The following is a 57671-nucleotide window of genomic DNA, read 5'->3' on the forward strand; positions in this document are numbered from 1 at the left end:
CGAACAGCGCGGGCGTCGACCCAGGGTCCGAGGCACGGGCGTCGGCGGGCACCGGAAGGCCGCGCAGCCTGGCCAGACTCGCCGGCAGGGCGGCGGGCTCCCCGCCGCGGCCCTCGTGGCCCAGCAGCAGGGCCTCGGCCAGCCGAAGGTCGTGACACCGACGGATTCGAACACCCGAGGCCGCCAACCTGGTCGCGAGCCGAGCGGCGTCGGCGGAGATCCACCGGGGAGCCGAGACCGCCTCCTCCGCCGCCACGGCCTCCGCGAGGTTCCGGACCGCCCGGATCGGCTCCACCGCCGTCCCGTCTCGGCTCACCCGGACCAGCGCGCCGCCCGTGTCCCCGACCCGGTCGTCCGCGCCCGCCACCGCCGTCCACATGCGGTGCATCCTCGTCCAATGCCCTGACATCGGCCGAAGGCTGCGGCCGGTCCGTGCCGCCCCGATCGGGCCGAGAGACCGACACGAGTGTCGAGAGCCTGCTCGGTGCGGCGAGAGCCGCAGGCCGGGCCGCTTTCGACGACGGCGGCCGGGACGCTGAGGCAGGCGGCGCGCGGGCTGCTTGCCCGCACCGGCCGGAGTTCCTCGCGGGCAGAGCCGGGCGTGCTCAGGACCCGGCGGCGCCTGCACTCGACGGTCCGGCTCGATGCCTGCCGATCCGCCGAGCCGCCTGCCTGCCCCCAGACCGGCGCCGCGATGCGGGTCAGAGCCGTTCGATGACGGTGGCGTTCGCCATGCCGCCGCCCTCACACATCGTCTGGAGGCCGTACCGCCCGCCGGTGTCCTCCAGGGTGTTGACCAGGGTCGTCAGCAGCTTGGTGCCCGAGGCGCCCAGCGGGTGCCCGAGCGCGATGGCGCCGCCACGCTGGTTGAGCCGGTCGAGGTCCGCGCCGAACTCGGCCGCCCACAACAGGGGGACCGGTGCGAACGCCTCGTTGACCTCGACCGCGTCGAGATCGTCGATGCCGAGGCCCGCGCGCTCCAGCACCCGTCGGGTGGCGGGCAGGACACCGGAGAGCATCAGCGTGGGGTCGTCGCCCACCACCGAGAACGCGTGGAACCGGGCCCTCGGCCGCAGGCCGAGCGCGGCGGCCCGTTCCTCGCTCATGATCAGCGTCGCGGACGCGCCGTCGGTCAACGGAGAGGAGCTGCCTGCGGTGACGCGCCAGTCGATCTCGGGGAACCGGTCCCCTGCCGCCTCGTCGACGAAGCACGGTCGCAGCCCCGCGAGGCTTTCGGCCGTGGTCGCCGGACGTACCGTCTCGTCCCGGTCGTGCACCCCGCCCGCCACCGGGACGCCGACGATCTCGCGGTCGAACGCGCCGGACTCCGCCGCCTGTGCCGCCAGCCGATGCGACCGGGCCGCGAACTCGTCGAGCTCAGAGCGGCTCAGCTTCCACCGCGCCGCCAGCAGTTCGGCGGCGATGCCCTGCTGCACCAGGCCCTCGGGATAGCGGGCGGCGATTCCCGCGCCGTACTGCTCCGAATCCTGGATGGAGGAGAACATCGGCACGCGGCTCATCGTCTCGACCCCGCAGGCGATGACCACGTCGTAGGCCCCCGCGAGCACGCCCTGCGCGGCGAAGTGGGCGGCCTGCTGGCTGGAACCGCACTGGCGGTCGATCGTCGTCCCCGGCACGTGCTCCGGGAAGCCCGCCGCCAGCACGGCCTTGCGAGTGACGTTGAAGCTCTGCTCGCCGACCTGGGACACACAGCCGCCGATCACGTCGTCCACCAGCGCCGGGTCGAGGTCGTTGCGAGCCTGCAATGCCCGGAGTGCGACCGCCAGCAGATCCACCGGATGAGTCCCGGAGAGGGCACCGCCCGGCTTGCCCCGGCCCGAGGCGGTGCGGACGGTGTCGACGATCACTGCGCTGGTCATGGTGGGTCTCCTCGAACGATGCCGATGGCGGTGTCCCCAGCCTGCCATCCCGGCATCGATGTCGACCATGCCGGGACGGCCGTCCTTCGAGGACTCCCCGGGACCGTTCCCGTTCTCGGCGGTATTCACAGGGGCTTTTTTCTCGTGTCGCTATTGTCATCCCCTCGCGAGCGCCCGACGGTCGGGTCTTCGCGTCATTCCTGGAAGAGGGGCGCAAGGATGGAGCTCTTGACCAGCCCGGAAGTCTGGGTCGCGTTCGCGACGCTGCTTCTGCTGGAGATCGTGCTCGGCATCGACAATGTCGTCTTCATCTCCATTCTGTCCGGCAAGCTGCCGCCGGAACAGCAGGCCAAGGCCCGGACCCTGGGTCTGAGCCTGGCGCTGATCACGCGCCTGCTGCTTCTCCTGTCGTTGTCCTGGATCATCGGCCTGACCGCCGATCTGTTCACCGTGTTCGGGATGGGCATCTCCGGCCGAGATCTGATCCTCTTGTTGGGCGGCCTGTTCCTGCTCGGCAAGGCCACCTACGAGATTCACGAACATCTGGAGGGCAACGAGCACGCCAAGGCGGGCAAGGTCGCCTCATTCGCCTCGGTGATCACTCAGATCCTGATCCTGGACATCGTCTTCTCGCTGGACTCGGTGATCACCGCAGTCGGCATGGTGGACGAACTGGCCGTGATGGTCGCCGCCGTCGTGATCGCCATGGGGATCATGCTGGTCTCCGCCGGTCCCATCAGCGACTTCGTCGGCCGACACCCCACGGTGAAGATGCTGGCTCTCACCTTCCTCGTGCTCATCGGTGCGAGCCTCATCGCGGAGGGCTTCGAACAGCACATCCCGAAGGGTTACGTCTACGGGCCGATCGCCTTCTCGATTCTGGTCGAGTTCCTCAACCTGCGGGCCAAGGCCAACCGCGCGAAGAACGAGCCGGTCCACCTGCGTGCCACCTACGTCAAGGACGGCGCGCCCGTTCCCGTCGGCGCCGCCTCGTCTAGTGCGGGCACTGTCGTCGACGCCTCCGTGTCGACGGCCGACCATGCGGGCTCGGCCGACGGTCATGCCGTCGTCGAGGGCGGTCGCGGCACCGGCGAGGGCGGCCAGGGCCGCGGAGCGGGGGGCGGAAGCTGATCCGGCGGCGGAGTCCGGCCGTCGGGGCCGCACCGACCTCGGTCGACGGCCCCGACGTGGGTGCTCGCCGCCGGAGACGATCTCAGACGGCGAAGGTCCTTCTCGGCAGGCTGGCGAGCAGGGTACGAGCCGAGGCGGCCACCCAGTCGCTGCCGACTGCGAGCAGCGCCGGATCCGGTGTGTCGGCATAGGGATCACCGTGTCGAAGCCTGTCGACCGACAGGGTCAGATGGGGGCCGCCCTCGGGCGGCCCCCACGCCGACGCGGGCGCCGGGCCCGCCAGCACCACCGACGGGGTGCCGAAGGCGTAGCTGAGATGGGCGACCCCGGTGTCCCCGCAGACGAGGAGGCGGGCGCGGGCGATCAACGCCGCCAGCAGGTCGACGTCGGTGCGGCCGGCCAGCACCTGCCTTCTGCTCAGCCCGGCGAGCTCGGCGACCCTGAGCGCCAGCGGGAGCTCGTCGGTCGATCCGGTGATCACCACGCGATGGCCTGCCTCGTGCAGACCCTGTGCCACCTTCGCGAAGCGCTCGGCGGGCCAGCGCCTGCTGATCTGCGGAGCACCGGGGTGCACCACCACCACTCGCGGCAGCCCGCCTGCCCGCTGCGGCCGGGTCAACCGCAGGTCGCCGGGGTCCGCGGCGACCCCGTGCGCGGCGAGCAGCCCGCACCACCGGTCCCGTTCGGGAGCCGTCGGGTTCCATTCCGGGCCGTCCCAGCCCGGCGCACGATGTCCGATGCGATGGTCGGGCCGGAGTGCGTCGAGGATTCTGGCACTCTTGGGCCCTCGGTCGTGCAGGTTCACCGCGATTTCGGTGCGCTCCGGCCAGTCGAGGACCCGCAGCCCGTGTGCACCGAGGACCTCGTCGACGGCGCCGGTCCGATAGGCCAGGGGAGCGAGACTCGGCGTGGTGGCCAGTACCAGTCGATGGGTGGGGAACGCGGCTCGCAGCCCGCGCAGCGCGGGAACCGAGGCCAGCAGATCGCCGATGCCGAGCGCCCGCAGCACGACGAGGTTGCGCACCCGTCGAGGCGCCGTCACTGCGGGCTTCCGGAGGTCTCGGCCGCAGTGCCTGCCTTGGGCTTCCCTGCCGTCCTGCCGTGGTTCGAGACCGTCGAGCTCATCGAGGCGACGCCGGTCGCCTGCGTGCCTGCGTCCAGACCCGTGACGTCCTTCGCCGCTGCAGGCGCGGCCGTCGGGTCCGGCTCGGCCCCCGTCTCCTGTGCGGGATCGGCCTGGACGGGAGACGGCTGAACGTGCGGCAGCCGGATCTGCGACGGATCGTCCTGGGTCGGCTCGACCTCCGCGGCGTCGGCGTCGGTACCCGCGTGCTTGCGGACGCCGATCTCCAACTGCATCGTGCCCAGTCCAGAGTGGACGTCGGGCGGGTCGAGCACCAGGCGCACCGAGTCGCTCAGCGTCTCCAGCACATGCCAGCCGAAGCCGTCCCGGTCGGGCTCGGCCGTGCTCCGCGTCGCGGTGCGCATCCTCAGCCGGATGTGATCGGGGGTCAGCCGGAACAGGCAGTCCAGGAACTCGCCTGCCACGCCCTGCCTGATGAGCACCGCGCACGCCTCTTCGACCGCGAGTCGGAAGTCCTCGACACGGTCCATGTCGAACTCCTCGCGTGCCGCGAGATCGCCCGCCAGTCCCCGGACCAGCGCAATGCGCTCTGCCGTGGCCGCCACCCGGAGATGGACGTCCTCGCCGCGCGCCGTCGAGTCCTGGTGAGCCTCGGCGGGCTTCACGGTCAACACATGATCACCTCACGAGTGTCGAAGGCCCGGCTCGTCGACTGGCAGTACCCGCCCTCGCCGTTCTTACACACCGCGAGTGACCTTCCCGTCGAGACTTCCCGTGACGACACCGGCCCATGCGGTGAGGTCGAGCCCCCGGCCGGAGTGAAGCGCGACTACCGTGGGTAGTAGTTCGTACCTTCACGTTTGCGGCCGATCGCCCCGGCAACCCCTCCGCACATGAAGGCCACGAGTGTTGCGGCGACCGGACGGCCCACCGGCCGGGTCTCGGCGGTGTTGTTCGACCGCGACGGCACGCTCATCGATGACGTGCCGTACAACGGGGATCCTGGGCGGGTTCGGCTGGTTCCGTCGGCCCGGCGCGCTGTCGAGCGGCTTCGTGCCCGAGACGTGCCGGTCGGCGTGATCACCAATCAGTCCGGGATCGGGCGAGGGCTGCTCGTGCCGGAGCAGGTCAGGGCGGTGAATCGTGCGGTCGAGTCGCAGCTCGGTCGTCTCGACGTGTGGGAGGTCTGCCCGCATCCTCCTGCCGACGGCGGCGTGGGCTGTGCCTGCCGTAAGCCGAGGCCGGGAATGGTGCTCTCGGCTGCCCGACGCCTCGGCGTACCGGTCGGCGAAGTGGTGGTGATCGGCGACACCGGCAGCGACGTGCAGGCGGCACTCGCCGCCGGAGCGACGCCGATCCTGGTGCCCAGCCCGACGACGCTGCCTGCGGAGATCGAACAGGCCGCCTTGACCGCCGACGATCTCGACCTCGCCGTCGACCTCGCGCTGGGCCTGGTCCTGCCGGGGGTGATCGCGGAGGGCGTGCTGCCCGATCCGAGGTCGCCGGAGCCCGGACGTCGCCCGACCGGGCGCCTTCGGTGATCTCCCGGCGTGGCCGTGGGCGCCGTCGCCCGGCCGTGCCCAGCTGCCCGTCGTCGCTACGCCCGGTGGACCTCGATCCATCGCCGCGAACCGACGTCGCCGTCCCCCGTCGGTGTTCGTCGACGCGCGGCCGGACGAGACGACGCCGAGGAGACCTGCGCGGGGGCGGGGACGCGCCAGGATTCCCTTCTGTCGAGTGAGGACTCCCCCCGCCCCGCCCCGCCCCGCGTCGAGTCGAGTCGAGTTGAGCAGCCGTGCGGTCCGAGGCGCGCTCGGCGGGACGTGTCAGGACGTGCCCGACCCGGTCAGGCACCCACGATCGTCTCGTTCCCACCGAACCGGCGTGCGACGACGTCGACCCGTGTGCGGTGACGAGGGGCCTCCGTTCGGCGGACCTGGCCCGGCACCTGCCGTTGAAGATGCCCGCCATGGCGATGACGCGGAAGATGTCCATGACGACACCGTCTGGTGCAGGGACGGTCGAGGCGATCCCGATGGTGCTCGGGCTCCCGCGCTCGACAGGCCTCGGGCGGCGCGACAGCCGACGCCCGGCGGTCCGCCTACCCCGCGCCAGCGGAGGAGATCGCCGGGCGACTCGTCGGCAGGAGACGCCTGCGGATCTCCTGGCCGACGTGACCCGGCCCGGCGGGCTCGACGACGCCCGAGCCGAGAGAGGAGTTGGCGATGAGGATCGCGATGGTCTCCGAACACGCAGGCCCGCTGTCCGATCCGGGCCGAGAGGACTTCGGCGGGCGGCATGTCTACGTGGCGGAGTTGTCGGCCGCGCTCGTCGCCGCCGGTCATGACGTCTCGATCTATGTCAGGAGCGAGTCCACCAGCATCCCCGAGTCGGTCGAGCCGGGCGGCGTCCGCGTCGTGCCCCTGCTCGCGGGCCCCCGGCGCCCGCTCACGGAGGACGCCCGGCTGCCGCATATGGGACGGTTCGCAGGCGAACTCGCGGATGCCTGGCTCGCCGAGCCGCCCGACGTCGTACACGCGCACTCCTGGATGTCCGGCCTGGCGGCCTTGCTGGCTGCTCGGCGGCTGGCCATCCCCGTCGTGCAGACCTTCCACGATCTGAGCGTGGTCCTGCGACGGATCGAGGGAGCCGAAGGAGCAGGCGGGCCCCAGCGGCTTCGGCTGGAGCGGACGATCGCCTGCTCGGTCGATCAGGTGGCGGCGATGTGCACGGCGGAGGCCGTCGAACTCGTGAAGATGGGGGTGCCTAGGTCGTCCGTCACCGTGATGCCCTGTGGCGTCGACGTCGATCAGTTCACCCCCACCGGCCCGGCGGCCCCGAGGAGCGGACGGTTCCGGCTGCTCTGCGCGGCGGGCCAGGACCACCGCCATGGCCTCGACACCGTGATTCGTGCCCTGCGGCTGCTTCCGGAGGCCGAACTCGTGGTCGTGGGGGGCACGACGGCGCAGGCAGGCGATCCGCTGCGCGACGCAGAGACGGACGGACTGCGGACACTGGCTGAGCAGCTCGGGGTGGTCGACCGGGTGCACTGGGCTGGCCGCATTCCTCGGCGGCAGATGCCTGCCCTGTTCCGCTCTGCCGACGTGGTCGTGTGTGCCGCCTGGTACGAGTCGTCGGGCGTCGTGGCGGTGGAGGCGATGGCCTGTGCGATCCCGGTGGTCGTGGCCTCGACCGGCGGCCCCGCCGACACGGTGGTGGACGGGGTGACGGGTCTGCACGTCCCGCCCCGCGACGTCCGGGCGCTCGCCGCCGCCCTGCGCGGCCTCGTCAGGGACACGTCTCGGCGCCAGTCTCTCGGGGTGGCGGGCAGTGACCGGGCCAGAGCGCGATTCGCCTGGAGTCGTATCGCCGCCGACACCGCACGGGTCTACACCCGGCTCGCCGGGTCGGGGGCACCGGAGGAGACGGCCTTCGCGGGGCAGGGTGTCTGACGCCTCGCCTGCGAAGTGGTCTGCACCCCTGCTGCCACCGGCCGGTGGATCTGTCGGGCAGGGTGCGCCGATGCCGCCTGCGACGGGTCGTCGTTCGTCTCGGTCAGGACTCCTCGCGCGGGATCGGGACGGCCAGCGCGTCCGTGAGCGTGCAGTACACGGTCTTCGGATCGTCCATGCCGGTCGCGGCCAGCGCGCGACGGACGGGTCTTCCCGCGCACAACAGCCGGAGGGCGACCCCGTTCTCCTCGGCGGTGGTCAGCCCGTCGGCGAGCACCGCGAGGCCGGTGACGCCGAGGAAGCCCACCGCGCGCAGGTCGACGATCAGCGGGTCGCCGCCGTCTTCCAGTTGTTCGACCAGTGCTCGATCGAGCAGCGGCGCTGTGAGCATGTCGACCTCGCCGACCAGCGTGATCACCGTCGCCGAGTCCGTCGAGTCGGGGGAATGCTCCACTGAGAGCGTGAGCGCACGTTCGGCGCGGTCGAGACTGCTCACGGTGGGCGGGGCCGCCGACGTCGCCGATTCCCGATCAGACACGCGGGAGGGCCGATTCTCGAATGACGTCATGAATTCCCCTTCTCCGTAGTATCAGTATCGGGGTTCGTCGCACCCGAGGGCGTTCCGCTGAGTCGGGGCGACGCCGGATCACAGTCCTCGAAGGATCGCGACTGCCAGTCCGGTGCACGCACCGGTCGGCCTGGCAGTGTGCTCGTGGCTCGCGGCCGCCCTCTTCGTCACCGTACACGCGGCGACGAGTGCGGCGATGTTCGCTCGAAATCGGTACGAACCAGGATTCGTCGGCGGAGCTGGTTTCGCTCAGTGCGCGAATCCGTGCAGACGACTACTCGGAAGAGGGATTTTCTCGTGGCAATCTCGGCGAATATCTGAATCCCGTGCCAGCCCGCTCCGGTGCCGCCGACCGCGCGGCCAGAGCGACGGACACGGGACGAGACGGGCCCGGCATGCCGGAGGCCTCCGACCCAGGGTGAGCGGGTGGGAGGCCTCCGGAGACTGACGGACGTCGTCCTTCGAGCGGGGTTCAGCGCTCAGCGGGGACCGGGCTTCGGCCCGCTGGTGCCCGGCGTCGCGGGCTTGCCTGCCGGATTCGGCGGCGGTCCCGGCCGAGGGCCGGGGCGCGGGCCGGGCTTGGGACGGCCGGACGGGCCGGGCTTGGGCGGCTCGCCTCCCCCCTCGTTCTGAGGAGTCTCGTTCTGGGCCGTCTCGTTCTGGGCAGCCCGAGGGACGTCGCCGCGCCAGCCGCCGGTCTCCCGCCCGCGTGCCTCGATGAACTCACGGAATCGTTCGAGATCAGCCTGGATCTGGTGTGCCACCAGCCCGAGCCCGCTGCCTGCCTTCTCGACCAGCCCGTCCGGCTCGTAGTCCATCTGGAGGTGAACCCTGGTCGTCGCCGCGTCCAGGCGGTGCAGCGTCACCACGCCGCTCTGTGCGGGGCCGTTCATGGAGCGCCAGGCCACCCGCTCGTCGGGATGCTGCTCGGTGATCTCGGCGTCGAACTCCCGAGTCACCCCCGCGATCGAGGTCTGCCAGTGCGTTCTGGTCGGTGTGAGCTGCTCGATGCGGTCCACGCCGCTCATGAACTGCGGGAACGACTCGAACTGGGTCCACTGGTTATAGGCCCTGGACACCGGCACATGCACGTCGACCGACTTCGTGATGGTCGCCACGACGATCCTCCTTCGCTGGACTGCGCTGCCGCTCGGATACCCGTGTTCTGGGTTCTCACACCTGGTTCCACGACGTCGTGCCCTGCCCGCTTCGAGCCGCTGCCCCGGCTCGGCCTGCGAGGCCTCGTCGCCGCAGGACGGGACTCTTCCGACGTGGTTCGCAGTCCGACGAACACGGGGCGGGCCGCTCCGCACCGGCAGACGGTCTCGGCCGCCTCAGAGCCCTCTGATGAAGGCGATCAGGTGTGTGACGACGAAGCCCAGGACGAGCACCAGGAGCACCACCATGAGCACGAAGACGAGCGTGTTGACCCAGCGTGGAGAGGGGGTGGTCTCCTGATGGGCGAGTCCCTGGGTGGCACTTCCCTCGACGGGCGGGGTCGCTCCAGGAGAGACGCCGCCACCGGGTTCTGCGGCCGAAGGAGGGTCCGGCTCGGGATCGGGAGGAAGCGTCATCTGCGACGAGTACCCGTCGACACTCGTCGCAATCCCGGTCCGGTCGGGTCCCGCCCATCAGCGGGCCTCGCGAGTCCGGCTCGGCGGAGACGAGTCGCCGCCGGAGCCCTCACCGCCGCCGCTCACCGAAGGGCCTCGGCTCGGCGGCTCAAGCCGCACCCGCACGCCGCCGCCGCGCAGCCGCCCTGCCCCCACGGGGCACCCGGGGCGGCTCGGTAGCCTCGGCGCGCAGCGGCAGGCCGCCGGGTACTCGCGCTCGTAGGGCTCGACAGCTCCAGGCTGCCGCGACGACGTGGAGGAGGCCGTGTGAGCACAGCCGAGCATGACGCCGGTCGGGGCGTGTGGTCCGAGCGCGGCGACGGCGCAGGGGACGTCACCGAGGTGCGTGTCGCGGCGGACGCGGACCGCGTCGCCGTCCTTCGCGGCGTGATCGCGGGCCTCGCGATGCGTGCCGACTTCGATCTGGACACCGTCGACGACTTGCGGTTGGCGGTGGACGAGGCATGCTCGTCTCTGGTGCGCCTGGCCACACCCGGAACACGTCTCGTGGCCCGGTTCCAGGTCGCGCCGAGCGTGCTCACCGTGGCGGTCACGGTGGCCGCACCCGAGGGCGCGACGCTCCGGAGGGACACCTTCGGGTGGCAGGTGTTGACGACACTCGCCACCGAGGTGACCGCCGCCGCCCGCCCCTCGGACGACCGCACCGGGCAACTGCTGGAGATCGAGTTCGTCAAGGTCCGCAGGGAGGCGATGCCGTGACTCAGCGCTCGCCGGTGAGCAGCCGGGATCACACCTACGAGCACCTGCTCCCGCTGTTCGCGACCCTGACGGACCTCTCGGAGGGCGATCCCCGGCGGACCACGGTGCGCGAGAAGCTCATCACCGAGCATCAGGCGCTGGCCCTGCACATCGCCCAGCGTTTCAGCAACCGAGGCGTGGCCATGGACGATCTCGTCCAGGTCGCCAACGTCGGCCTCATCCAAGCCGTCGACCGATTCGATCCCGCGCGGGGCACCGACTTCCTGGCCTTCGCCGTCCCGACGATCATGGGCGAGGTTCGACGCTATTTCCGGGACCGAAGCTGGTCGGTGCATCTGCCGAGGCGGCTGAAGGAACTGCATCTGGCGATCAACGCGGTGGTGCGTGAACTGTCCCAGTCACTCGGTCGGGCGCCGACGTCGACGGAGATCGCCGACAGACTGGGCATCTCGCGGGAAGAGGTCATCGAGGGGCTGGAGGTTCGCCACGCCTATCGTTCCTCCTCGCTCGACGAGGTCCTCGGCGACGAGGACTCGCCCTCGCTGAGCAGCACACTCGGCGCGGAGGACCCGGAGATGGCCGTGGTGGAGAACCGTGAGGCGCTGCATCCGCTGCTCGCGTCGCTGCCGGAGCGGGAGCGCACGGTTCTGCTGCTCCGTTTCTTCGGAAACATGACTCAGACTCAGATCAGTGAGCGGGTCGGCGTCTCGCAGATGCATGTCTCGCGAATCCTCGCCAAGACACTGCGGCACCTGCGGGAGCAGCTCGGCGACAGCTGAGTGACGCCTGCCGCCGCCACCTGTGGCCCGTTTGACTTCTCCTGCCTGGGGGTACCGATAACGACATCGGGTGAGAGCTATCACCCGGAAGTGGGTTTCGGTCACTGGGAGGCAGGATATGCAGACTGTTCTTTTCACAGTCGCCGACGACATCCCCGGATCGGTAGTGGTTCATTGCACTGATTCAGGAAGGATCGAGGTGACCGTGCGTCGTGGCCAGGTGGTCACGGCAGAGTTCGCGCAGATCCTCTCGGATGCGATCGCCTCGGCGGCCAGAACCGCCTTTCATGACGACGTCGAGGCTGCGTCGGACGTCGAGACGCCGTCGCCCCGCAGCGCAGCCTGATCGAGAGCTGCCGACCTGAAGCGGAGGTCTCGCCGATGAGCACCGATTCGCGCCTAGGGCTGGACGAACCGCAGGTGGACGTGCTCGCCAGGACCTTGACCCGGGCAGCCACCACCCTGCAGGCCCACGAGATCCCCTTCGCGGTGACCGGCGGCCTCGCGGCGTACGCACGAGGCGGCCCCGAGACCGATCACGACGTCGACCTGCTCATCCGGCTCGAGGACGCCGAGCGGACGGTGCAGGTGCTCGTCGAAGCCGGGATGCGGGCGGTCGATCCGCCGGAGGACTGGTTGTGCAAGGTGTACGACGGGGCGGTCCTGGTCGATCTCATCCACCGGCCCAACGAACGCAGGGTCACCGATCGGACGCTGCGGCGTGCCGAGTCGCTGCGCATCGGGTCCGTCCAGGCTCCGGTGGTGACCGCGACCGATCTCCTGACCGACAAGCTCCTCGTCCTCGGCCCGCACCGATGCGACTTCACCGAGGCTCTTCCCGTGGCACGTGCGCTGCGCGAACAGGTCGACTGGACCGAGGTCAGGGCCCAGGCCGTCGACTCGCCCTACGCCGAGGCCTTCCTGTTCCTGGTCGACAGGCTGGCGGTGACCGACGGCGAACCCCAGCGGAGGATGACATGACAGATCGACACCCGGACTCCCCGCAGTCCGAATCACCGCACGAGGCGCCGCAGTACGCGGCGGAACGAGTCCGCCGTGCCCTGGCCGTCGACCCGCGCACCTCAGAACTCGGCGTGCGGGTCACCGTCCGCGCCGCCGAGGTGTATCTCGACGGGGAGGTGCCCTGCCCGTCCCGCGCGGAGGCCATGACGAGGGTCGCGGCGGAGACCGCACCGGAACTGCACGTGCACAACCAGGTTCGGGTGACGACGACGCGCGGCCCGGCCGAGGCGGAGGAACTCCGATGATCCGGGTCGCGGCCGTGGGCGACGTCCATCTGGACCCGCGGTCGGCAGGCACGCTGCGACCGGTGTTCGTCGACGCGTGGCAGCAGGCCGACATGCTGCTTCTCGCCGGCGATCTGACCCGGCACGGAACGCTGGACGAGGCGCGGACGGTCGCCGCCGAGTTCGCCGAGCTGGGACTGCCGGTCGTCGCGGTGCTCGGCAATCACGACTACCACTCCGACCTGCAGGACGAGATCGCCGAGCTGCTCGAGGAGAACGGCATCACCGTGCTCGAAGGCGAGTCGGTGACGCTGACCATGGACGGTCGGCGCGTCGGTGTGGCCGGGGTGAAGGGCTTCGGCGGCGGGTTCGCGGGGAAGTGCGGCACGGCGTTCGGTGAACCGGAGATGAAGGCGTTCATCGATCACACCACGGCGACCGCCCAGGACCTCCGGCGGGCACTGTCCGCGTTGGACGCGGACGTGCGCATCGCACTGACGCATTACTCGCCCGTCACCGAGACCCTGCGCGGCGAGCCGCTGGAGATCTACCCGTTCCTCGGCTCGTACCATCTGGCCGAGGCGGTTGACGACGCCGAGTGCGCGCTGGCGCTGCACGGTCATGCCCACTACGGCACCGAGCACGGCACCACCCCCGGCGGAGTGCGGGTCCGCAACGTTGCTCAACCCGTGCTGCACGCGGCCTACGCCGTGTATGACATCGAACCGGACGACTGAGCCGATCGGCCTCCCCGCCGCCCGGCCTTCCTGCTGACCGCCAGATCGACTGGGGGTGCGCGGACCGGCGGCTCGTACCGGTGACCGCGGCCGGTCGGGGACCGCGTTCGGCGCCCCGCGCCCTTAGGTGCTCCCCCGCCTCGTCCGCGCGGGTCAGCGTTCGAGGGCGGCCACTGCCTCGGACGCCAGGGACAGCTCTTCCCTGGCCTGCACCACCAGGACGGGGACGTCCGCGTCGGCGGGGCTGAGCAGGCCGTCGTCCGGCCGGTTGCCCGTCAACCGGTCCGGCACGCCCAGCAGCGCCAGCCGGGTGCAGATCGCCGTGCGCACCTCCGGCTGATCCCAGCCGATCTCGCCGGTGAACACCAGTGCGTCTACCCGGTCCAGGCTCGTCGCGCAGGCCGCCAGCTCGCGGGCCGCTCGGTGTGCGAAGACGGCCAGCGCGAGCGCCGAGGCCTCCTCGCCGTCCTCGGCAGCGCGCACCAGGTCACGCGTGTCGGCCGAGCGGCCGCCGGAGAGCCCCAGCAGGCCGGACCGGTGATAGAGGCCTTCGGCGAGGTCTGCGGCGGACATCGGTTCGTCCTTGGTCAGCAGCCACAGCAGCAGTCCTGGGTCGATGCTGCCGCTGCGGGTCGTCATCGCCAGGCCTTCCAACGGCGTGAATCCCATCGAGGTGTCGACGCTGCGGCCGTCCCGCACCGCGCACACCGACGCGCCGCCGCCCAGATGCGCCAGCAGCAGACGATCCGAACCGCCGGGCAACAGCCTGGTCGCCTGCTGCACGGCCCACTGATAGGACAGCCCGTGGAAGCCGTAGCGACGCAGCCCGTAGCGCTTCCGCCATTCCTCGGGCAGCGGGTAGGTCGACGCCTCGGCGGGCAGCGCGGCGTGGAAGGCGGTGTCCGGACAGAGGACCTGGGGCAGGTCCGGCAGACGCTCACGGGTGAACTCCAGCAGCCGCAGCGCGGTCGGGACATGGGACGGCGCCAGCGGTGCCGCGCGCCACGCCGCCCGCAGCGCACCGTCGTCGACGCGGGTGGCCGACCGCAGGTCGGACCCTCCGTGCACCAGCCGGTGTGCGACGACGTCGACGGGGCCGTCCCCCGAGCGAGACTGTGCGTCGAGGAGATCGTCCAGCAGAGCGTGGGTCTCCTCGCGGGACGGCGGGTGGGACACGCTGCGTTCGGCCAGCACCGTGTGGCGCTCCGCGTCCACCACGTGCGCCTTCAGGCTGCTCGATCCGGTGTTCACCGTCAGCACGGTGGTCAACGCCCGTCCACCCCCTCTGCACCGCCGCTCCGGGTGGTGCCGCTCCATGGGATGCCTCGGCTTGGGATGCCTCGGGGCGCGGTGCCGCTGGGTCCGATTTCTCGGCATGTGGTGCCGCGGGGTGTGATTTCTCGGCATGTGGTGCCGCGGTGTGCGATGTCTCGGCACGCGGTGCCTCGGTGGGCCTGCGCAGCGCTGCGAGCGCCTGCCGCCGAGACGACGCCGGGGAGACGGCCGGCCCGGTCGTGCCTCGAGCCGGTCGTCGATCCGGCACCGGCGAGCGTCGCCAGCCCGCGGTCGGCCACCGACCCGCGTACGGACCTGCGGCTCATGCGGGGCCTGCGGACTGGTCCCCGTCCGGGGCATCGCGGACCTCGAAGGTCAGCTCATCGTTCTCGGCTGCCACCTCGACATGGCTCCCCGCATGGAGCGAGCCGTCCAACAGCCTGCCTGCCAGCGGGTTGTCCACCTCCCGCTGAATGGTTCGCCGCATCGGTCGGGCACCGAACTCGGGCTGATGGCCGCGCTCCGCGATCAGCCGTACCGCCTCCTCGCTGAAATCGATCGTGATGTCCATGTCGGCCAGCCGGTGACGCGTGTCGTCGAGTAGCAGCTCCGTGACCTGCCGCAGCTCCTCGGGTTCGAGCCTGCGGAAGATGATGATCTCGTCGATCCTGTTGATCAGCTCCGGGCGGAACGACTCCCGAAGTCGGGCCGTCAGACGCTGCCGGAGATCGACGTCCTCGCCGCCGGAGCCTCGGAAGCCGAGAGTGGTCGCCTTGCCGAGCAGATCCGATCCGAGGTTGCTGGTCATGATCAGCACCGTGTTGCGGAAGTCGACGGTGCGGCCCTCGCTGTCGGTCAGCCGCCCGTCCTCGAGGATCTGCAGGAGGAGGTTGAACAGGTCAGGGTGGGCCTTCTCGATCTCGTCCAGCAGCACCAGCGAGTAGGGCCTGCGACGCACCGGCTCGGTGAGCTCGCCCGCCTCGCCGTATCCGATGTAACCGGGAGGTGCGCCGACCAGCCTGCTGATCGTGTGTCGCTCCTGGAACTCGCTCATGTCCAGCCGGACCATCCGGTCCTCGTCGCCGTACATCGCCTCGGTGAGCGCCTTGGCCAGCTCCGTCTTCCCGACGCCCGTCGGCCCGAGGAACAGCAGGCTCGCCACCGGCCGCCGAGGATCTCCCAGGCCGGAACGGGAGCGACGCACCGCCTCGGCCACGGTCGACACCGCCTCGGCCTGGCCGATCACCCGCTCGTGCAGCCGGTCCTCCAGGCGCAGCAGCCGGTCCCGCTCCTCCTCGGTGAGCTGACTGACCGGGACGCCGGTGGCCCTGGCGACCACCTCGGCGATGTCCTCGACGCCCACCTCGGTGACCGCTGCCGGTTGAGGCGAGCGCGCCTCGGTGATCCGCTCACGCATCGACCGCATCTGGTCGCGCAGCTGGGACGCCTTCTCGTACTGCTCCTGGGCCACCGCCTCGTCCTTGTCCCTGGCGAGCTGATCGAGCTGGTGCTCGAGCCCGCGCACGTCACCGGGGGGCGTGCTGCGGCGGAGCTGACGACGCGCTCCCGCCTGGTCGATCAGGTCGATCGCCTTGTCCGGCAGATGGCGGTCGTTCATATAGCGGTCGGACAGTGTCACCGCCGCGACCAGCGCGTCGTCGGTGTAGCGGACCTGGTGGTGCGCCTCGTACCTGTCGCGCAGCCCGCGCAGGATCGTCACCGCGTCCTCGACATCGGGCTCGGACACCATGATCGGCTGGAACCGCCGTTCCAGCGCGGCGTCCTTCTCCACCGTGCGTCGGTACTCCTCCAGCGTGGTCGCGCCGATGACGTGCAGCTCACCCCTGGCCAGGGCGGGCTTGAGCATGTTGCCCGCGTCCATCCCGCCTTCGGCGCCCGCGCCCGCCCCGACCATCGTGTGCAGCTCGTCGATGAAGATGATCAGCCGTTCGTCCTCGCGGATCTCCTCGATGACCTTGCGCATCCGCTCCTCGAAGTCGCCCCGGAAACGTGTCCCGGCGACCAGCCCCGCCAGGCTCAGCTCGACGACTCGTCGTCCGATGAGCGAGTCCGGGACCTCGCCGTCGTGAATGCGCTGGGCGAGGCCCTCCACGATCGCGGTCTTGCCGACGCCTGCCTCACCGATGAGCACCGGGTTGTTCTTGGTGCGGCGGGAGAGCACCTCGATGGTCTGCTCGATCTCGTCGGACCGGCCGACGACCGGATCGAGTCTGCCCTGGCCAGCCAGACCGGTGAGGTCCTGACCGAACTGGTCGAGCGTCGGGGTCTGACTCGGAGCCGCGCTCGCGCCCGCCGACGGTGATGACGCGGCGCCGGGCGGCGTGCTGCGTCCCTCGGCTGCCGACCGGAGGGCCTCCGGCGTGATGCGGGCGGCCGAGAGCAGCTGCCCGGCACCGGACTCGGGGTTGGCGGCCAGGGCCAGCAGGAGATGTTCCGGCCCGATGTAGGAGGACCCGAGTCCCCGCGAGAGTTGAAAGGAGTCCAGCAGTGCCCTCTTCGCGGCAGGCGTGAGCATCGGCGCGGCCTCATGGTGCGCGCCTGGCGGTGTCTGCTCGTCGATTCGGGCCGCGAGCTGATCCGGGTCGGTTCCTGCCCGGCTGAGCAGCTCGCGGGTCGAGTCGGCACGCGTGGCGGCCCAGAGGAGCTGTTCGGCATCGAGATCGTCGCGTCCCCGGTCGGCGGTGTGCTGGGCCGCCGCGACGACCATCGCGCGGGCCTGTTCGCTCATCAGGCGGGTGAAGTCGACCCGCCGCACGCCGTGGCGCGGGTCGGTGGAGCCGAAGAATCGGGCGAGGAACTCCTCGAAGGGGTTCGCGTCGAAGCCGCCAGGATCGCCGAGACCGGTCATGGTCAGCTCACTCTCCCGTGGGTCGCCTTGGTCACCGCCGTTCGTCATGCCAGCCGGGGAGTACCCGGGCGGATTCGGCCGAAACGGCGGCGCCGGTCGCCTCGAGGGAAGGTGTCGAGCACGATCTCGGCCGGTTCGCCCGCCGGGTTGCCCTATCGGGTTACCGGCAGGTCGATCCGGGTAGCCGGTAGCCGTACGCACGAGAACTCGGACATAAGGAGGGGCGATGGTTCAGTCTCACGGAGCACATGCTTCGGTCGCGAGCCCGTCCATGCCCGCGATACAGACCGCGGCGCGCATCGTCGGAGCCGTCTTCCTGCTGCTCGGTATTCTGGGATTCATTCCCGGCGTGACCACCGGTTACGACACGATGCAGTTCGCAGGCCACGAGTCTCAGGCCATGTTGTTCGGCGTCTTCCAGGTGTCGATTCTGCACAACATCATCCACCTGCTGCTCGGCGTGATCGGGCTGTCGATGGCCAGGTCGGGGGCGGCTGCCAAGTCCTTCCTGATCGGCGGCGGGGTGATCCTGTTGGCCTTGGCCCTCTACGGGACGGTCGTCGGACAGACCAGCACGGCCAACATCTTCCCGACCAACGGTGCCGACAACTGGCTGCACCTGATCACGGGTCTGGGCATGATCCTGTTGGGCATCCTGCCCGCGGGCAGGAACGAGCGAACCTCGGAACGTGACGAGCGAGCTTCGGAACGGGAGTATCGGGGTCAGGCCTCTCCCGGCCAGACGCCCCGCGGTCAGGCCTACGGACACTGATCGGCTCTTCTTGAAGACCCGGGTGCGGTCGGTCGGATATCGAGATCCGGCGGGCCGCACCTCTGCCGCTGTCCTGCCGACCTCGATCGGGAGGGTGCGACGGCAGGCTCCGGTGCGCACGACGACCGGAAGTTCTCCCTGGCCTTCCGTCCCGGCAACCTCGCCGACGCCTCCGACGGCATGGCGAGAGCGAGACATTCACACGATGTTCGCCTGAACGAGCTACCTCCGCCGGAGGGACGACCGGTGTAGTGGTAGGGCGCACGGGGTAGGACGGAGAGGATGTCGAGCACCCACGCGGGGAGGACATGACGGTGGAACAGTGGATCGAGGCGCGGGAGATGCGTGAGGGCACTTACGCCGTGGTGATGCACCGGACGCAGCGGACCACCCACCACCTGGTGGTGTACAGCGCGACGTTCCTGGCCCGGATGGGGCTCTCCGACGCAGACGGACGCAGACTGGTCGAGACCGCCGTCGGCCTGCTGGCCGAGCGGGAGGACGAGGTGGAACACGACCTCGACCTCGACTGGATGGTCCACGAGGATGCCGACTTCCTGATCGCACTGCGGGAGCGGCTCGTGGAGTCGACGACCGTCTGAGACCTCCGATCACGTCGGTCGACGTCGTCGCCGGGCGAGGCACCCGGGCACGAGTCGGGGCCGCCTGCCGGATCTCCTCAGTGAGGTCCGTGCGGGCGGCCCCTTCGCCGTGTCCGGGATGTTCTGCGGGCGGCCTGCTCGCCGTGCCGAGCAGGCAGGGCCGTGGCGCGGCGTCGGTGGCCGCCGCAGGCGGCGGTCTCATGGTCATCGCACTCCGACGGGTTCAGTGTCGCCGGGCGTCGTGTCGCGTCCGCCGGAACCGGCTGTGGTGCTGCTCCTCGAAGGGGCAGTGGTGGTGCCGGGCAGCCCTGCCGCGCGGGTGGTGGTGGGCGGCGGCCGGGTGTTGCCGACGTCCCGAATGCTCATGCGGGTGGTGGTGCGGCGCTCGTCCCATCAGGCGGTGTCGAGCGTGTTCGTGCAGGTCGACGTCATCGCCGTCGGCCTGGTGGTGGAAGAACCGCTGCTGCTCGCCCTGGAGGGCGCTGAGCACCTCGATGGCGCCGGTGAGCAGCGGGACAGCCCACTGCGCCGTTCGCAGTCGTTGTTGCAGCGTGATCAGCTCGGGGGCGACGTGATCGCCCGCTCCGCGCGCGGGCACCGGCTGGTCCGTCATCGCCTCGAGCGTGCGGCCGAGTCGCCGCGCGTAGAAGGTCGCCGCGAGTGCCGCACCGGTCAACACCGCCTTCGCGACGCTCGAGGCGGCCACGCCATCCTGCCGTCTGATCCGCTCGCGGTTGGCCTTCGTCAGCGCGAGGCCGCCGAGCAGGTGTGCCCCGATCGCGACCACGTTCACCGGGCTCCAACTCCGCCAGCCCGCCGCCGCGATGCGACTGCGCTCGGCGGCGGAGGAGCTCTCCTCCGATGCTCCGGTGAGCCCGACCGCTCCCATCAGTGAACCCCCGAACCAGACGGCCAGCCCGAGATCGTGCACTGCGCGGACGACGGTGTTCCGATGAGACATGAGCTACCTCCCGGCCGGTGTGGTGGGCAAGGGAGTACCCACGGTCGCGGTATCCAGACGGGCCGGGCTCGGCGGGACACCATCGACGTAATCGACTCCTTGCCCGTCGATCTCGGCGGTCGGCTCGGTCGGCTGCGCCGGATCGACGTCCCCCGGCAGGTGTGGGGCCGAGGCTCAGTCGCGCGCCGGGGTCGGCTCCTCCGTCCGCGGCTGGGCGGGCTCCGGCTCGCTCGCCTCGGCCGCAGGCTCGGGCGAGCCTGCTTCGGTGGTCGCGTCCGCGACGTCGTTCGCGGGACTCTGCGCCGCCTGATCGGCTGCTCCCGGCTCGGCCGTCGTCGGCTGTCGGGTGAGCCGGAGCAGCGTCGGGACGATCGTCGCCAGCGCCACGACGTGCATCAGTCCGAGGACGAGCAGTGTCGAGACGTCGATCCCGGCGAACCCTGCGGGCGGCTCGGCGGCAAGGCCGATCACCACCAGCGGGGCGAAGGACACCACGAAGAAGGCGACGGAGACCGCCTTGAAGGTGTGCACGGGGCGGGAGTTCCAGCGGTGCAGTGCGGCCAGCACGAGGGCCGCGCCGACGGCGGACAGCACGCTGACGACGATCGGCGGGAGCAGCCGCAAGGGCAGCAGTCCTGCATCGACGTCGATGACCAGCATCGCGCCGAACCTGAGCAGCGAGTTCGCCAGCGCGGCGAGAAGGGCGGCGACCAGCAGCGCGAACGGAAGCCTGCTCAGGGCGAGCTGTTCGCGATCGGCCAATGGCGAGGGGGAGGTCCCGACGGACATGTCGACTCCATTATTTGAATGACGAAATAGTGGTATTTCTCAATCAATTGGCCCGACGATAGTCGAGATGCTGGTATTGCTCAACTATTGGATCCGAGAAAGTCGAGTATTGTTCGCGTATGTCTGGGGAGTACGCGAAGGATCAGTCGACGGCTGCGGCGCAGCCGGCGGGCTGCATCTGCGCCGCGCAGGCCGCCGAGGTGCCGACCGCGTCAGGAGACGCCGCAGCGGTGGGAAGTTCCGACCCCGAGAGACCCGAGTCGGAGAGCGCCGCCGAGTCGCTCGTGGACGAGGTGATCGTGTCGGCGTTCGAGCTCGTCAGTCGACTGCGGGGGGACCTCGCCTCGGTCGGAGCAGGCCTCGGTCTCTCGCAGGCCCAGACCTGGGCCCTGGTGAACCTGCGCGGTCCCGCGCCCATGCGGGAACTCGCGCGAGCGCTGTCCTGCGATCCTTCCAACGTCACGGGCATCGTCGACGGACTTCAACGACGCGGACTGGTGTCCAGGGAGGCCGATCCTCGTGATCGTCGGGTGCGGCGGCTCGTCCTCACCCCGGAGGGAGAACGGCGTCGGACGATGCTTCGGCAGCAGGTGTTCGGCGGGCAGACCGGGATCGGGGGGCTGTCCGGGCCGCAGCAGCGCACCCTTCTGGACCTGCTCGCCCGGGCGCTGCGCTCCTGAGCCTGCGGCCGACCGGGGAGCGAGACGCCCTGGGCTCTCGAAGACTGCGCCGGCGCGGGCGGCCTGGCCGAGAATGCCAGACCGGCACGCGACTGCTCGCCGCCTCGGCGGAGGCGGTGGACGGCGCGTCGTGGCCGAGTGCCCCGACAGCCCGGCCGAACTGCCCGGGGCGAGCCTGCCGCCGATCATCGGACACCTCCGCTGCCGCAAGCTCGAGGTGCCCGGCCGTGCCACCGCAGGCTCCCGTCCGCGGCGAGCGGGCCCGACCGGGGACCGGGCTCCTCGGCCCCTGCCGTCGTGCCGCAGAGCGGCTCGGACCAGCGCCGTCATGGGGTGGTCCGGCCGCGTCCGCAGGGCACGACGGCCGCGGCGGACGCGGCCCGCCTGGCCTCTTCTCAGCCGATGGTCGAGCGCTCGGCGTCGTCGACCGAGTGCTCCTGCGCGGCCAGCAGCGCCCGGTACCAGTGGAAGGACGCGCGTGGCGTCCGCTCCTGCGTCTGGTAGTCGACGCGCACGATCCCGAAGCGGGGGCCGTAGCCCAACGCCCACTCGAAGTTGTCGAGCAGCGACCAGAGGAAGTAGCCGCGCACGTCGATCCCCTCGGCCATGACCGCCTGGAGGACCGCGAGATGCTCGGCCAGGAAGTCGATGCGCTCGAGGTCCTGCGGTGCGGTCGTCGGCGCGGCCGGGTCGGTCGCGGCGCGGCCGCCCGCAGGCGTCTGGGCCTCGGCCGTGTTCTCCGCCTCCGCCGGATCGGGGTAGGCGCAGCCGTTCTCGGTGAGATAGATCGGCGGCAGCGTGCCGTGTCGGGCGCGCAGCCCCGTCAACACCTCGCGCAGGCCCGCAGGCTCGACCGGCCAGGTCAGCCCGGTCCGTCGGACTCCCGCCGGGCGGTGTGTGCGGTCTAAGCCGAGGTCGTCTGCGGTGCGAGCTGCCGGATCGGGCTCGGTGTGCGGGGCGTCGGAGACGTGAATCCGGTAGTAGTAGTTGAGCCCGAGGAAGTCCAGCGGCGTTCCGATCGCCGCGAGGTCCTCCTCACGGCGGAAGGAGAAGTCGGAGACCCCGGCGAAGATCTCGGTGAGCTCCGGCGGATGGCCCGCGCCGAGCACCGGGTCGCTGAACTGGTGATTGAGCACGCAGTCCAGCCGTGCGGCGGCGGCGGCATCGGCGGGGGAGTCGGACACCGGGACCACCGGCGACCGGTTCAGGGTGATGCCGAGACGGTCGCCCGGCCTCGCCTGAGCACGCAGCGCCGTCACCGCCAGCCCGTGCCCGAGCAGCAGGTGGTAGGCGGCGGCGAGGGCGCCGTGGCCCTCGGTGGCGCCGGGGGCATGTCGTCCCTGGGCGTAGCCCGCGATCGACGAGGGGTAAGGCTCGTTGAGCGTGATCCAGTTCTCGACGAGATCGCCGAGTTCGTCGTGCAGGAGCACCGCGTAGTCGGCGAAGCGCAGCGCCGTCTCCCGTTCCCGCCAGCCGCCGGTCTCCTCGAGTGCCTGCGGAAGATCCCAGTGATACATCGTGACGAAGGGCGCGATGCCCCGCTCCCGCACGCCGCCGAGCAGCCTGCGATAGAAGTCGATCCCGGCCCTGTTGGCCGGTCCCCGGCCGTCCGGCTGAATGCGCGGCCACGCGATGGAGAGCCGATAGGCGTCCACGCCGAGATCGGCGAGCAGTTCGACGTCCTGGGGCCAGCGGTGGTAGTGATCACATGCTGGACTGCCGCTCTCGCCGCCTGCCACCGCGCCAGGACGACGGCTGAAGGCGTCCCAGATCGAGTCGCCTCGGCCGTCCTCGTCCACTGCGCCCTCGATCTGATACGAGGAGGTCGCCACCCCCCAGACGAAGGACGGTGGGAAGCGCAGGGCCGGGTCGGGGTGGCGGGCGGCTGCGGGTGTGGGCACGAGGGGCTCCTGATCGCCGAGGATGCGGTGTCGTCATCGAGTTCCGCAGCCCATGATGTCTTCGGAGCAGCGTGATCGACAAGAGCCTGAATCGTGTTCGGTCGATCCGGCCCGAGAAGCCCGGACGGCCCCCGGAGTGGCTCCCACGCCCACGAGGGCGCGGGGCCGAGCCGGACTGAAGCTCGGCACTCCGAGGGCCGGGTGACTGCCTGGTATTCACCGACCGTTTTCCCCGTCGCGCACCCCCGGTGTGTGGCCGGAGGACGGCGCGTCAGGCCGTCGGCGTCGTACACCGATCGGGCGGCCTAGCGGGCATCCACCTCACGAGTCCTGCTGGTATTCAACGCTGGACCACCTCCTTTCTCGTGTGCCACGAACATAGGCGCGGTGCCGAGGCCCCCGCAACGGATTTAGCGCCCTTCTCGCCCTCGGCGAACACGGTTGTCGGGCTGCCGCCCGCGCTCGACGTGGCGCAAGGGCAGGCCGAGGCGCTCGCGTTCCTGCGGACGGTGAGATCGGCGCCCTCGTGAGACGCCGAGGGCCGCCGGTCAGCGCCGGGCCGCAGGCAGCCCTGACCAGGATGGAGGTGGCGCCGGGTGTACTGCTCAACCCACGCGAGTGCCCAGCCCGGCCAGCGCGGTGCCCAGCGTGCGCAGGACGGCGACGGTCTCGGCGTGGGTCTGGTGCGGGCTCTCGATCTCGCCTGCGCGAATGCGCAGACAGACCTCCCGGAGCTGGTAGGTGTACCCGGCGCCGTCGAGTTCGAGCCGATGGGTCACCGGCTCGGCCCCGTGGACGGTCACGGTCATCTCGGTGGGCCGGAAGAACGGGTCGGCGAGGTCGACGCGCCCGAGGGTGCCCGACACACTGGCGCGTGCGTGCAAGGAGGCCGTCAGCGAGGAGCGCAGCACGGCATGCGCCCCCGCCGGGTAGCGCAGCAGCAGCCCGCTCTCGGCGTCGACGCCGTTGGGTGCCAGCGAGCCGTGCACCTCGACCCCGGTGGGCTCGCCGAGCAGCATGTGCGCGAAGGAGACCGGGTAGACGCCGAGGTCCAGCAGCGCGCCGCCGCCCTGTACCGGGTCCCACAGGCGGGCGGCCGGGTCGTAGGGCACGGCGAAGCCGAAGTCGGCAGAGACGGTGCGGAGCACTCCGATCTCGCCGTCGGCGACCAGGGTGCGTAAGCGCTGGATCAGGGGGTTGAACCGCGTCCACATGGCCTCCATGAGGAACCGGCTGCGCTCCGCTGCGAGCGTGACCAGCTCCTGAGCCTGCTCGGCGGTCAGGGTGAACGCCTTCTCGCACAGCACGTGCTTGCCCGCGAGCAGCGCGGCCTTGGCGACCTCGTGATGCGCGGCGTGCGGCGTGGCGATGTAGACGACGTCGACGTCCGGATCGGCCAGCAGCAGGCGGTAGTCGTCATAGGCGCGCGGAATCCGATGCGTCGCGGCGAACTCCTCGGCACGCGCCTGCGTTCGCGAGGAGACGGCGAGGATCTCGATCTCGGCCACCCGGTGCAGGTCCTCGGCCACCACGGAGGCGATGGCGCCCGTCGAGACGATTCCCCAGCGCAGTGGCGCATCCCTGTCTGTCACCGCGCCAGGCTAGCGCGATCTTCACCCGAAAGGGGTGCTTCGGCGGCCGAGACCTTGGCGTGTGCGGCAGACGAGCGGCAGGCGCCGAAGCCGCCTCGGGCGTGTGCGTGACGATCGCTCGACATGCGCGAGACACCGCGATGCGATATTACTCATCGTTCATCATAAGTGACTACCAGTGACGGTGGTGGACGTCGTCTCGCGGCCGGTGTGCCGGGGCCGCCGTCGACCCGTCGATGCGATTCGGCCCGGCGGAGACTCGCCTGCCTGCTCCGTCGGCGGCAACCTGCGGGCGCGACACCGGCTTGCCGCACCGTCACCGTCTTCCTGTACTGGAGAGATCATGCTCGCCTGGTTTGTTCGTTCGGTCGCTCAGGGCGACACCCATCTCGCGTCGGCGACGTGGAGTGGGCTGGCCCGTGTGCGACCGGTGTGCGACCCGGATCGACCCTTCTACCCGGCCAACGCCTTCGGAGTGGGGATTCTCGACTGCTACTACGACGACCAGCGCTGTTCGCGCTGCCTGACCGTGGTCGTCCCGCCGACGCCCGCCGCGAGGCCGCTGGCCGTGGTGCGCTGAGGCGATCAGTTCCCCGCGCCGTCCCCGCCCGAATGACTCCGAGTCGGGGGAGTGGCGGAGACAGCGCGGGGCGCGGCGTCGCGAGGCCGGTGGCGGCCCGGTGTGCGTCGATCCGGCCGGGTCGGCCTGCCTGCCGGTCCCAACGGGGCGGGCCCGGCCCCGTGGCGTCAGTCGGCTTCGCCGGTCGGTGGGGAGTCGGCGGGCGAGACGGGTGACGTCGGTTCGCCCCGACGCCGAGCCACGCAGGCGCACGCGTCCGGATCACGTCATCCTCGGGTGCGTCGGCCGCGCCGTCGATCGACCTCGGCTCAGGCCCCGAGGCGCGCGGCCCATCGGATGCCGCCGAGCAGGTGCGCCAGGAAATCAGGGTCGGTGTAAGCCTCCGACGCGTGTCCCAGTGCGGTGTACCAGGACCGGCCGCCGTGCGGTTCGTGGCACCAGGCGATCGGGTGATCTCCCATCGCATGCGGGCCCGGCTCATAGCGGGCCTCGTCGACGGAGAGGAGGACACGGACGTCCTCCCGAGGGTTGGCGTCGAAGTTGTACCACTCGTCGAGCCGGTTCCAGGTGGAGTCGAGATGCATGGTGGAGGGATGTGTCCGGTCCTCCACCGTGGCAGGCGCCTCCTGGACGGCGGGGTGATCGACGAAGCGGGCAGCGACCAGTTCGCGGTAGAAGGGCCAGTCTTTGTCCGAGGTGCTCGCCCCGTGCACGCCGACGAAGCCGCCGCCCGCGCGGACCCACTTCTCCAGCGCGGCCCGCCCCGCCGCGTCCACCGACGTGCCGCTGGTGCTCAAGAAGACCACCGCCGACTGCCGGGCCACCTCGGCGGTCAGGACGTCCGGGTCCTCCGTGGCCGTCACCGCGAAACCGTGTTCCCGGCCGAGCCTGCTGATCGCGGCCACCCCGGCCGGGATCGACTCGTGGCGAAACGCCGTCGTCCGCGAGTACACCAGCACCGAGGGACGGCTGTTCGGCTCGCTCATCGTGCTCCTCTGCTTCGTCGTGCCCCGTTGTCTCCACGCGCGACCGAGCACCGTCTTACGCAGGCCCGAGCGGCCGTCGCGGATCATGGGCGGTCGCGGCCGACCGATGATCGGGCCACGGTCTGCGACGACGGGATTTCCCGGTCGCGGCCCTGATTCTCCGGGGTCACGAGGGTAGCGGGTGGTCCGGCGGGCCGTCGTCGCCCGGCGGCCTGCGGCGACGCTCCGGTGGGCCGACGCCTGCGGTCGCCTGAGCGGTCTCCCGCAGTGCGGCGAGCGGGCAGCCGAACCGGCGGCGGGCAGGCCCGGCGTCGATGCACCGGCCCGGTCTGCGATCCGTTCCTGGGCGGGCGCGCTGACGGGCCCCACTGGGTCAGGGCAGGGTGAGGATCTGCGGGCCCTCGTCGGTCACGGCCACGGTGTGCTCGACGTGGGCGGCCCGGCTGCCGTCGATGGTGCGCAGCGTCCACCCGTCGTCGTCCATTCGGTAGGCGTCGTGGCCGCCTGCCATGAACATCGGCTCGATGGCGAGGACCAGCCCGTGACGCAGGGTGATGCCTCGGCCAGGCCTGCCGTCGTTGGCCAAAGCGGGCGCCTCGTGCAACGCCCGTCCGACGCCGTGACCCCCGAAGTCCTCCGGGATTCCGTAGCCTGCCGCGCGGCCGATGGTGCCGACGGCGCTGGCGATGTCGGTGAGCCTGCCGCCGACCACGGCCGCGGCGATCCCCGCCTCCAGCGCGGCGGTGGTGGTGGCGATGAGACGCAGGTCGGTCTCGGTGCCCGTGCCGATCACGAAGCTGACGGCGGCATCGCCGTGCCAGCCGTCCAACTCGGCGCCGCAGTCGACGCTCAGGAGATCGCCGTCGCGCAGTCGGTAGGAGCTGGGGATTCCGTGCACCACGGCGTCGTTGACCGAGGTGCACAGCACACCGGTGAAGGGCGTCAAGGCGAACACCGGCTGGTAGTTCAGGAAGGAGGGCTTCGCCCCAGCGTCCTTCATCACGCCGTGGGCGAGGTCGTCCAGTTCTCGCAGCGAGACTCCGGCCTTCGCCTCGGCCTGCACCTCGGCGAGCGCACGCCCGACGACGCGCCCCGCTTCCCGCATCGCCGCCAGTTCCGCGTTCGTCTTGATCACGACCATGACATGCTCCTCATCCCATCGATCCAATACCTATACCGGTATTTTTATCACGGTCTGGCGGTGGGCGGCAGCGGGGGCGGCCGGGACGACGGCCGCGTCCGTCGGAGGGCGAGCAGCCGTCTCTTGCCGGGGCCGATCCTCGGTCGACAGGCCTGCGGCGGCCCGGATGCGCCCTGGCCGGTGCCGGGCGGTGAGACGAGGCTGCGTCGTACCCGGTTCCGGTATTACTATCCCGGTATGGTGCGACCCCCGTTGAGCGGCGTGGAACGAGAGCGAGGCGAGCGACTGGGTGTCCTGCTCCGCCGGGCCAGAGGTGACCGGAGCATGGCGCAGATCGCCTCCGTCGCGGGAGTCTCCACCGAGACGCTGCGCAAGATCGAGACCGGCCGGGTGCCGACGCCTGCCTTCTTCACCGTGGTGGCGCTGGCCGCCGCGTTGGACCTTCCCCTGGATGCGGTGGCCAGCGTGAGTCTCGGCGGCGAACCGGAGGGTCCTGCGCTCTCGGCCTGATCGGCCGTCCGGGTGGAGATGTGGCCGGAAGGGGCCTTCGACGGAGCCAATCAACCCCTTGGCGGCGTCATCGGGGGTTTGATACCGCCATCGACAGCACGGCACGGGCTTCGTCGTGGTCGGCGGCTGCCGCCCCCGACGCACCTGCCGGTGAGCACTCCGTGCCCGGTGCGCACGAGCTTGGGTCAACTCCCGCGAGGCGCAGAAAGAAAGGACCACACTCGATGTTGAGACGTTCTCTGGTGGGGGTCGTCGGCGTGGTCGCCGTGCTGGCCGCCGGCTGTGGCTCGTCGGCGGGCGAGAGCGATCAGGTGACCCTGCGTTTCGGCTACTGGGGCAACGACGACCGGGCCCAGGCGACCAACGAGGCCATCGCGCTGTTCGAGGAGCGCAATCCGAACATCACCGTCGAGGCCTCCTTCTCGTCGTTCGAGTCCTACTTCCAGAAGCTGGCGACCGAGACCGCAGGTCGCAACGCCCCCGACGTCATCCAGATGGACTACCGCTACCTGCGGGAGTACGGCGACCGAGGCGCGCTCGCCGACCTCGCCTCCCCGGAGCTGGCGGCCGAGCTGAGCACGGACGGCATCTCCGCCGAACTGCTGTCCTCCGGTCAGCTCGACGATCAGCTCCTCGGCGTCCCGATGAGCCAGAACACCCAGATCCTCTTCTACGACACCGAGGTGTTCGACTCGGTCGGCGTCACGCCGGAGGACGGCTGGACCTGGGACGAGTTCGAGGAGGCCTCCTCCGCCATCAGTGCGATCGACGAGGGGCAGGTCTTCGGCACCGCCGACTTCGGAATGGCCATCGACTGGTTCGAGGTCTGGCTCGGCCAGCAGGGCGGCGAGCTGTACACCGCCGACGGCGGGCTGGGCTACGGCGCCGAGGAGGTCGCGGAGTTCTGGGAGCTGGCGGATCGCTTCCGTGAGTCCGGCGCGTCCACCCCGGCCGACGTCGGCACCGGCTCGGACGGCTCCATCGCCACCAGCCCGATGGGCAAGAACCGGGCGGCCTCGGAGTTCGGCTACGACAGCGGCCTGACCTCCTACGCCCAGACCCTCGGTGACCAGATCAGCGTCGCGCCCTTCCCGAGCGACGGTGACGACCTCGGCCAGTACGCCAAGCCCAGCATGCTGGCCTCGGTGTTCTCCGGTTCGAATCACCCTGCCGAGGCGGCCAGGTTCATCGACTTCATGGTCAACGACCCCGATGCGGGCGAGATCCTCGGCACCACGCGGGGCATGCCCGCCAACGACGAGGTGCGCTCGGCGATCAGCGGCTCCCTGGAGGGCGCCGAGCTGGTCGCGTACGAGTTCGAGGAGGCCATCGCCGACCGGCTCGTGGCTGCGCCCGCCCCGCCGCCGCCCGGCGAGGGCGCCATCAAGCGTGACTTCCAGCGCATCAACGACGAGATCGCCTTCGGGCGGCTCAGCGTGCAGGAAGCTGCGGAGCAGTTCATCGCGGGGGCGGAACAGCAGCTCTCCTGATCATCGGGCGAACCGATCTCGCTCCATGGGTTCGCCGACGGCGCCGCCACGTCACCGACGTGGCGGCGCCGTCGTGTGTCGGGGCACTGCTGGTCGAGACCGCCGTGAGCAGGCCGGGCGCCGACTTCGTCCTCGGTGGCTGATCGCCAGGAGAGATCGGAGGGATGGCCGGAGCAGGTCAGCACCGTTGTTCCCGGCCGGGCCTCCCGGATATCTTTCGTTGGAACAGACCGCCGAGATCATGTCTCGTCGCCAGGTCGGTTCTGGAACCAGTCTCCGTCCCGGTCGGCTGTACGGGCGGATTCCTCGGCTGTTCCCGGCGGGCCGGACTGCGTTGATTCATCGGATCTCTGACGGAGGTCTTCGGCGGGAGATCCTCCGTCGGTCGGCGGGCCTGTGTCGACGACGTCGCGCCGAGCACGGCAGACGTCCGGGGCTTCACATCGGGCGCCGAGGACGTCGACCCTGATGCGAAGACCTCGCCCGCCGGGACGCCCCGAGAACGGAGACGACGAATGACCGCCCAACCCGATGCCCGGACGGACTGGTTCACCGAGGCCCGTTTCGGGCTGTTCGTGCACTGGGGCCTCTACTCGCTGGCGGCCCGTCACGAGTGGGTGAAGCTCCGGGAGCACCTCGGCGACGAGCACTACGACCGGTACCTGGAGCAGTTCCGCGCCGACCGTTACGACCCGAGGCGCTGGGCCGCCGACGCCAAGGCTGCCGGGATGCGCTACGCGGTCCTGACCAGCAAGCATCACGAGGGCTTCTGCCTGTGGGATTCGGCCTTGACCGAGTACAAGGCCACCAGTACGCCTGCCGCCCGAGACCTGCTCGCCGAGTTCGTCGCCGCGTTCCGTGCCGAGGGGCTGCGGGTCGGCTTCTATTACTCGCTGATCGACTGGCACCATCCCGACTACCCGCTCGACTGGATGCACCCGGCGTTCAAGACCGGCGTCCAGCCCGGCGGCGATCTGCCGAGCTACGTCGACTACCTGCACGGACAGGTTCGTGAGCTGATCACCGAACATCGCCCGGACATCCTGTGGTTCGACTTCTCGTTCCCCGAGTTCCCGCCGGAGGAGGGCGCCCCCGGCAAGGGCCGCGACGACTGGCAGTCCGCGCGGCTGGTCGAGATGATCCGCGAGCTGGACTCCGACGTGCTGATCAACGACCGGCTCGACCTGCCCGGCAGCGCGGACTTCCGCACACCGGAGGAGATGGCGCCGCACACGGACCTGCGGTCCGGGGAGCACGCCATGCCCTGGGAGGCGTGCCGGACGCTCAACGGGTCATGGGGATACGCGCCGTCGTTCCAGCAGTGGCTCGATGCGGGACAGGTGCTGCGTCTCCTCGTCGACGGGGTGGCCAAGAACGGAAACCTGCTGCTCAACGTCGGTCCCACCGGCAGAGGCGAGTTCGAGCCGAGGGCCAGGGAGTTGCTGGCCGAGGTGGGGGAGTGGATGCGGCTGCACGGTGACTCGGTGCACGGCGCCGGGGCGAGCACCGTGACGGCGCCGCCCGACTGTCGGGTGACTCAGTCGGGTGATCGCGTGTTCGTGCACCTGTTCTCCTGGCCCGCAGGCCTGCTCGTCGTCGAAGGTCTGGCGGGCCGACTGCGGTATGCCTCGTTCCTGCACGACGGAGCGGAGGTGCCGTTTACCGAGGTGCGGGGCTGGACGCCCGACGTGCCGCATCGGGTCGCGCCGGGGCCGGAGGGCTCCGTGGTGCTGACCCTGCCCGCACGACGGCCGGACTCAGCCGTTCCCGTCATCGAGCTGAGCCTGCGTTCGTAGCCACCCCTCCACCCCGGCGACGTGCATCGTCATCGAGGCGGCGGCCAGATCCGGTCGCCGGGCACTGATCGCGTCCAGGATGGCGCGGTGCTCGGCGATCGTGCGCCGCACCGCGCCGTTCTCGGTCAGCCCGCGCCAGATCCTGGCCCGCTGGGTGCGGCTCGACACCGTCTCGATCAAGGAGACCAGCACCTCGTTGCCGCTGACCGCCGCGACCCGGCGATGGAACTCCAGGTCGTTGGCCAGCAGATCGTCGACCGACGGCTGCTCGCCGAGGTCGTCGAGCAGCGCGGTGAGCTCGGCGATCTGCGCATCGGTGGCGGACTGCGCGGCCAGTGCGGCCGCCGCCGGTTCGAGGATGCGGCGGACCTCGAAGAACTGCAGCAGGCTGTCGTCGCGGTGCAGGTCGACGATGAAGCCCATGGCCTCCAGCAGGACCGAGGGCTCCAGGCTGGTCACGTAGGTGCCGTCGCCCTGTCGGACGTCCAGCACCCGGATGAGGGAGAGCGCCCGGACCGCCTCGCGCAGCGAGTTGCGGGACAGCCCCAGTCGCTCGGCCAGATCGGCCTCGCGCGGCAGCCGGTCGCCGGGCCGCAGCTCGCCGGAGACGATCATGCCGCGGATCTTGGTGATGGCCGTGTCGGTCAGCGACACCTGTCGTTCCTCCGAGGTGCGGTAGGGGTGCGGTGGAGCGTACGGCAGCCTGCGCCCGAACCGATACGGGCGGCAGGGGCTTCGTCACCGCATGGAGCCCTTCGTGATCCGGGTCGACGTGAGTCTTCGGCATCCTGTCGCCGAAGCGGTGCCGACGGGGCGCTGCGGACTCGCTACGGGCGGGAATCGCCTCGTCGCGTCGGAGGTCCCCTCGCCGCCCGGTCCGGCCTTCGACGTCGCAGGCATGTCCGCCGACCGGACGAACAGGCTGCGCCGGCGGCAGGAATCGATACATCCGATTAATTGCCGTTATCGGCCACCGTTCAGTCGGCGACGTGGACTTTTCGATCGTCGACCTCGAGCATACGTCCTATGTGTTGCCCTGCTCGACGATGAGCGGGCGTGATGATGAGGAGACGGTGTGGAAAGACGAGGCAGACGGGCCGCCCGGTCGGCGGTGGCCGCCACGGGGCTGGCGGTCGCGCTGGTCGCCGCGACGCTCGGTGGCGGAGCGGTCGCGACGGCGCAGAACGAACCGGACTGGGTCCCGGTCGAGCGGCAGTCCTACGGCGTCGAGCCCAACCTCGATCGCGGCGTCGTCGCGCTGAACCAGGGCGAGGGCAACGTCTACGTCGGCTGGCGACTGCTGGAGTCCGACCGCGAGAACGTCGGCTTCCACGTCTTCCGGGAGACCGACGGCCGCAAGACGAAGCTGAACCGGGTTCCGCTGCGGGACAGCACGAACTTCGTCGACGAGACCGCCGACCTGACCAAGGAGAACACCTACACGGTCAAGCCGGTCGGCAACGGGCGACCGGACGACCGAGGTACCGCGTACACGCTCGGCGCGAACAGCGCCGACCAGGGCTATCTGTCCTTCGACCTCGCCGACGACATCGACCAGACCGCCCGGCACATCGCCACCGGCGACCTGGACGGCGATGGCGACCTGGACTTCGTCATCAAGCGCGGCAACCAGAACATCGACCCCTCGCGCAGCGAGACCCCCACCGACACCTACAAGCTCGAGGGCTACACCAACGAGGGCGAGTTCCTCTGGCGTCGTGATCTCGGCGTCAACCTGCGTACCGGCATCTGGTACACGCCTTACGTGGTCGCCGACCTGAACGGCGACGGCAAGGCCGAGGTCGCGTACAAGTCCAGCGAGGTGGACGAGGACCTGAACGGCGACGGGCGCACCGACTATCGCGGCGCCTCGAACTGGCGGGTCTACGAGGGACCGGAGTACGTCGAGATCCTGGAGGGCGCGACCGGTGAGACCATCGCCCGTGAGGACTGGATCTCCCGAGGCGAGCCCGGAGAGTGGGGTGACGAGAAGGGCAACCGCTCCGAGCGCCATCAGCTCGCGATCGCCTATCTCGACGGCGATAAGCCGAGCCTGATCGTCATGCGCGGCACCTACGCGCAGATGAAGGCCGAGGCCTGGGACTTCCATGGCGACGAGCCGGCGCAGCTCTGGAGCTGGACACGCCCCCGCGACGAGAACGGCCGATACGCCGAGGGCATGGGCTTCCACAACATCCGCACCGGCGACGTGGACGGCGACGGCAGGGACGAGCTGATCAACGGCAGCGTTGCCATCGACGACGATGGAACCACCATGTGGATCACCGGCGAGGGCCATGGCGATCGGCTGCACATGACCGACATCGATCCCACTCGGCCGGGCCTGGAGATCTTCTACGTCCAGGAGGTCAACAGCCACTACGAGCATCCGATCCACCTGCGTGATGCCGCCACCGGTCAGCTGATCTGGGGCATCGAGGGCGAGAAGTGGGACGACGTCGGCCGAGGCTCGGCCGCCGACATCGATCCGACCCAGCCCGGTCTGGAGGTCTGGTCCGGTCGTCCCGACCCGACCGGCGCCACCGTGATCGAGCCGCCGACCGACAAGCTGTACAACGCCAAGGGCGACGTCGTCGGCACGCGGCCGTACAGCGTCAACTACGGCATCTGGTGGGACGGCGACCTGCTGCGCGAGTCGCTGGACGGCGTGTACATCGACAAGTGGGACTACGAGAAGGAAGAGCTGGTGAATCTGCTGACCGCCGAGGCAGACCCGGCCAGCGGCACCGAGCGCTACTCGGTCCTCGGCTACGGCGACGTGATCGGCGACTGGCGCGAAGAGGTCTTCTACGTCCACGACCGCTTTGAGATCAGGATCTACAGCACCACGATCCCGACCGAACACCGGTTCCCGACCTTCCTGCAGGACAAGGACTACCGGTCGAGCCTGGCCAGCGAGGCCTCCGGCTACATGCAGTCCACCCAACCCGGCTTCTACTTCGGTGCGGAGTCCGCTCCCGAGAAGTGACGTCGGCTCGGCAGGCACGACGGCGTCCGCGCTGCGCGTCACCGAGTAGGACCGGCGGTCTCGTTCCCGTGCGCTGTGAGGGAACGAGACCGTCCCGTCCGTGCGGGTCGCTGCCGTCGTCTCGGGTCCGCCGACGGCGGCGTCGGCCGCATCGGCTGCTCTCGATCAACGAACGGGAGCCCGCTGCTTCGGCACTGCGGCGGGCCTGCGCGGGTCGACGGCGAAGCATGGACGCGGTGTCCGTGCCGGGGCGACATACCGGGCAAGTGCGAAGGGGACGGCGCCATGCCGTCCCGTGTGCCGACCGGCTCGGCAGGCGGGTCGTCGGGCGCGAGGTGTTCGCAGGGCGCCTCGTTCTGTCGTTCGTCCCGGCCGCCGCGCCTGTCTCGGCTGACTCCTCGGACCGTCCTCGCCGGGCTCCTCGAACAGCGGAGCCCGACCTGTCGCGACGCGGGAGCGTGCCGGTCCGAGACCGCCGAAATGTACTGACGGCAGGCGACGCCGGCCGGATTCCGCGCGACGGATCAGTTCGCGAGAGCGGGCCGGCCGTCGTTCCCGTGGTAGCGAGCACCGTGTTCCTTCCGCCGGAGAGGCGACGGAGGAACTCCCCGTCGTGGTCGCCGACCTGCCGTGTCGGGTGGCAGACAGGTCGTCCGGCGCGGGCCTGCGGGGGAACGGGGTCCTCGGCGTCGCCACGGCGATGACGGCGAAGTTCCCGAGAGGCCTGCGACGTGGTGTCGGTCGATCGGCTCGGCGTCGACGCAGTAGAAGACCCGAAAAGCGAGTCATACATCGGATGTCGGGTTGTGGACCGGCTGTTTCGTAGGCACGACGACGACCTTCACCGCAGACGCTTCACGTACTAGCCTCGGAAGGCGGGGCTGACGACGGCACGACCGGCGGAGTGGGGTGGTAGCCGTGCGGACGGGTCGTCGGGACGGACACGCCTTCCGCTCGCCGTGTCGGAAGGCCCTCGCGGCGGCCGGCCGGGCCGGGCACCGCAGCGGGCTCTACGGCAGACGAAAGGTAGGAGCTTGTGACGTCCATCCCCTCTCCTTCAGACGGGTCCCTCGCGGGCCTGCGGGCACTGGTGACCGGCGGCGCATCCGGCATCGGGCTGGCCACCGCCCACGCGCTGCTCGCCAGAGGCGCCCACGTCGCGTGCCTCGACCTCGAACCGGCCGGAGCGCCGGAACCGCTGATCGGCATCCGCTGCGACGTCTCGGACGACGACGGGGTGCCCGCAGCGGTCGCCGACGCGGCCGAACGGCTGGGCGGTGTCGACATCCTGATCAACAACGCGGGCATCGGTGCACAGGGCACGGTCGAGGACGGCGAGCTGGACCAGTGGCGCACGGTGTTCGACGTGAACCTGCTGGGCATGGTCCGGGTGACCAGGGCGGCCCTGCCATGGCTGCGTCGTTCCACGGCTGCGGCGGTCGTCAACACCTGTTCCATCGCCGCCACTGCCGGGCTGCCCCGCCGAGCGCTCTACAGTGCGAGCAAGGGCGCCGTGCTGTCGCTGACCCTGGCGATGGCCGCCGACCACGCGCCGGAGGGAATCCGGGTCAACTGCGTGAATCCGGGCACCGTCGACACACCCTGGGTACAACGGCTGCTGGCCGCCGCTGCGGACCCGGCCGCCGAACACGAGGCGCTGCGCAGGCGACAGCCGATCGGCAGGCTGGTGTCGGCCGAGGAGGTCGCCGCCGCGATCGTCTACCTCGCGAGCCCGGCGGCGGGGGCGACCACCGGAACCGCGCTGGCCGTCGACGGCGGAATGCAGGGCCTGCGGCTGCCGCCGCCTGCGCGCTGACCGCCGCGTGACGACGATCCTCGACGATGTCCGGCGGTGCTCGCGGTTCGGCCTGCGGGGTCTGCCCGACCGCGCGGTTCCCGGCCGTGGCCGCACGAAACGGGGACCGCAGACCTGGCGGGGCGGCCCGCTCAGGTGGCGGCAGGCCGGGTACGCCCGGACGGTGTGCGGCGAGGAAGGGACCGGGGCGCGGGCCTCGGTGCCCGTCACCGACTCCCGCACCGCCGACGCAGGCTCACACAGCGGCTTCATCGACTCGCCGATGTCGATCTCGCTCGTCTGCCCCGAGGGAGATCCGAAAGCGAGGGGCATCGGCGCAGGCGACCGTGCGAGAACGAGAGGCCGGTCGTAGGCGAGGTACTCCGGCGTAGATCGACGGGCTCGCGCGGGGAGTCGGCACGGATCGACGGTCGGTCGCTCCGTCATGTCGGTCGGCCCAAGCGGGGCGAGCCGAGAGAGCAGCCGCGTCCGTCGCTGCGGACGGTTTCCGGACTGGTGATCGGGATGGAGTGCCGAAGACCGGCGCCGAAGGTGTGGAGGGAGCCGAACAGCGGCCTGCGGCGTCACCGACGGTCGGACGCGGGCCGGCCGAGCCTGCCGGGGCCATCGCGGACCGGATCGGACGAAGGCGTCGGTGAGATGCCTCGACGAGATGCTGTGACAGACACTCCCTGAGGAGGGAATCGGCTGATGGAGACGATCGCGCTGCACACCCGGCTGGAGTCGGGACGGGAACAGGACTACGACGAGGTGCACCGCGTGATCCCGGTGGAGCTCGACGCGGCGCTGCGGGCGGCAGGGGTCCACTCCTGGCGGATCTGGCGGGACGGGCGCGAGCTGTTTCATCTGGTCGAGTGCGAGGACTATCAGGCGATGCGCGCGGCACTGCGTGACGATCCCGCGAACGTCGAATGGCAGCGGCGCCTGGCCCCGCTGCTCGCCGTGCCCGACGACTACTCCGGTGACGACAGCGGCATCTCGATGGTCTGGCGGCTGCCGTGAGGACCATGGCCGATCGCGTCACGCTCGGCCGTGGCGACGTCCGTGTCGGACCGCTGGGGCTCGGCTGCGCAGCACTGGGAAACCTGTTCGCCGCGCTGCCCGACGACCAGGCCGCCTCGACGGTCGATGCCGCCTGGGAGGCGGGCATCCGAACCTTCGACACCGCGCCGCACTACGGACTGGGGCTGTCCGAACGCAGGCTCGGTGCTTCGTTGCGCGCTCGGCCCCGTGACGAGTACGTGCTGTCGACGAAGGTGGGCAGGCTGCTGGCCCCCGCACCGTCGGCCGCGGCGACCTCGCGAGATCAGGAGGGTTTCGACGTCCCCGCGACCCACGTCCGTCGATGGGACTTCAGCGCCGAGGGAGTCCGACGATCGCTGGAGTCCTCGCTGGACCGGCTGGGCCTGTCGCGAGTCGACGTTCTCCTGCTGCACGACCCCGACGACCATCATGAGTGGACCGTCCGGGAGGCGTATCCCGCGCTGCGCGAGCTGCGCGCCGCCGGGGTGATCGGCGCGATCGGCGCGGGCATGAACGACGCCTCGGCGCTGACGAGTCTGGTCGAGGAGTGCGATCTGGACGTCGTTCTGCTGGCGGGCCGGTACACGGTTCTGGAGCAGGGCGCACTGGACCGGCTGCTGCCCGCCTGCGTCCGACGGGGTACCTCGGTACTGGCGGGCGGCGTGTTCAACTCCGGGCTGCTGGCCGAGGATCGACCCGGTCCGGACGCGACCTATGACTACACGACGGCACCGGCTCCGCTCATCGAACGAGCCCGCCGCATCGCCGACGTCTGCGATCGGCACGGCGCCCGCCTGCCGCAGGTGGCACTGCAGCTCCCACTCGCTCACCCCGCGGTAGCGGGCGTGCTGGTCGGTGCCCGTTCGAGCGACGAGATCATCCATGACGTCGCCCTCGCCGCCGAGCCGGTTCCCGCCGAGTGCTGGGCGGATCTGAAGGCCGAGGGCCTGCTGCGGACCGACGTCCCCGTACCCGAGGAGTGAGCCGGTGACCACCGAATCCGTCGTCGACGCCCATCACCACCTCTGGGACCCCGCCCGCCGTGCGTATCCGTGGATGGCAGGCGAGGCGTTCGCCCCGATCCGTCGACGGTATGGACTGGGCGAGCTGACCGGGGTGCTCGCGACCACGGCGGTCGAGGCGACGGTGCTCGTGCAGACCGTCGGCGACCGCGCCGAGACCGTGGAGTTCCTCGCCCAGGCGGCGCACAGCGAGGGCCTCATCGCCGGGGTCGTGGGTTGGCTGGACCTCACCGCCGCCTCCGTCGCCGACGACATCGCCGAGCTCCGGGCCCGGCCCGGCGGTGCTGCGCTGGTGGGCATTCGTCATCAGGTGGAGGACGAGACGGACCCGGACTGGCTGGCCAGAGCCGACGTTCGCCGTGGCCTGCGCGCGGTGGCCGACGCCGGACTGGCCTACGACCTGCTGGTGCGTCCCGACCAGCTTGACGCCGCAGGCGACGTGGTCCGCGCGGTGCCCGATCTGCGGTTCGTGCTCGACCACGGCGGCAAGCCGCCTATTAGGGAGAGTGGCAAGCCGCCTTTTAAAGAGCGTGGCAAGCCGCCGATCAGCGCGAGCGGCAATCCGCCTGCTGAAGACGGCGGCGTGCCGGCCGACGAACGGCACGCCGAACCGCCCGTCGCCGCTGACCCGGCGCAGGCTGCTCGGCACCGTGGTGCCGTCGTGCCGGATATCGCGGCGGCCGGTTCGCGGTCCGGCGTCGACGCGGCGTCGAATGTGGACGGTGTCGGTACCTCCGATCTGTCGGCGGGCGGAATGGTCGAGTGGGACGGGTGGGCGCAGTCCTCCGGCGCCGCCCAGTGGTCGGCGGCGTTGGGCGAACTCGCCGAGGCCGAGAACGTGATGTGCAAACTGTCCGGCCTGATCACCGAGGCATCGTGGTCGGACTGGACCATCGAGGACATCCGGCCGTACGCCGACCGGCTGCTGTCGACCTTCGGACCGCAGCGGCTGATCTACGGCAGTGACTGGCCGGTCTGCGAACTGGCAGGCACCTATGGCGAGGTGTTGACGTTGGCAGGTCGGCTCACCGACGCGCTGTCGGATGTCGAGCGGCGCCGTGTGCTGGCGGCCAACGCACGAGACTGGTACCGACTGAGGGCTTGAGGCCTGGCCTGCCCGGCCCGAGAATACTTCCGAAGCCGAAGCCGAAGCCGAAGCCGAAGCCGAAGCCGAAGCCGAAGCCGAAGCCGAAGCCGAAGCCGAAGCCGAAGCCGAAGCCGAAGCCGAAGCCGAAGCCGAAGCCGAAGCCGAAGCCGAAGCCGAAGCCGAAGCCGAAGCCGAAGCCGAAGCCGAAGCCGAAGCCGAAGCCGAAGCCGAAGCCGAAGCCGAAGCCGAAGCCGAAGCCGAAGCCGAAGCCGAAGCCGAAGCCGAAGCCGAAGCCGAAGCCGAAGCCGAAGCCGAAGCCGAAGCCGAAGCCGAAGCCGAAGCCGAAGCCGAAGCCGAAGCCGAAGCCGAAGCCGAAGCCGAAGCCGAAGCCGAAGCCGAAGCCGAAGCCGAAGCCGAAGCCGAAGCCGAAGCCGAAGCCCGTCGACACGCCGTGCCGTGTGGCCTCCGGCACGACATCGCGTCCTCGCCTCACAGCTCTGTACGCCGCTGTGTCGGCGTTGCGGACACGGTCCGACGGCTACCCCACACTGTCGTCGAGTGCCGTGCCCGCCGAGCCGCAGTGCGACGTGCGATGTCACGTCGAGGCGTCGCGTGCCTGGTCTCCTGGATCGATTGCTGTCACGGCCTCCTCGGCGTCGTGCGGGCAGAATCTTGGCGTCCGGCGTCCGGCTCGGCTGTCTCAGGCAGCGGCCGTCCGGGGTCCGTCAGGCGGCGGACGCCCAGTGCGTGGTGAAGGCGGCGGCCTCCCCGGTGAGCCAGGCGTCGAGCCGGTGGCGATTTCGGTTGGTCACCTTGAACAACCGGGCTCGGCGGACGTCGATCACCAGCGGAGCGCCGCCGGGTAACAGCTCGTCCATGCACTGCTCCATCAATCGGAGCGGGGCGTAGGAGCCTTCTCTGATGAGTTCGGCCTCCTTGAAGTGCAGGAAGACCGACCAGAGCCGGTTGTCGTCGTCGAGCAGCCCCAGGTGCGGGCTGATCCGGACCTCCAGACTGCCCGAGGACCACCGCGCACGGCCGACCTCGACGAGGCGCGGCCGCCACTCCGACATCAGCCGCAGCCATCCTTCCGCGATGGCCTCGTAGTGCGGCCGCTGCAGGGCGTGGGCCTGCTGCACCATCGACGTCATGGCGAGCTCGTCCCGGTCGGCGGCCCGGCCTGCTCGGATCGCGTCGGCGGGGCGGCGGTAGAAGTTGTAGGCGGCAGGCTCCGGGTTCTCATACCTCCGGCGCTGTTGATGGATCGTGGTGATGCGGGCGGCGCCGCCGCTGGCGGCGTAGCTCACGAACGTGGGTAGCGTGATCGACGGCATCGGGGCCTCCGCAGGTCTGGCGCGACGTGTGACCGGTACCGAATCCGCAGGTCAGCGGGCCTGGTATGCCTCTGATTCTAGTCGCGGACCCTGACAATGTCCGTGACGTCACTCGAACGCACGTTCGAATCACTCGATGGGCGGGACGGCGCGTTTCGCTGCTACCGCAGGGTCATGTCGACGGGCCGTTCGGCTCGATGCGACGCCCATCCGCGAACTCGCCATCCCCGCTCCCCGGCGCTGCGCTCGTCGGGGCCGTCGCCTGCCGCTCGGTCGTGAGGCCATTGATCACCCCGAGGCGGCCCGCTTCGCCCAGCGAACGGACGTCGATGACCAGATCGGTCCGGCTCCATGCTGGTTGGTGCCTACCGGCCGAACCGGGGACCGGCCAGGATCGCAGCATGACCAAGGCACTCGTCGTCATCGACGCCCAGGAGTCCTTCCGGCAGCGGCCGAACTGGCAGGCCGTCTCCAATCCCGATCTCGTCGACAAGATCACCCGGCTGGTGACCTCCGCCCGAGCACACGGCGACCTCGTCGTCTGGGTCCTGCACGCCGAGCCCGGCTCCGGCAACGTCTTCGATCCGGCGCTCGGTCATGTCCGGCCGATGGACGGACTGGCGCCCGCCGAGGGCGAACCGGTGCTCGTCAAGACGGCGCACAACGCCTTCACCACGACGAACCTGCACCAACGGCTCACTTCGGCTGGTATTCGGGAGCTGCTCGTCTGCGGCGTGCGCACCGAGCAGTGTTGCGAGACGACGGCCCGGCTCGCCGCCGATCTCGGCTTCGAGGTGACCTTCGTCCTCGACGCCACCGCGACCACGCCCATCGAGCATCCCGACGCCCCGCCAGGACGCAGCCTCGCCGAGGTCCTCGCCGATCCCCGGACGCTGTCCACCGACGACATCGTCGAACGGACCGTCTATGCCTTGTCCGGTCGGTTCGCCGTCGTTCGCACCGTGGCCGACGTGGTGACGTCGACCCCTGCCGTGGTATGACCGGATCGTGACGAGGGTCGTCTTCCTTCTCGCCCCGCGCGTGCACCTGCTCGACCTCGCCGGTCCCGCTCAGGTGTTCTCCACGGCGGCCGATCTCGGGCTCGGCTACACCCAGCACCATGTCGCCGAACAACCGGAGGTGCCGACCGCGCAGGGGGTCGCGCTGCGGGCGTCGACGGCGTGGCCTGCGCTGACTCCCGACGACATGATCATGGTGCCCGGCTGGCGGGCGCCGACGCTGCGTGCCACCGAGGCCTTCGCCCCCGAGTCGCTGCATCGGCTCTTCGCACATCATGCGGCGGGCGGGACGGTGGCGAGCGTGTGCGCGGGGGCGGACGCCCTGGGCCGCGCGGGGCTGCTCGACGGGCGCCGCTGCACCACGCATCACGACGTGCAGGACGAGTTGGCCCGTCGGCATCCCAGGGCCACCGTGGTCCGGGACGTCCTCTACGTCGTCGACGACCGGGTGGTCACCTCGGCGGGCATCGCCAGCGGCATCGACCTCGCCCTGCACCTGGTGGCCTTCGAGCACGGCCCGGCACAGGCGGCCCGGGTGGCCAGAGAGATGGTGGTCTATGCCCGACGCAACGGCGACGACCCGCAGGCCAGTGTGATGCTGCGCCATCGCGACCATCTCGACGACGTCGTGCATCGGACACAGGATCTGATCGACGCGCGGTTCACCGACGCGCTGCGGCTGGGCGAACTCGCCGCAGCCGCGGGCGCGGCGGAGCGCACGCTGACCCGGCACTTCCACCGGGCCACCGGGCTCACTCCGTTGCGCTACCAGCAGCTTCTTCGCTTGGAACGCGCCGAGCACCTGATCGGACGGGGCGCCACCCTGGAGTCGGCGGCCAGGGCGGTCGGCTTCGAGGACGCCCGGATGCTGCGCAGACTGCGGGCGCGGGCCTAAGTCCCCGGCGGGCTCGCCGGTGTCGTTGCCGGGACGCCCGTGCACGAGCCCGCCGCCCCTCGGGGCTGATCGACGGGAGGCGCAGCCACGCCCGCCCTCGTGGTGCGCCCGGCACGCCGCCCCGCATACCGTGCTCACCAGGATGCGGCAGCCGATGGGCGCGAGCGCCGCCCCGCTCCGACCAGCACCGACATGCCAGCGCGGTCAGGACCGACGTCGCAGCAGGGTCAGATCCGCGAGCAGCAGCCCTCCCACGTGGCGCCGCAATCGGACCAGTGACTCTCCGGACGTGCCCCTGGGCACCGTCTCGACGAGCATGATCAGATACAGATAGCTGCGATACAACGCCTGCCGCAGGCGGGTGTCCTCGTCGAAGACGATCCGGCCCCCTGCATCCCGGTAGGCCGTGAGCAGCTCCTCGTCCTTCTCGACGTCGTCGAACAAGGCGAGCGAGACCAGATCGGCCGCCGGATCGCCCCAGAAGGCGCGTTCTCCGTCGATCACACCGCCGATCACCGGCTGCTCGTCGGGCCCGTCGAGCAGGATGTTGCCTGCCCACAGGTCGAAGTGGACCAGGACGGGGGTCGTGATCGCGTCGAGCAGCCCGCCCGCATCGGCGGGCGAGGACTGCGGAGCACCGTCCGGAACCTGCCTGCCCGGTAGCTCGCCGCCGACGAGGTCTCGCACGACCGTGCGGATCTCCGCGACGGGCGACGGCAGCGGCGCATCGAAGCGCTCGGCGTCGGCCAGCACCGCGTCGATCATGGCGCGGAAGGCGGTCCGCCAGGTCGCCGCAGGCGGCCCGACCGAGTCGGCGGGGTAGCCGAACCGTTCTCCCGTCACTCGATGCAGCCGGGCCACGATCTCGGCGAGCGACCGGCGGGTTCGACCCCGTGCCTGCCGGGACAGTTCGGCAGCCCGCTCCGACCACGGCCTGCCGGGCAGTTCCGTCGTGAGCAGGACGTCCGCGCCGATCGTGGGATGGTCGAACACGGTGTGCAGCACCGAGGGCACCGGGGCACCGTCGGCACCCGCTAACCCGTAGTACAGCGCCTCCGTGCGCAGGAGGTGCCGTTCATAGCGCAGGGCGGGCAGCGCCGGATCGGGCGACACCTTGGTGATCAGGCGTCGTCCGTCGGCGAGATGCAGTCGGTGGACGGAGTTGTACAGCCCGCCGGTCAGTCGATGTCGTTCCAGGACGCTCGTCTCGACGCCCGCGTCCGCGAGCAGCGCGGTCAGGTCGTCGTCCGTGAGTTGTTCGGGATGAGCTGCCTGCATGCGGGTTCTCCTACGCTTCGCGGGCTGGGCGCTGAGGAAGGGCGTGGACGCCGACAAGATCATAGTCGCCGTCCCCGCCGAGACCCTTGACTTCGGCCTGCGTCGGACACCGACACACGCGCCAGCCTGTCCGAACCCGCGTGGCGCGGGTGGTGCCCCGGCCGCCGCCGAATCCGCCGGGTGGCGGAGCGGCGACGGCCCCTCTCGACAGCGCATTCGGCGACGCTCGCGAGCGGCTCGCCCAGGATGGCTGCGTCGTGGGCCGCCGCACCGAGCCCCTACTGGCCGTCGACCCCGGTGATCGTGAGCACGGCGGTGCCCGCCTCGTCGGACTCGTCCAGGTCGATCTCCGCGCTGATGCCCCAGTCGTGGTCGCCCGCCGGGTCGTCGAAGATCTGCCGCACCCGCCAGGTCCGGCCCTCCTCCTCGATGATCAACAGCCTCGGGCCTCGGGCGTCCGGTCCCGTGCCGATCGAGTCGTGCTCCTCGAAGTACGGCTCGACCGCCTCCGACCAGGCGTCGGCGTCCCAACCGGACTCCCCGTCCAGCTCGCCGAGCAGGTCGTAGCGCCGCAGCGCCGCCAGCTCGACCCGACGGAAGAGCGCATTGCGCACCAGTACCCGGAAGGCGCGGACGTTCGTGGTGACCCCGCGCGGCCGGTCGCCGACGGTGACCTCCGCCGTCACCGGCTGACCCGGGTCGGTGAGCTGTTCCCACTCGTCCAGGAGACTCGAGTCGACCTGCCGGACCAGCTCACCGAGCCACTCGATCAGGTCATTGAGCTCCTCGGTCTTGGCCTCTTCCGGCACCGTCTGGCGCACCGCCTTGTAGGCGTCGGCCAGATAACGCAGCACGAGGCCCTCCGAACGCGCCAGGCTGTAGAAGCCGACGTACTCGGTGAAGGTCATGGCCCGCTCGTACATGTCCCTGGCCACCGCCTTCGGCGCGATCTCGTGATCGAGGACCCAGGGGTGGCCGCGCCGGTACATGTCGAACGCGGCGCCGAGCAGTTCGGCCAGCGGCTGCGGGTAGGTGACGGAGTCCAGCAGCTCCATCCGCTCGTCGTACTCGATGCCGTCGGCCTTCATCTGCTGGACCGCTTCGCCGCGGGCCTTGAAGAGCTGGGCGGAGAGCACCTGCCTCGGATTGTCCAGCGTCGACTCGATGATCGAGAGCACGTCGAGGGCATAGGTGGGCGACTCGCGGTCGAGCAGGTCGATCGCCGCCAGTGCGAACGGCGACAGCGGCTGGTTCAGCGCGAAGTCCAGCTGGAGGTCATCGGTCACCCGGACGGTGCGGCCCGCCTCGTCCGGCTCGGGCAGTCGCTCGACGACGCCTGCGGCCAGCAGCGCCCGGTAGACGGCGATGGCCCGCCGGATCAGCCGGAGCTGCGACTTGCGTGGCTCGTGGTTCTCCTCCAGCAGCCTGCGCATCGCCTGGAAGGCGTCGCCCGGCCTGCTGATGACGTTCAGCAGCATCGCGTGGTTGACGGTGAAGCTCGACGTCAACGGCTCCGGGTCGGCCGCGACCAGTCGGTCGAAGGTCGACTCGCCGTAGTTGACGAAGCCCTCCGGCGGCTTGGTGCGGACGACGCGCCGCCGCTTCTTCGGGTCGTCACCCGCCTTCTTCAACCGACGTTCGTTCTCCACCACGTGATCGGGAGCCTGCACGATGACCGTGCCCAACGTGTCGTACCCGGCTCGGCCCGCGCGGCCCGCGATCTGATGGAACTCCCGTGCCTTGAGGTGGCGGGTGCGGATGCCGTCGTACTTGCTCAGCGCGGTGAACAGCACGGTGCGGATCGGCACGTTGATGCCGACGCCCAGCGTGTCGGTGCCGCAGATGACCTTCAGCAGACCTGCCTGCGCGAGCCGCTCCACCAGCCGTCGATACTTCGGCAGCATCCCGGCGTGGTGCACTCCGATCCCGTGGCGGACCAGCCGGGAGAGCACCTTTCCGAACCCGGCGGTGAACCGGAAGCCGCCGATCAGCTCGGCGATCGCGTCCTTCTCCGCGCGGGTGCACACGTTGATGCTCATCAACGACTGGGCGCGTTCCACGGCGGCGGCCTGGGTGAAGTGCACGATGTAGACGGGAGCCTGGCGGGTCTGCAGCAGGTCCTCGATCGTCTCGTGCAGGGGCGTGACGATGTAGGAGTGGATCAGCGGAACGGGACGCTCCACGGACTGCACCACGGCGGTGGCCAGGCCGGTCCGGCGGGTGAGATCTTCTTTGAAGCGGGTGACGTCGCCCAGCGTGGCGGACATCAGGACGAACTGGGCCTTGGTCAACTCCAGCAGCGGGACCTGCCAGGCCCAGCCCCGATCCGGCTCCGAGTAGAAGTGGAACTCGTCCATGATGACCTGGCCGACGTCGGCCTCGGCGCCGTCGCGCAGCGCGATGTTGGCCAGGATCTCCGCCGTGCAGCAGATGATCGGAGCGGTCTCGTTGACGCTCGCGTCGCCGGTCAGCATGCCGACGTTGGCCGCGCCGAAGGTGTCGCAGAGCGCGAAGAACTTCTCGGACACCAGCGCCTTCAACGGCGCGGTGTAGAAGCTGCGCCTGCCGTGGGCGAGCGCGGTGAAGTGAGCGCCGACGGCGACCAGGCTCTTCCCGGACCCGGTCGGAGTGCTGAGGATGACGTGCGAGCCGGTGACGACCTCGATCAGCGCCTCCTGCTGCGCGGGATAGAGGGCAAGGCCCTGCTCCTCGGCCCACTCGGAGAAGGCCTCGAAGAGCACGTCGGGTTCGGGGTTCGCGGGAATCCGGTCGGTGAGCGTCATGGTGCGTCGATGGTGCCTGTTGCGCTCTGACCCGTGTACCTCGGGTGTCCCCGTCGCGGTATCGGGGCTGCCAGGTTCGACCGCGGGCCCGTGGACGCCGGCGAACCGGCAGGCGCGGTCGGCAGCCAAACGGACTCCGAGCGGGTCAGGGACGCGTGCTCCAAGCGGGGGTCGGCCTGCCGCTCGGCGGCTGCGGCGATCGGGCGGAGGCCTTCGATCGGCCGCCGTCTCCGGCTCGTTCCTCGGCCAACTGCTGCACCCGTTGGTGCGAGAGCCCGAGGAACTCGGCGATGACTCGGAAGCTCAGACGAGCTCGCCGGAGGCCCGGGATCGCGACCCGGCGGGCGTCGTCCCGCAGCAGCAACGCCTTCGCCGCCTCTCCTTCTCGTCGTCGCAGGTCACTCGGTATCGGGTGAGGTCATGGCCGTCCCTGTTCATAACGCCACTCGATCTCGAACGCGTCTGGTTCGGCGTCGGTCAGACCGGAGATCAGATCGCGAGCCTCGACGTCGAGGGTGTCCAACCGCACCGCTTCAGTCGCGCCGCCGAGAAGTCCGTCGACGACGGCGACCCACAGGTTGTCCTCGCGGCTGACTCTGACCACGTAGATCGGTAGAGACATCACTTCTCCTCCATCCACTTCTCCCCGAACAGATGCCCGAGAGCGTTCTCGATGCTCCGCAGCACCGTCCAGGACAGCTCGCGACTGTGGCCGGTGATAGCGAATCGGCCGACCTCGATGTCGTGTTCGTTGCGTACTACGAAGATCAGATGTGATCCCTTTCCTCGACCGGGGATCTGCTCGGTGGTCAGTCCCGCATCGCGTGCTGCTGGCCTGACCAGACTGAGTACTCTTGCGGCTTCATCCGCTTGATCATCACGAGTTTAAGGAGATTAGACGCGCAAGCGTCTGATTCGTTAGACGACGTTCTCGGCTCTGAAGTCGTCCACCGGCGGAGGGTGATCGGAAATCGAGCAGGCTCGAGACCGCGCAGGCAGCCCGGGACTCGCATGGCAGGCACCGGCAGGCGCAGCCGGAGCCGGTGTTCTGGTGAACCCGTCCGTTCACAGCCCTTCTCGGCCGGTGCGGTGAGGACGCAGGCACGGCTCGGAAGCCGGTCGATGCCAGGTGGTGGTCGACGTGTCATGGTGAGAAGCGGGTCGTCGAGGGCCGTCATTCGGGCCTCGACGGTGCCCCGATCACGCGGTCCGTCCCGCCGTCGGCCAGGCCTGGATCTCCACGCGCCGCGTGGCCCGACTTCCCCTGATCGACGGCTCACTCATCACGGTGGCTGGGACGGATGAGACGCCCGTGGTGCACTGCGGCCTCCACCGGGCTGCCGCACCGGGCGCCACGACCCCGCTGCCCGGTGCTTCGGACCGGGCAGCGGGGTCGCGTGGCGTGCGGGGCGGAGATCCCTCGCCGGAGTTCAGGCGATGATGCGGATGGGGTCTTCGAGCAGTGCGGTGAGCTGCTGGAGGAAGACGGCCCCCACAGCGCCGTCGACGGCGCGGTGATCGGCCGACAGCGTGATCCGCATGATCTTGCGGACCTCGACCTTGTTCTTGCCCTCCTCGCGCAGCCGCAGCTCGTCGCGTACCGAGCCGACCGCGAGGATCGCGGCCTCCGGCGGGTTGATCACGGCGGCGAACTCCTCGATGCCGAACATGCCGAGGTTGGAGATCGTGAAGGTGCCGCCGGTCATCTCGTCGGTCTTGAGCCTGCCCTCCCTGGCGCGGCCCGCCTTCTCCCTGGCCTCGCTCGCCAGCTCGGACACGCTCTTGCGGTCGGCGTCCCGCAGCACCGGCACGACGAGGCCGGACTCGATGGCCACCGCGATGCCCAGGTGGATCCGCTTGTGTTGAAGGATCTTGTCGCCCGCGAAGGAGACGTTCACCGTCGGGTTGGCCCGCAGCGCCGTGGCCACGGCCTTGACCAGCAGGTCGTTGATGCTGACCTTGGGACCGCCCGCCGCCTGCACCCTGGCGGTGAGGTCGGCGCGGAAGGCCAGCAGCTCGGTGACGTCGACCGCGCTGGTGAGGTAGAAGTGCGGCGCCTGCTGCTTGCTCTCGGTGAGCCGCTTGGCCGCCACCCGCCGGATGTTGCTCAGCGGGATCTCCTCGACGTCCTCGGCGTCGGCCTGGACCTGGGGTTGCGGCTTCGCCGGGGCGGACGCGGTCGCAGGCTTCTCCTCGGCCGGGGCGGCGTCGGCGGCCCGCTTGGCGGCGACGGCGGCGTCCACGTCGGCCCGGATGATCCGGCCACGCGGGCCGCTGCCCGCCACGGAGTCCAGGTCGATGCCTGCCTCCCTGGCGATCTTCCTGGCCAGCGGCGAGGAACGGGGCCGGGAGCCCGCCTCGGCGGGCGCCGCGTCGGTCGACTCGGCCTGCTGGTCGGCGGGGGAGGAGGGGGAGCCCTCGGCCTCGGCTGCGGCGTCCGCCTGCTGGGTGGACTCGGCGGCAGGCTCGGGAGCCGCCTCGGTGCTCGGCTCGGCGGCGGGCGCGGCGGCCGACGCGGAGCCGGAGCCGTCGCCGAGCAGCCCGATGGCCGCACCGATCGGCACCAGTTCGCCGGCAGGCACCAGGATCTTCTCCAGCACGCCGTCGTCGTAGGCCTCCAGCTCCATGACGGCCTTGTCGGTCTCGATCTCGGCGACGACGTCGCCTCGGCTGATCGTGTCTCCCTCCTGTTTCAACCAGGCGGAGATCACGCCCTCCTCCATGGTGTCGGAGAGCCGTGGCATCTGAATCTCAGTCATGTTCTTCCTCGGCGAAGGCTGGCGATCAGCGGCGGCGGCCGACCGCGTCCAGGGTCTCGTGGACTGCGGTGGTCAGGGACTCGGCGGAGGGCAGTGCGGCCCGTTCCAGCGGCTTGGCATAGGGCAGCGGCACCTCGGCTGCGGCGACCCGGCGCACCGGGGCGTCCAGGTAGTCGAAGGCGCCGTCGGAGATCGTCGCGGCGATCTCCGCGCCGATGCCGTAGGTCAGCCAGTCGTCCTCGGCCACGACGGCACAGCCTGTCTTGCGGACCGAGGCCACGATCGTCTCGCGGTCCAGCGGGCGCAGGCTGCGCAGGTCGATGACCTCGGCGGAGATCCCCTGCTCGGCGAGCTGCTCGGCGACCTGCGTCGCCACCACGGCCATCCGGGAGTACCCGATGATCGTGATGTCGGTGCCCTCGCGGGTCACCGCCGCCTTGCCGATCTCGGCCGGCTCGACCTCGTCGGGGACCTCGCCCTTGGTGTTGTAGAGCGCGAGGTTCTCCAGGAACAGCACCGGGTCGTCGTCCCGGATCGCGGCCTTCATCAGGGCCCGCGCGTCGGCCGGGGTGCTCGGCGCGACGACCTTGAGACCGGGAACGAACGCGTAGTAGAGCTCGATGTTCTGCGAGTGCGTCGCGCCGAGCTGCTGACCGCCGCCGCCGGGCATCCGGATGACCATCGGGACGCTGTTCTGACCGCCGAACATGCCGTAGATCTTGGCGGCGTGGTTGACGATCTGATCCAGGGCGATCAGCGAGAAGTTGATGGTCATCAGCTCGACGACCGGCCGAAGGCCCAGCATCGCCGCGCCGATGGCCGCGCCGACGAAGCCCTCCTCGGCGATGGGGGTGTCGCGTACCCGCTTCTCGCCGAACTCGGCCAGCAGACCGGCCGTGATCTTGTACGAGCCTTCGAAGATGCCGATCTCCTCGCCGATGAGGAGCACGTCCTCATCGCGGAGCATCTCCGCGCGCAGCGTGTCGCGCAGCGCCTGACGGTAGGTGATGACGGCCAAGGGATTTCTCCTGGGATGTCCTCGTGACCGGTTCCGCCGGGTGAGGCGGGCCGATCAGCGATGCCGGTGGTGGGGAGCCGCTTGCGATCAGAACAGCGGATCGGCGGGCAGGCGGCGGTCCTCGCCCGCCACCGGAGTGGCGTAGGTGTAGTCGAACAGCGTCGAGGGGTCGGGGTGCGGGCTCTCGTCGGCGAAGGCCACCGCGGCGTCCGCCTCGGCCTGGGCCTGCCGGTCGATCTCCTCGGCGCCCTCCTCGTCGAGCAGGCCCGCCGCGATCAGTTGAGCCCGGAACTGCACCACCGGGTCGGCCGCCCGAGCCGCTTCGACCGACTCCTCGCTGCGGTACTTCGCCGGGTCCACCACCGAGTGGCCCTTGAGCCGGTGGCTGACCGCTTCCAGCAACGCGGGCGCCCCGGTCTCCCTGGCCCGCTCCACCAGCCTGCTCGCCGCCTCGCGAACCGCGAGGACGTCGTTGCCGTCCACCCGCTCGCCGTGCATCCGGTAGGCCGACGCACGCTTGTGCAGTTCGGGCTCGGCCGAGGACTTCTCCACCGTCGTGCCCATGCCGAGGTAGTTGTTGATCACCACGAAGACCACCGGCAGGTTCCACAGCGCCGCGATGTTCAGCGACTCGTGGAAGGCGCCGATGTTGGTGGTCCCGTCGCCCATCTGGCACATGACGACCTCGTCGCCGCCCCGGTAGTCGATCGCCAGGGCTGCACCGGTGGCGAGGGGAAGCTGGCCGCCGACGATGCCGTAGCCGCCGAGCAGCCGAGCCTGGGCGTCGAACATGTGCATCGAGCCGCCCCAGCCCTTGGACGTGCCCGTCGTGCGGCCGTACAGCTCCGCCATCACGCGGCCGGGCTCGATGCCCTTGCCCAGTGCATAGCCGTGCTCGCGGTAGTTCGTGAAGAGGTAGTCGGTCGGTCGCAGCGCCGTCATGAGTCCGACGACGGTGGCCTCCTCGCCCAGGTTGAGGTGGCAGTAGCCGCCGATCTTGGCCTGGGTGTAGCCCTGTGCGGCCCGCTCCTCGAACCGGCGGATCAGCGTCATCTGACGCAGATAGTCGCGCAGCACCTCGGGGGACTCGCCCGCGAACGGCTCGGCGGGCGCAGCGGTCTCCTGCGCGTCCTTGCCTCGGGAACGGCTGCCGCGAGCCTTGGCACCGGCGCGCGTCGCCGACCCCCTGCGGGTGGTCGTCTCTGCCATCACTGATCTCCTCTCAAGAGGTCGAGCAGGCCGCCTGAGCGGTCTCTCCTGCACGCACTCCGCGAGCGACTGTCGTCGGCGGACCGGTGTGGGCAGGCCGGTCCGCCGAGGTCCGCGCGCGACGGACTGCCGCCACACGGTGTGCTGAGGTGAGGATTCGGACCCGCCGTCGCTGCTCGTCGCCTGCCCTGGCGACGAGACGGCAGGCGCGGACCCGGAGCGGACTGCTCCGTCGCGCGGCCGTCCGAGCGACGGTCGGACCCCTGCACCTCGATGTGCTCCTTCGTACTGCCCTCGCCGCGTCGGGGCAGCATGACGCCCGACGGGTCTCACGGAGAGTGTCGTGACCGGGACCACGTTCGCGCCATGCCTGGCCGCCCAGACCTGAAGGCTTCGAACTGGGCGGTGCGCCCAATCGGGTGATGCCCGCGAACGGGTCAGGGGCGGATCGTCCCGCGCGGGTGCCGGTCGGGGAGGGCTTCGATGCCCAGTGCCGCGATGCCCAGTGCCCAGTGCCCAGTGCTCCCAGCCAGGGGTCGGATGTCCGGGACGGGGAGGTGCGCTCCATGTTCCGTGCCCCGGCGGCGTGCCGAGCTGACCCGGCGGGCCGGCCAGGCCGCTCGGCAGACCTACCGCCGGGACCGAGTCGCAGTCGGGGTCGGCTCCGCGCCGGCCGCCGCGAGCTGGGCGCTGAGACTCTTCTGGACGTCGTGCAGCCGGTGCAGTCGGGTCCGGACGGCGGCCAGCCGCCGTTCGTACACGTCCACCGCCTCGGCGCACGGCGGGATGTTCACCAGGTCCACGGCCAGGCAGGGGCCGAACTGCCGGACGTCCTCCGAACGCAGCCCGATGTCCAGCAGATGGCGCACGTTGCGGACGCGGATCACCGCAGCCACGTCGTAGTCTCGGTAGCCGTTCTCCCGGCGCGTCGAGGACAACAGCCCCTGCTGCTCGTAGTAGCGCAGCGCCCGCGCGGTGGTCCCGGTCCGCCGCGCCAGTTCGCCGATGCGCATCTGTTCGCCTCCGTCGCGTCCGCGCGGCGCCGTGCTCGACCTGCGCGCCGCAGTGGCCTTCGGTTCGTCGCGGGGTCGCCCGTCCCGTCCTCGCGTCGCGATCGGCGACGACTGCGCCGGGCCTCCACCGAGATGCCGAGTCCGGTGCCGCAGCGCCGTCCGACGTCGATTCCACCATCCCCGGCACACCGTGTCGCTCGCGCCCCGGTGGCGGCGCGAAGTCGGACGTGGTCGAGCCGGACGGGTGAGCCGAGCTGCGGGGTCAGGACCGGCCGGTGTCGGACAGCGCCAGGGCGGCCAGGGCCAGCGAGAGCGTGACGTGCGCGCGATGCCCGTGCAGCGACCGGCCGATCAGCGTGCTGATCCGTTGGAGTCGGTTCAGCACCGTGTTGCGGTGGCAGTGCAGCCGCACGGCGGCGTTCGCGGCTGAACAGTCCTCCTCCAGCCAGCAGGCCAGGGTGCCCAGCAGCATGTCGCGCTCCCGCTTCGGCAGCTCCAGCACCGGGCCGAACTGGGAGTCCACCAGCCTGCGGGCGAGATCGGGTGCCTGCACCAGCAGCGCCTCCGGGAACCGTTCTGCCAGGGAGAACAGGCCCGTCTCGCCGGGCGGGGCGGTGCCGAGGGTGGTCAGGGCGAGCTGATGACCGGTGCCCAGCTCGGCGAGGCCCGCCACGGCGGGTGAGGCGGCGACCCGTCCGCGCGCCAGGGGGCGGAGCCGGTCGAGCGCCAGCTCCTCGTCCCGTCGTTCCAGCGCGACGAGACCGACGAGGGTGTCGGCCCGTACCTGCCACACCGAGCGCAGATGCAGCGAATCCAGCGCCTGCTTCTGGCCCCGCAGCGCGAAGCCGCCGTCGGTCCGCGCCTCGGCGACGATCACCAGATAACGGCCTCCGGTGGGCAGGTCCAGCTCCTTGGCCGTCCGCTGGGCGAACCCTGCGTCGCGGGCCTGGCCGTTGAGCAGGCCTTCCACCAGCGCGTGCCGCCGCTGCTCGTCGCTGCGCAGTCGTTCCAGCTCCGTATCGCGGTAGGAGGTCGACAGCCGCGAGGACAGTTCGTCGATCACCGTCCACATCGAGGTGGCCACCCGCAGCATGACGTCCGGCTCGGCCCCGTCGATCTGAGCCTGCTCGACCAGCGCCTCCCAGACGATCCGGCCGCCCAGCCGGAACGTCCGCAGCATCGCCGCCAGCGGGACGCCCTGTTCGGCGCGGTCCCGGCCGATGGCGGTGGCCACGTCGTCCTCGGCCGACTCGACCTCGCCGCACAGCACCCGCAGCACCTGGCCGAGATAGCGACGGCAGCCGTCGCGGAGGTCGTCGCGCGGCACCGGACGATAGTCGGTCCAGTCCGGGTTGTCGGTGAAGATGGCCGCGAGCAGCCGTTCGGTCAGGACCGGGACGTCGGCGAGGCGAGTCTGGGCCAGCGAACGGGTGATCTGTTCGACGGAGTCGGCGGCGGGGGCGGGCACTCCTCGACGCTACCTCCTCGCTCAGGAGCGGCCGTCGACCTCGGCTCTGCGATCATCGCCGGATGATGCGACTGCGACAGGTGGGGGTGCGCCACCCACGCGGTCGACGAGTCCTCGTCGACGTCGAGCTGAGCGTCCCGCCCGGACGGATCATCGTGCTCCTCGGCGCCAACGGAGCGGGAAAGTCGACGTTGCTGCGGGTGGCGGCGGGCGTCACCCGACCCTCGCAGGGCACGGTGGTGGACCGGCCCTCGGCGATCGGCTACGTCCCGGACCGCTTCCCGGCCCGGCTGCGGCTGTCCACCACCGATTACCTGCGACATATGGCTGCGCTGCGGGGCGTCCGGCCCGTCGACGCCGCGCCACGCCATCGCGACCTGCTGACCGCCCTCGGGTTCGCCGGTGACGTCGCCGCCGCGATGTCGACCCTCTCCAAGGGCAATGCCCAGAAGGTCGCGCTCACCCAGGCACTGGCGAATCCGGTCGACCTGCTCGTCCTGGACGAGCCGTGGGCGGGTCTCGATCAGGCGGCCAGGACCGAGCTGAGCGCCCGGCTGTCGGCGGCGGCCGCCTCGGGCACCGCGGTGCTGCTCGCCGATCACACCGCACGGCCACCGCACTGCCGGGCGCCTCGGCGGTCCGCCTGCGGGACGGGACGGTGTTCGAGGAGCCGCTCCCGAATGGCTCGGACGACGGCGTCCGGGAGTGGATGCGGGTCGAGCTGTCCTGTCCGCGTGATCCGACGCCGCTGCTGGCGGGGCTGCCCGCCCGGCCGGTGGACGAGGACCCGGTCGCGGTCACGGGGGCGGTGGAGGAGCCGGCCGGCGTCCGGCTGTCCGCCGGAGTGCGCGAGGACGCGGGCTCTCGACTCGTGGTCGTGCAGGTCGCGGCGCCGTCCTGCGACGTCCTGCTGCTGCGGGCGCTGCACGCGGGCTGTTCGGTACGCGGTGTTCACCGGATGCCCGGCGGACGTCGCTCGACGGCCTGCGCCGCAGCCCCCGGCCCGGACCGAGGCAGTGACACCGGGGTGGCTCCAGCGGCTGGGGCGGCTCGAGAGGCGGAAGCGAAGAAGGAACCGACGTGAGGACCCTGGCCGCCGTCCGGTACACCCTGGCCGACCTGCTGCGTTCTCAGCTCTTCCTGGCGCCGCTGCTGGTCTGCGCGGGGTCGCTGGCGGTGCTCTTCGGCGGTGACGCGGGGGCGCCACCCGGCCCGTGGGCCGCCTCGGTCCTGCTGCTCTACCCGGCGAGTGCCTGGCTCGCCGTCGCCGCCGCCAACGCCGAGGAACCCGTCCAGCGGAGTGTCACGGTGGTGGCGGCGGGCGGTCACGGACGGGTGCTGGCAGGCGTGCTCGGCGTCTGCGTACTGGCCGACCTGCTGCTCGTCGCCCTCGCGGTGTGCTGGCCGATCCTGACCGGCCGCTACTCGTATCCGCTCACCCTCGTCGGACTGGGCATCGCGGCCCATCTGGCCGCCGCGCTGGCGGGTACCGCCGTCGGCCTGTTGTGTGCTCGACCGGTGCTGAACCGGCCGGGCTGGACCGTCGCCGCGGCCTCGGGCGTCGTCCTGCTCACCGCGCTTGCCCCGTGGCTGCCGCCGGTCGGCACGACGGTGGCCAGACTCGGTGCCGCGTCGGCGACTGGCGGGTCGCCGTGGCCCGGCACGGCTCTCGACCTCGGGGTGGCCGTGCTGCTGCTCCTCGGGGCGGTCGCGACGACCCTGCGGGTGGCGCGACGACGCTGACCACGGCGGCGTCGGCCACAGCGGACGGGGATCCCAGGGCCGTCGGCACGATCACAGCCGTCGTCGCCGGAAGCCGGAACGGGGCACCGGCTGTGTCGTCGTCGAGTCGCCATCGAACTCGGACGCCGGCTGCCACCCCTGAGCAGGGCGGTCGCCCGCCCGTCCGGACTTCGGCCGGCGGAGCAGACGCGGCCCGCGACGACGGCTCTGCCACCTGCGAGGACAGGTGTGCCACCGAGGGATCTCCGCAGCCGTGGGCCGGAATGCCCGCCGTCACGACTCCAGCTGTTCCAACGCCTTCATGATCCGCTTGTCCGACACCGGGAAGGCGGTCTTGATCGTCTGCGCGAAGTAGCTGAGCCGCAGCTCCTCGATCGCCCAGCGGACCTCCCGGAGCCCCTTGCCGGGCGACGCCGTCGCGGGCACCCTGACCGCGAGCCGTTGATAGGCCTCGGTGACGACGGCGACCTTGGCCGTCCAGTCCTGGTCCCGCGCCGGGTTCTCCGGCAGCTTCTCCAGCCGTCGTGCGATCCCCCGCAGATAACGCACCACATGCGGGAGCCGCTGAGCGCCGACGGCGGTGACGAAGCCGGGGAACACCAGCCCGTCGAGCTGCGTGCGGATGTCGGCGACCGAGTCCTTCGGCGCGTGCCGGGCGACCTCCTTCAGCCGCAGTTCCACCGCGCGCCACTCGGTGAGGATCTCCTCGACCTTGCCCACCACGTCCGTCATCAGCGGGGGCAGCTCGGCACGCACCTTGCCGCGCAGGGTCGCGAAGGCCGCCGTGGACCAGGCGGGACCGCCGTGCCTGGTGATCAGCCGGTCCGCCGCACACGACGCGCAGTCCGCCAGCAGGGCTCCCACTCCGCCGTGCGGATTGTGGGTCAGCGCCAGCTTCGTCTGGTTGCTCAGCCTGCCTTGGATCAACTTGATCGGCGCCGGGGCGTTCAGCAGGACCAGTCGTCGGGTCCCCGCCCACATCGCCTGCCGTTGCTCCGCCTCGGAGTCGAACAGCCGGACCGCCACCTCGTCGCCCTCGTCGACCAGCGCCGGATAGGAGGTCACCAGATAGCCCGCCTGCCGCGTGCGGTGCGTCTTGGCCAGGTCGCCGATGGTCCAGTCCCGCAGCCCCGACTGCTCCACGCCCTCTGCCGAGGCAGACAAGGTCGCCCGGAGCCTGGGGCGCAGTCGCTCGCGCAGCTCTGCCAGGTCGCGTCCCTCGGCGAGGGTCTGCTGTCGCTCGTCCACCACTCGGTAGGTGATCTTCAGGTGATCCGGCACGCGGTCGAGCTGCCAGGCGTCTCGAGGCACCACCACGCCCACCTGCCTGCGCAGCGCGTCCTCCAGGGAGTCCAGCAGCGGCGCCTCACCGGCTCGCATCCGATGCAGCACCGCCGCCGCGCAGTCCGGCACCGGGACGACGTGCCTGCGCAGCGGCTTGGGCAGCGACCGCAGCAGCGACTCCACCAGCTCGGCACGCAGTCCGGGGATCTGCCAGTCGAAGCCCGTCTCCGTCACCTGGTTCAACACGGCGAGCGGGATGTGCACGGTCACGCCGTCCGCGTCGGTGCCCGGCTCGAACTGGTAGGTCAGCTTCAGCCGAAGGTCGCCTTGCGGCCAGCTGTCCGGGTAGTCGGCCTCGCCGATGCCTGCGGCCTGCTCGTTGACGAGCATCGACCGGTCGAAGGTCAGCAGATCGGGCTTGTCGTGCCTGGTCTTCTTCCACCAGGAGTCGAAGTGCCTGCCGGAGACGACGTCGGCGGGGATGCGCTGGTCGTAGAACTCGAACAGGGTCTCGTCGTCGACCAGGATGTCCCGGCGGCGAGCCCGATGCTCCAGGTCCTCGACCTCGGCGAGCAGCTCCCGGTTCTCATGGAAGAACCGGTGGCGGGTCTCCCAGTCGCCTTCCACGAGGGCGTGTCGGATGAACAGGTCCCTGGAGGTCTCCGGATCGATCCGTCCGAAGTTCACCTTGCGGCCCGCGACCAGTGGGATGCCGTAGAGCGTCACGCGTTCGAGCGCGATCACGGCGGCCTGCTTCTTCTCCCAGTGCGGCTCGC

General features: G+C 70.7%; 52 protein-coding genes and 1 pseudogene (2 of these 53 cut by a window edge). 26 read left to right on the forward strand and 27 right to left on the reverse strand.

The genetic code is table 11. The annotated features are described in order from the left end of the window. Both UA75_RS11820 and UA75_RS11825 read right to left on the reverse strand, forming a co-directional pair. Positions 1-409, reverse strand: partial view of a bifunctional 3'-5' exonuclease/DNA polymerase gene (locus UA75_RS11820; RefSeq protein WP_232251191.1) — the 5' portion only. Its footprint begins 1304 nt before the window's first position; the window shows 409 of its 1713 coding nt (coding positions 1-409); it begins with the start codon at positions 407-409; its stop codon lies beyond the left edge, outside the window. A 292-nt stretch (positions 410-701) separates the two neighbouring features. Beyond that, the gene (locus UA75_RS11825) at positions 702-1880 is read right to left on the reverse strand and encodes a thiolase family protein (protein WP_075743700.1); all 1179 of its coding nucleotides are present in this window, start codon (positions 1878-1880) and stop codon (positions 702-704) included. Positions 1881-2099: 219 nt separating this feature from the next. Here UA75_RS11825 and UA75_RS11830 point away from each other — a divergent pair, with 219 nt between their 5' ends. After that, positions 2100-3011, forward strand: a complete 912-nt coding sequence (locus UA75_RS11830) for a TerC family protein (protein ID WP_083683139.1) — start codon at positions 2100-2102, stop codon at positions 3009-3011. Between the two features lie 82 nt (positions 3012-3093). On the opposite strand, the gene UA75_RS11835 is transcribed toward UA75_RS11830, so the two are convergent. Both UA75_RS11835 and UA75_RS11840 read right to left on the reverse strand, forming a co-directional pair. After that, on the reverse strand, positions 3094-4053 hold the full coding sequence (locus tag UA75_RS11835; protein ID WP_075740290.1) for a glycosyltransferase family 9 protein: 960 nt from the start codon (positions 4051-4053) through the stop codon (positions 3094-3096). After that, entirely contained in the window at positions 4050-4769 is a 720-nt protein-coding gene (locus tag UA75_RS11840) for an ATP-binding protein (RefSeq protein WP_075740291.1), read from the reverse strand. The genes UA75_RS11835 and UA75_RS11840 overlap by 4 nt, the downstream gene beginning before the upstream one ends. A 219-nt stretch (positions 4770-4988) precedes the next feature. Here UA75_RS11840 and UA75_RS11845 point away from each other — a divergent pair, with 219 nt between their 5' ends. Continuing rightward, on the forward strand, positions 4989-5636 hold the full coding sequence (locus tag UA75_RS11845) for a D-glycero-alpha-D-manno-heptose-1,7-bisphosphate 7-phosphatase (protein WP_075740292.1): 648 nt from the start codon (positions 4989-4991) through the stop codon (positions 5634-5636). 684 nt (positions 5637-6320) lie between these two features. Beyond that, the gene (locus UA75_RS11850; RefSeq protein ID WP_075740293.1) at positions 6321-7547 is read left to right on the forward strand and encodes a glycosyltransferase; all 1227 of its coding nucleotides are present in this window, start codon (positions 6321-6323) and stop codon (positions 7545-7547) included. 103 nt (positions 7548-7650) lie between these two features. On the opposite strand, the gene UA75_RS11855 is transcribed toward UA75_RS11850, so the two are convergent. The 3 genes from UA75_RS11855 to UA75_RS11865 all read right to left on the reverse strand — a co-directional run bounded on the left by UA75_RS11855 (position 7651) and on the right by UA75_RS11865 (position 9689). Beyond that, positions 7651-8115 carry an STAS domain-containing protein gene (locus UA75_RS11855; protein WP_075740294.1) on the reverse strand — a complete coding sequence of 155 codons (465 nt, stop codon included), beginning with the start codon at positions 8113-8115 and terminating at the stop codon, positions 7651-7653. A gap of 479 nt (positions 8116-8594) precedes the next feature. Then, positions 8595-9233, reverse strand: coding sequence for an SRPBCC family protein (locus UA75_RS11860; RefSeq protein WP_075740295.1), 639 nt, complete (start codon positions 9231-9233; stop codon positions 8595-8597). A 216-nt stretch (positions 9234-9449) separates the two neighbouring features. Further along, positions 9450-9689, reverse strand: coding sequence for a DUF6480 family protein (locus tag UA75_RS11865; protein WP_075740296.1), 240 nt, complete (start codon positions 9687-9689; stop codon positions 9450-9452). Between the two features lie 306 nt (positions 9690-9995). Here UA75_RS11865 and UA75_RS34455 point away from each other — a divergent pair, with 306 nt between their 5' ends. From UA75_RS34455 to UA75_RS11890, 6 genes are all read left to right on the forward strand, one after another. Then, a complete protein-coding gene (locus UA75_RS34455) occupies positions 9996-10448 on the forward strand; it encodes an ATP-binding protein (protein ID WP_232237726.1) in 453 nt (150 codons plus the stop codon). Then, a complete protein-coding gene (locus UA75_RS11875; protein ID WP_075740297.1) occupies positions 10445-11227 on the forward strand; it encodes an RNA polymerase sigma factor SigF in 783 nt (260 codons plus the stop codon). Before UA75_RS34455 ends, UA75_RS11875 begins: the two co-directional genes overlap by 4 nt. 199 nt (positions 11228-11426) lie before the next feature. Continuing rightward, positions 11427-11573 carry a hypothetical protein gene (locus UA75_RS32770; RefSeq protein WP_157434133.1) on the forward strand — a complete coding sequence of 49 codons (147 nt, stop codon included), beginning with the start codon at positions 11427-11429 and terminating at the stop codon, positions 11571-11573. Between the two features lie 35 nt (positions 11574-11608). Beyond that, on the forward strand, positions 11609-12208 hold the full coding sequence (locus tag UA75_RS11880) for a nucleotidyltransferase family protein (protein ID WP_075740298.1): 600 nt from the start codon (positions 11609-11611) through the stop codon (positions 12206-12208). Then, positions 12205-12495, forward strand: coding sequence for a BON domain-containing protein (locus UA75_RS11885; RefSeq protein WP_075740299.1), 291 nt, complete (start codon positions 12205-12207; stop codon positions 12493-12495). Before UA75_RS11880 ends, UA75_RS11885 begins: the two co-directional genes overlap by 4 nt. Next, on the forward strand, positions 12492-13211 hold the full coding sequence (locus UA75_RS11890; protein ID WP_075740300.1) for a metallophosphoesterase family protein: 720 nt from the start codon (positions 12492-12494) through the stop codon (positions 13209-13211). Before UA75_RS11885 ends, UA75_RS11890 begins: the two co-directional genes overlap by 4 nt. A gap of 153 nt (positions 13212-13364) precedes the next feature. On the opposite strand, the gene UA75_RS11895 is transcribed toward UA75_RS11890, so the two are convergent. Both UA75_RS11895 and UA75_RS11900 read right to left on the reverse strand, forming a co-directional pair. Beyond that, on the reverse strand, positions 13365-14471 hold the full coding sequence (locus tag UA75_RS11895; RefSeq protein WP_232251227.1) for an acetate/propionate family kinase: 1107 nt from the start codon (positions 14469-14471) through the stop codon (positions 13365-13367). 337 nt (positions 14472-14808) lie between these two features. Next, on the reverse strand, positions 14809-17355 hold the full coding sequence (locus UA75_RS11900) for an ATP-dependent Clp protease ATP-binding subunit (RefSeq protein WP_075743702.1): 2547 nt from the start codon (positions 17353-17355) through the stop codon (positions 14809-14811). Between the two features lie 226 nt (positions 17356-17581). Here UA75_RS11900 and UA75_RS11905 point away from each other — a divergent pair, with 226 nt between their 5' ends. Both UA75_RS11905 and UA75_RS11910 read left to right on the forward strand, forming a co-directional pair. Beyond that, a complete protein-coding gene (locus UA75_RS11905; protein WP_083690679.1) occupies positions 17582-18127 on the forward strand; it encodes a DUF4383 domain-containing protein in 546 nt (181 codons plus the stop codon). Positions 18128-18435: 308 nt separating this feature from the next. After that, the gene (locus tag UA75_RS11910; RefSeq protein WP_075740302.1) at positions 18436-18729 is read left to right on the forward strand and encodes a hypothetical protein; all 294 of its coding nucleotides are present in this window, start codon (positions 18436-18438) and stop codon (positions 18727-18729) included. A gap of 223 nt (positions 18730-18952) precedes the next feature. On the opposite strand, the gene UA75_RS11915 is transcribed toward UA75_RS11910, so the two are convergent. Continuing rightward, entirely contained in the window at positions 18953-19690 is a 738-nt protein-coding gene (locus UA75_RS11915; RefSeq protein ID WP_075740303.1) for a hypothetical protein, read from the reverse strand. Positions 19691-19864: 174 nt separating this feature from the next. Beyond that, positions 19865-20479, reverse strand: coding sequence for a DUF6069 family protein (locus UA75_RS11920; protein ID WP_157434134.1), 615 nt, complete (start codon positions 20477-20479; stop codon positions 19865-19867). A 119-nt stretch (positions 20480-20598) separates the two neighbouring features. On the opposite strand from UA75_RS11920, the gene UA75_RS11925 reads away from it, so the two are divergent. After that, complete coding sequence (locus UA75_RS11925) at positions 20599-21159, forward strand: MarR family winged helix-turn-helix transcriptional regulator (protein WP_083683142.1); 561 nt, start codon at positions 20599-20601, stop codon at positions 21157-21159. A gap of 395 nt (positions 21160-21554) precedes the next feature. Here the strand turns inward: UA75_RS11925 and UA75_RS11930 are convergent, their stop codons facing one another. Both UA75_RS11930 and UA75_RS11935 read right to left on the reverse strand, forming a co-directional pair. Further along, entirely contained in the window at positions 21555-23060 is a 1506-nt protein-coding gene (locus UA75_RS11930; RefSeq protein ID WP_083683143.1) for a glycoside hydrolase family 1 protein, read from the reverse strand. 605 nt (positions 23061-23665) lie between these two features. Beyond that, complete coding sequence (locus UA75_RS11935; RefSeq protein ID WP_075740305.1) at positions 23666-24652, reverse strand: Gfo/Idh/MocA family protein; 987 nt, start codon at positions 24650-24652, stop codon at positions 23666-23668. 343 nt (positions 24653-24995) lie between these two features. On the opposite strand from UA75_RS11935, the gene UA75_RS32775 reads away from it, so the two are divergent. Further along, the gene (locus UA75_RS32775; RefSeq protein WP_157434135.1) at positions 24996-25232 is read left to right on the forward strand and encodes a hypothetical protein; all 237 of its coding nucleotides are present in this window, start codon (positions 24996-24998) and stop codon (positions 25230-25232) included. A 308-nt stretch (positions 25233-25540) separates the two neighbouring features. On the opposite strand, the gene UA75_RS11940 is transcribed toward UA75_RS32775, so the two are convergent. Both UA75_RS11940 and map read right to left on the reverse strand, forming a co-directional pair. Next, a complete protein-coding gene (locus tag UA75_RS11940; protein ID WP_075743705.1) occupies positions 25541-26218 on the reverse strand; it encodes a ThuA domain-containing protein in 678 nt (225 codons plus the stop codon). Positions 26219-26591: 373 nt separating this feature from the next. Beyond that, positions 26592-27359 (reverse strand): type I methionyl aminopeptidase, encoded by a 768-nt coding sequence (map, locus tag UA75_RS11945; protein WP_075740306.1) that lies wholly within the window; start codon positions 27357-27359, stop codon positions 26592-26594. Between the two features lie 237 nt (positions 27360-27596). Here map and UA75_RS11950 point away from each other — a divergent pair, with 237 nt between their 5' ends. From UA75_RS11950 to UA75_RS11960, 3 genes are all read left to right on the forward strand, one after another. Then, positions 27597-27869 (forward strand): helix-turn-helix domain-containing protein, encoded by a 273-nt coding sequence (locus UA75_RS11950; RefSeq protein WP_075743706.1) that lies wholly within the window; start codon positions 27597-27599, stop codon positions 27867-27869. Between the two features lie 224 nt (positions 27870-28093). Further along, the gene (locus UA75_RS11955) at positions 28094-29359 is read left to right on the forward strand and encodes an ABC transporter substrate-binding protein (protein ID WP_075740307.1); all 1266 of its coding nucleotides are present in this window, start codon (positions 28094-28096) and stop codon (positions 29357-29359) included. 515 nt (positions 29360-29874) lie between these two features. Further along, on the forward strand, positions 29875-31155 hold the full coding sequence (locus UA75_RS11960) for an alpha-L-fucosidase (RefSeq protein ID WP_075740308.1): 1281 nt from the start codon (positions 29875-29877) through the stop codon (positions 31153-31155). Here UA75_RS11960 and UA75_RS11965 read toward each other — a convergent pair. Further along, entirely contained in the window at positions 31117-31809 is a 693-nt protein-coding gene (locus UA75_RS11965) for a FadR/GntR family transcriptional regulator (protein WP_075740309.1), read from the reverse strand. The genes UA75_RS11960 and UA75_RS11965 overlap by 39 nt on opposite strands. A gap of 421 nt (positions 31810-32230) precedes the next feature. Here UA75_RS11965 and UA75_RS11970 point away from each other — a divergent pair, with 421 nt between their 5' ends. From UA75_RS11970 to UA75_RS35080, 5 genes are all read left to right on the forward strand, one after another. Then, positions 32231-34144, forward strand: a complete 1914-nt coding sequence (locus UA75_RS11970; RefSeq protein ID WP_157434136.1) for a hypothetical protein — start codon at positions 32231-32233, stop codon at positions 34142-34144. Between the two features lie 1036 nt (positions 34145-35180). Next, positions 35181-35960, forward strand: coding sequence for an SDR family NAD(P)-dependent oxidoreductase (locus UA75_RS11975; RefSeq protein ID WP_232237727.1), 780 nt, complete (start codon positions 35181-35183; stop codon positions 35958-35960). Positions 35961-36650: 690 nt separating this feature from the next. Beyond that, complete coding sequence (locus tag UA75_RS11985) at positions 36651-36962, forward strand: L-rhamnose mutarotase (protein WP_075740311.1); 312 nt, start codon at positions 36651-36653, stop codon at positions 36960-36962. A 5-nt stretch (positions 36963-36967) separates the two neighbouring features. Next, positions 36968-37966 (forward strand): aldo/keto reductase, encoded by a 999-nt coding sequence (locus UA75_RS11990; protein WP_075743709.1) that lies wholly within the window; start codon positions 36968-36970, stop codon positions 37964-37966. Positions 37967-37970: 4 nt separating this feature from the next. Continuing rightward, positions 37971-39110 carry an amidohydrolase family protein gene (locus UA75_RS35080; RefSeq protein WP_075740312.1) on the forward strand — a complete coding sequence of 380 codons (1140 nt, stop codon included), beginning with the start codon at positions 37971-37973 and terminating at the stop codon, positions 39108-39110. Here UA75_RS35080 and UA75_RS33790 read toward each other — a convergent pair. Both UA75_RS33790 and UA75_RS12005 read right to left on the reverse strand, forming a co-directional pair. Next, positions 39031-39564, reverse strand: coding sequence for a hypothetical protein (locus UA75_RS33790; protein WP_198044251.1), 534 nt, complete (start codon positions 39562-39564; stop codon positions 39031-39033). The two genes, UA75_RS35080 and UA75_RS33790, sit on opposite strands and share 80 nt — an antisense overlap. 253 nt (positions 39565-39817) lie before the next feature. Continuing rightward, positions 39818-40426: a hypothetical protein gene (locus tag UA75_RS12005; RefSeq protein WP_075740313.1), complete on the reverse strand. Its 609-nt coding sequence runs from the start codon at positions 40424-40426 to the stop codon at positions 39818-39820. A 401-nt stretch (positions 40427-40827) separates the two neighbouring features. Between UA75_RS12005 and UA75_RS12015 the strand changes: the two genes are divergently transcribed. Further along, a complete protein-coding gene (locus tag UA75_RS12015; protein WP_075740315.1) occupies positions 40828-41427 on the forward strand; it encodes an isochorismatase family protein in 600 nt (199 codons plus the stop codon). 7 nt (positions 41428-41434) lie between these two features. Next, the gene (locus tag UA75_RS12020; RefSeq protein WP_075740316.1) at positions 41435-42340 is read left to right on the forward strand and encodes a GlxA family transcriptional regulator; all 906 of its coding nucleotides are present in this window, start codon (positions 41435-41437) and stop codon (positions 42338-42340) included. 204 nt (positions 42341-42544) lie between these two features. On the opposite strand, the gene UA75_RS12025 is transcribed toward UA75_RS12020, so the two are convergent. From UA75_RS12025 to UA75_RS12070, 8 genes are all read right to left on the reverse strand, one after another. Then, positions 42545-43618, reverse strand: coding sequence for a phosphotransferase family protein (locus tag UA75_RS12025; protein WP_075740317.1), 1074 nt, complete (start codon positions 43616-43618; stop codon positions 42545-42547). A 278-nt stretch (positions 43619-43896) separates the two neighbouring features. Beyond that, positions 43897-46401, reverse strand: a complete 2505-nt coding sequence (locus UA75_RS12030; RefSeq protein ID WP_075740318.1) for a DEAD/DEAH box helicase — start codon at positions 46399-46401, stop codon at positions 43897-43899. Positions 46402-46819: 418 nt separating this feature from the next. Then, complete coding sequence (locus UA75_RS12040; protein ID WP_075740320.1) at positions 46820-47023, reverse strand: hypothetical protein; 204 nt, start codon at positions 47021-47023, stop codon at positions 46820-46822. Positions 47024-47831: 808 nt separating this feature from the next. Beyond that, entirely contained in the window at positions 47832-49160 is a 1329-nt protein-coding gene (locus UA75_RS12050; protein WP_075740321.1) for a pyruvate dehydrogenase complex dihydrolipoamide acetyltransferase, read from the reverse strand. Positions 49161-49185: 25 nt separating this feature from the next. Then, a complete protein-coding gene (locus tag UA75_RS12055) occupies positions 49186-50178 on the reverse strand; it encodes an alpha-ketoacid dehydrogenase subunit beta (RefSeq protein WP_075740322.1) in 993 nt (330 codons plus the stop codon). 87 nt (positions 50179-50265) lie between these two features. Continuing rightward, complete coding sequence (gene pdhA / locus UA75_RS12060; protein ID WP_075740323.1) at positions 50266-51387, reverse strand: pyruvate dehydrogenase (acetyl-transferring) E1 component subunit alpha; 1122 nt, start codon at positions 51385-51387, stop codon at positions 50266-50268. 629 nt (positions 51388-52016) lie between these two features. After that, positions 52017-52400, reverse strand: coding sequence for a MerR family transcriptional regulator (locus tag UA75_RS12065; RefSeq protein WP_075740324.1), 384 nt, complete (start codon positions 52398-52400; stop codon positions 52017-52019). Positions 52401-52662: 262 nt separating this feature from the next. Then, complete coding sequence (locus UA75_RS12070) at positions 52663-53868, reverse strand: PucR family transcriptional regulator (RefSeq protein ID WP_075740325.1); 1206 nt, start codon at positions 53866-53868, stop codon at positions 52663-52665. A 65-nt stretch (positions 53869-53933) separates the two neighbouring features. On the opposite strand from UA75_RS12070, the pseudogene UA75_RS34460 reads away from it, so the two are divergent. The 3 genes and pseudogenes from UA75_RS34460 to UA75_RS12080 form a co-directional block, all read left to right on the forward strand. Then, positions 53934-54368, forward strand: a pseudogene (locus UA75_RS34460) (ATP-binding cassette domain-containing protein); the annotation flags it as partial. A gap of 158 nt (positions 54369-54526) precedes the next feature. Then, on the forward strand, positions 54527-54952 hold the full coding sequence (locus UA75_RS34465) for a hypothetical protein (RefSeq protein WP_232251254.1): 426 nt from the start codon (positions 54527-54529) through the stop codon (positions 54950-54952). Beyond that, positions 54949-55611 (forward strand): hypothetical protein, encoded by a 663-nt coding sequence (locus UA75_RS12080; protein ID WP_083690680.1) that lies wholly within the window; start codon positions 54949-54951, stop codon positions 55609-55611. Before UA75_RS34465 ends, UA75_RS12080 begins: the two co-directional genes overlap by 4 nt. A 273-nt stretch (positions 55612-55884) precedes the next feature. On the opposite strand, the gene hrpA is transcribed toward UA75_RS12080, so the two are convergent. Next, positions 55885-57671, reverse strand: the 3' end of a protein-coding gene (gene hrpA, locus UA75_RS12085) for an ATP-dependent RNA helicase HrpA (RefSeq protein ID WP_075740327.1). It continues 2116 nt past the right edge of the window; 1787 of the gene's 3903 nt are visible here — the last part of the coding sequence; its start codon lies off the right edge, out of view; it ends in the stop codon at positions 55885-55887.

Origin of the sequence: Actinoalloteichus sp. GBA129-24 (genome assembly GCF_001941645.1) — a bacterium.
In the GTDB taxonomy this organism is placed as follows: domain Bacteria; phylum Actinomycetota; class Actinomycetes; order Mycobacteriales; family Pseudonocardiaceae; genus Actinoalloteichus_A; species Actinoalloteichus_A fjordicus.

Excerpts from the sequence above, each read along its gene's own strand:
- UA75_RS11900 (WP_075743702.1), bottom strand. The coding sequence starts at position 17,355 with ATGACCGGTCTCGGCGATCCTGGCGGCTTCGACGCGAACCCCTTCGAG.
- UA75_RS11910 (WP_075740302.1), top strand. The coding sequence starts at position 18,436 with ATGACGGTGGAACAGTGGATCGAGGCGCGGGAGATGCGTGAGGGCACT.
- UA75_RS11985 (WP_075740311.1), top strand. The coding sequence starts at position 36,651 with ATGGAGACGATCGCGCTGCACACCCGGCTGGAGTCGGGACGGGAACAG.
- UA75_RS12065 (WP_075740324.1), bottom strand. The coding sequence starts at position 52,400 with ATGCGCATCGGCGAACTGGCGCGGCGGACCGGGACCACCGCGCGGGCG.
- UA75_RS12030 (WP_075740318.1), bottom strand. The coding sequence starts at position 46,401 with ATGACGCTCACCGACCGGATTCCCGCGAACCCCGAACCCGACGTGCTC.
- UA75_RS12025 (WP_075740317.1), bottom strand. The coding sequence starts at position 43,618 with ATGCAGGCAGCTCATCCCGAACAACTCACGGACGACGACCTGACCGCG.
- UA75_RS11905 (WP_083690679.1), top strand. The coding sequence starts at position 17,582 with ATGGTTCAGTCTCACGGAGCACATGCTTCGGTCGCGAGCCCGTCCATG.
- map (WP_075740306.1), bottom strand. The coding sequence starts at position 27,359 with ATGGTCGTGATCAAGACGAACGCGGAACTGGCGGCGATGCGGGAAGCG.
- UA75_RS11925 (WP_083683142.1), top strand. The coding sequence starts at position 20,599 with ATGTCTGGGGAGTACGCGAAGGATCAGTCGACGGCTGCGGCGCAGCCG.
- UA75_RS11990 (WP_075743709.1), top strand. The coding sequence starts at position 36,968 with ATGGCCGATCGCGTCACGCTCGGCCGTGGCGACGTCCGTGTCGGACCG.
- UA75_RS32775 (WP_157434135.1), top strand. The coding sequence starts at position 24,996 with ATGCTCGCCTGGTTTGTTCGTTCGGTCGCTCAGGGCGACACCCATCTC.
- UA75_RS11830 (WP_083683139.1), top strand. The coding sequence starts at position 2,100 with ATGGAGCTCTTGACCAGCCCGGAAGTCTGGGTCGCGTTCGCGACGCTG.
- UA75_RS12015 (WP_075740315.1), top strand. The coding sequence starts at position 40,828 with ATGACCAAGGCACTCGTCGTCATCGACGCCCAGGAGTCCTTCCGGCAG.
- UA75_RS11855 (WP_075740294.1), bottom strand. The coding sequence starts at position 8,115 with ATGACGTCATTCGAGAATCGGCCCTCCCGCGTGTCTGATCGGGAATCG.
- UA75_RS11865 (WP_075740296.1), bottom strand. The coding sequence starts at position 9,689 with ATGACGCTTCCTCCCGATCCCGAGCCGGACCCTCCTTCGGCCGCAGAA.
- UA75_RS11850 (WP_075740293.1), top strand. The coding sequence starts at position 6,321 with ATGAGGATCGCGATGGTCTCCGAACACGCAGGCCCGCTGTCCGATCCG.
- UA75_RS11955 (WP_075740307.1), top strand. The coding sequence starts at position 28,094 with ATGTTGAGACGTTCTCTGGTGGGGGTCGTCGGCGTGGTCGCCGTGCTG.
- UA75_RS11880 (WP_075740298.1), top strand. The coding sequence starts at position 11,609 with ATGAGCACCGATTCGCGCCTAGGGCTGGACGAACCGCAGGTGGACGTG.
- pdhA (WP_075740323.1), bottom strand. The coding sequence starts at position 51,387 with ATGGCAGAGACGACCACCCGCAGGGGGTCGGCGACGCGCGCCGGTGCC.
- UA75_RS11845 (WP_075740292.1), top strand. The coding sequence starts at position 4,989 with ATGAAGGCCACGAGTGTTGCGGCGACCGGACGGCCCACCGGCCGGGTC.
- UA75_RS12050 (WP_075740321.1), bottom strand. The coding sequence starts at position 49,160 with ATGACTGAGATTCAGATGCCACGGCTCTCCGACACCATGGAGGAGGGC.
- UA75_RS11890 (WP_075740300.1), top strand. The coding sequence starts at position 12,492 with ATGATCCGGGTCGCGGCCGTGGGCGACGTCCATCTGGACCCGCGGTCG.
- UA75_RS11950 (WP_075743706.1), top strand. The coding sequence starts at position 27,597 with ATGGTGCGACCCCCGTTGAGCGGCGTGGAACGAGAGCGAGGCGAGCGA.
- UA75_RS11885 (WP_075740299.1), top strand. The coding sequence starts at position 12,205 with ATGACAGATCGACACCCGGACTCCCCGCAGTCCGAATCACCGCACGAG.
- UA75_RS11825 (WP_075743700.1), bottom strand. The coding sequence starts at position 1,880 with ATGACCAGCGCAGTGATCGTCGACACCGTCCGCACCGCCTCGGGCCGG.
- UA75_RS11940 (WP_075743705.1), bottom strand. The coding sequence starts at position 26,218 with ATGAGCGAGCCGAACAGCCGTCCCTCGGTGCTGGTGTACTCGCGGACG.
- UA75_RS12005 (WP_075740313.1), bottom strand. The coding sequence starts at position 40,426 with ATGCCGTCGATCACGCTACCCACGTTCGTGAGCTACGCCGCCAGCGGC.
- UA75_RS11960 (WP_075740308.1), top strand. The coding sequence starts at position 29,875 with ATGACCGCCCAACCCGATGCCCGGACGGACTGGTTCACCGAGGCCCGT.
- UA75_RS11915 (WP_075740303.1), bottom strand. The coding sequence starts at position 19,690 with ATGTCTCATCGGAACACCGTCGTCCGCGCAGTGCACGATCTCGGGCTG.
- UA75_RS11920 (WP_157434134.1), bottom strand. The coding sequence starts at position 20,479 with ATGTCCGTCGGGACCTCCCCCTCGCCATTGGCCGATCGCGAACAGCTC.
- UA75_RS12040 (WP_075740320.1), bottom strand. The coding sequence starts at position 47,023 with ATGTCTCTACCGATCTACGTGGTCAGAGTCAGCCGCGAGGACAACCTG.